The organism is Desulfitobacterium sp. LBE, from assembly GCF_007830365.1.
In the GTDB taxonomy this organism is placed as follows: Bacteria; Bacillota; Desulfitobacteriia; order Desulfitobacteriales; family Desulfitobacteriaceae; genus Desulfitobacterium; species Desulfitobacterium hafniense.
Map to the genome: position 1 here is coordinate 5,149,062 of NZ_VLKD01000001.1, position 57,671 is coordinate 5,206,732.

A 57,671-nucleotide genomic window follows, 5' to 3' on the forward strand; every position below is an offset into this window, starting at 1 on the left:
AAATTATAGCTTTGGAAAACAAAGCCTACTGAGTTATTGCGATAGGCATCCCATTCATACTCTTTAAAGGCTTTGGTGCTTTTCCCTTTGATAAGCAAGTCTCCTGAATCGTAATGATCCAGTCCGCCGATCATGTTCAAGCAGGTTGTCTTTCCGGAGCCGCTGGTACCCAATATAGCCACAAACTCTTTATCCCGAAAGGAAAGGTTGATACCATCAAGAGCCTTCGTTTCGATATCCCCTACCCGATAAGTCTTTTTAATGTCTTTAAGCTCAAGCATGACAGCCTCCTGAGAGTATACCCTAGCGTATACATAATGGGTCTTATGGGTATTTTCTCTTTTACTGATGGTTTTAATGCAGGCGCAGGCCAAGTTTCTTTACGGATAAGGAGGAAAAACAAAAGTTTGAAAAGAATATACAAGGAATTGGGAAACAATTTAGGAATGTGCCGAGGCATGAAAAAGCAATGACTTTAGGGAGGATGAGAAATGAATTATTCAGCAGCTCATGATGTGGCCCTTGAGAGATTCCGCCAGGCAACCCTTGAGGAAATATCAGAATACTCCGGTTACCCCATCGATGGCAATAGGATCAAGATAGAATTCCTGGGTCGAAGATTTGAGGTTGACTATCCATCCGGTCAGTTTTATGCTGAGACAACACTGAATGAGGAGATCTCTGTTCCCACTCAGATACTGATACTTCATTATTTAGTGAACCGCTCGCCCGCTATGCAGACCGGGCAATTAATATCTTATAAAGAACTGCCGGGGGGGAGTATCTATATACAACCCTTTACCAATCGTGCCATTAATCCTTTGGTTAAAACCTTTGGTTCCCAAAAGTCAAAGCTTATTCAGGCGGCGGTTGCTTTGGGAGGGGAAGTCGTTTCTCTGGGCGATGCTGCCGTGGTTCTCAGCGTATTCCCCAAGGTGCCCATCACCTTGGTGATCTGGGAGGCTGATGATGAGTTCCCTGCCACCGGTAACATTCTTTTTGATTCCTCGGCCGGCACGGTTCTCCCCACAGAAGACTATGCAGTCTTAGCCAGCCAGGTAGTGTTCGCCTTGCGTAAATTAGCATCTCAATGAGCCGGATGGGGCGAAAAATTAATCATAGCATGCCTGGGGAAAGAGCTGAAAAAGCTAAGGATGAGATTAAAGAAAATCAGGTCATATATCCCTGCAAAGCAATAAGTAAACCAATGGGTTAAATGATAATTATTTTTATTAAAAATATTGAATAAAGGCCTTGACATAGATTTAACAAGCTTATATAATTGCAAATGTAATCCGGATTATGAAAATCTATAGAGCTTGTATGGCAGAAATTTGTCTAACAAGTGTTTTTTTTGGCCAGATACTTGTTGTGACAAATGTAGTTAGTGCAAATATTGAATAAGCAATAGTTGGTTATGCAACGACTTGTATTTTCAGTGTTTTCGTTAAAAGATTTATTTTCACAGATAGGCTCGTTCTGGGTCATAGGGCAGAAGAGGTATTTCTTCATAGGAGGCTTTTCAAGTTAGTGTAATTTTTAGCTTTTTTATTAAAGCTAAAACGTAAAAATAACAAGTTTTCAAGATTAGGGAGGAAAAGAAGAGATGAAAAAGATTTTGGGTGTTGTGCTTTCTTTAGGGTTAATCGTTGGGCTTGCTGGTTGTTCGAGCCAGGCTCCTGCAGCTACTGCTGCCTCCACTCCGGAACCGATTAAGATGGGCCGCGTTGATGCTGCCGCTCATGGTACCAACGCAGTAGCTGTTGCTGTTGTTGCAGTTCAAGGGGACAAGATCGTTGGTGTATCACTTGACGAGTACCAATTCATGCCTGCCGATCAGGCTAAAGGTCTTGCCAATACGGAAGGCCTGGCTGCCAAGAATTATAAGGATCCTGCTCAAGTTCTTGCTTCCAAAATTGACAACAATGAGTACTACAGCAAAAACATGAAGGAAAAAGCAGGCTCTACCGTTGCCTATGTTGACAACTTCAATGCTATTGTAGAATTCTGCGAAGGAAAGACTATCTCCGAATTGGAAGGAATTCTTTCTTCTACTCCTGCAGAAAAGATGCCTGTTGACACAGTATCCGGTTCTACTTTAGCTGATACTGCCGGCTATATCAAAGCTGTTGTTGATGCTGCAAAAGCTGCTAAATAATTTAACTTACTATTAAATATTAGAGCTCTTCAAGCGTAAAAGAGTGCCCGCTACCTGAAAAAGGTAGTAGAGGGCGCTCTTTTTTTAATCCCTTAATAAGGAAGGGATGACTCTTAATGGAGAGAATGCCAATAATCTAAGCCCATAACATCGAATGAACTTTAAGCTCTGGTTTACAATAAAGCTTGAGGAGGTGTATTTATGCATACCGTATGGAAAGGTTCAATCAGTTTCGGCTTAGTCAATGTTCCGGTCAAAATGCATGCTGCTACAGAAACTCATGAATTCCACTTTAATTATTTACATAAAGACTGCCATAATCGTATTCGCTATATCAAGAAATGCCCCCATTGTGAAGTAGAAGTGGCTGCTGAAAATATAATTAAAGGTTATGAATATGAGAAGGATCATTATGTCATTATGGAGGAGGAAGATTTAGCCTCTCTGGAGGCTCCTCTGAGCCGTTCCATTGATATATTGGACTTTATCGATCTCAGTGATATTGATCCGATCTATTATCAAAAATCCTATTATTTAAGCCCGGAAGAAGCGGCCCATAAAGCCTATAAGCTGCTTTGTCAAGCTATGTCCGACACCGGAAAAGTCGCTATAGCCAAACTAACGATGCGCTCCAAACAACACTTGGCCTGTCTTAGGATTATTGACCAGAGCATTATGGTCTTAGAAACCATGTATTATCCGGCAGAAATCAGACATCTGGAGGCAAGCTGGGATAATGTATCCCCTACAGACACAGAAATTGCCATGGCCCGTCAGCTCATTGAGAATTTGGCAGCACCTTTTGCACCGGAGAAATATCGGGATGAATTGCGGGAACAAGTTAAAGAGCTTATCGAGAAGAAGGTCTCCGGAGAAACTTATCGGGTTGCCGCTGCGCCGGAACCGGGAAAAGTCGTGGATTTAATGGAAGCTTTACGGGCCAGCATCGCCATGACCGATCAGAAAAAGCAGCAAAATACAGCAGAATCGGAAACGGAGGAAAAGCCAACAAAATCCACATTAACTCCCCGGGGACGACGCAAGGTAAAGGGAGCATAATTTTGGATTTGCCTAAAAGTCAGGCAGGAAAAAAACGATTTTCAGAGAATACATCATTATTTTTAGTAATAGTATAAAATTCGACATAGCTCGACGCAGGAAAAAATCCCCAAAGTCGCGAATTGATGGACGGGGGAGGGTTGATCTATGTGTAAAGAGAGTTTAAAAGGAGCAATAAAGGACACATTAATAGAAGAAAAGCTTATGCGAGCTATGATACATACTATACGGGGCGTCGGAAACAGCAGGCTGCGCCATCTGATTGCCCGCTACGGAAGTGCCGTAAACGCTTTGCAGCCAAGCAAAGGGAGTCAACACTCTCCAGAAGAGCATTGGCAGCAGCTGATTGCGCAGAAGTGCCAAGAAATCAATCCTGGGGAGGTTCTGGAAGCTTTACAAAGTCAAGGCATCAAGTTGATCATTCCCGAAGAAGAGGGTTATCCGGATTTGCTGCGTCAGTTGCCGGATGCTCCGCCGCTGCTCTATTACAAAGGAGCTTTGCCGGTCAGGCAAGAATGCCTGGCCATTGTTGGGGCTCGTAAAGCTACTCCTTACGGCAGAGCCGCGGCAGAAGCCCTGGCCAAGGACATCGCCGGACAGGGAATCGTGGTGGTGAGCGGGTTAGCCAGGGGTATCGATGCCGCTGCCCATCGGGGAGCCCTGGCCGGTAAGGGAATAACCTGGGCGGTCATGGGCTGTGGGCTGAATCATATGTATCCGCCGGAAAATCAAAAGCTCGCCGAGGAAATCCTGGCAAAGGGAGGTGCTCTATGGAGCGAATTTCCTCCGGGAATGCCTCCGGAACCCCAATTCTTTCCGGCCCGCAATCGCTTAATCAGCGGAATGTCCAGAGGTGTCGTCGTTGTGGAAGCCGCCCTGAAAAGTGGAGCATTGATCACTGTGGATTTCGCCCTGGAGCAGGGCCGTGAAGTTTTTGCAGTGCCTGGACCTATTTTTAGTCAGATGAGTAAAGGCCCTCATCATCTGATCCGGCAAGGTGCCAAGCTGGTAGAGAGCTTTGAAGATATATGGGTTGAGATTCCTGCTTTTGCCGGAGTTGACCATCTGTCCCCCCCATCTCCAGATCAGGGTACGGAGTCAGCGGAGAGCGGAAAGCAAGAAGGCAAACGGGGAATAAGCAGCGAACAGCAGCAGGTTCTGAACCAATTGAGTGATGTCCCTACCCATATTGATCAGATTACCATGAACTCAGAGGTCCCTCCTGAGCAAATTCCCTTGGCATTGCTTGAGCTCCAGCTGGCCGGCCGCATCGAGCAACTTCCCGGCCAACTTTATGTATTAGCGTATAAGTGCTAGACATACTATGGAAAAGAAGATACTATTAGGCTAGTTTATTTGTAACCCTTCAAGCTGAAGACATTCAAAATTTTGAAGATTTAGGCTTGTGATATACAATAGGAAAGTAAAAGAAGACGTTTGAGATTTCTTTGAGGTGATGTATGGCTAAAACACTCGTGATCGTTGAATCTCCGGCTAAGGCTAAATCCATAAGCAAATTTTTAAGCAATAATTATACGGTTAAAGCGTCCATGGGACATTTGCGGGATTTGCCCAAAAGCCAAATGGGAGTTGACGTAGACAATGACTTCGAACCCAAATATATAGCGATTCGTGGACGCGGGGATTTAATTAAAGAGCTGCGGGCCGCCGCGAAGACCGCTAATAAAATTCTCCTGGCCTCTGACCCCGACCGCGAGGGGGAAGCTATTGCCTGGCATTTAGGCCATCTGCTCGGTTTGGATCTAGCGGAGAAGTGCCGCATTGAATTCCATGAGATTACCAAACCGGCTATTACGGCTGCCATTAAACACCCCCGTCAGATCGATTCCAGTAAAGTAGATGCCCAACAAGCCCGTCGCGTCTTAGATCGTTTGGTGGGGTACCAGCTGAGTCCGTTCCTTTGGAGAAAAGTGAAAAAGGGCTTAAGTGCCGGCCGGGTTCAATCGGTTGCTGTTCGTTTAATTTGCGATCGGGAAGAAGAGATTCGGGAGTTCATCCCGGAAGAATACTGGACGTTGACCGCTTCCTTGAAAAGTGAGGGAGGGGTATTTTCGGCTAAGCTCGCCAGGAAAGGGGAGCACAGGATTGCCATTGCTTCGGAAGAAGAGATGCAGAAGGTTCTCCAAGAGCTGGCAGGTCAGACCTACCGGGTTAAAGATGTTCGCACCAAGGAGAAAAAGAAACAACCTTCACCCCCCTTTACCACCAGCAGCCTGCAACAGGAAGCTCATCGCAAGCTGAATATGTCACCGAAAAGGACCATGATGCTGGCCCAGCAGCTCTATGAAGGGATCGAGCTGGGTAAGGCGGGAGGCATTGGTTTAATTACCTATATGCGTACCGACTCCGTGAGAATTTCAGAGACTGCCCAAGAAGAAGCCAAGGAGTTTATTGCCGAGCACTATGGGGCGGATTATTATCCTCCGGAACCCCGTCAATTTAAAAGCAAAGGCCGGGCCCAAGAAGCCCATGAGGCCATTCGCCCTACTTCCATATTGAGAACACCGGACTCCGTGAAGGAGTTCTTGTCCAGGGATCAACTGCGTCTTTACCGGTTAGTCTGGGAACGTTTCCTGGCCAGCCAAATGAGTGCGGCTGTCCTTGATACCTTAACTGTTGAAGTGGAGGCCGGGGAGTACTTATTCCGTGCTAACGCTTCCACCGTGCGTTTCCCCGGGTATCTTGCCGTTTATGAAGATGGACAGGATGAGAATGACGACCAGGAAGAAGGGACCCTCGCGGCCAATATTCAACCTGATGAGAGTCTCAATGTCCTTCAGCTCCAGGAGAAGCAGCATTTTACAGAACCACCTCCCAAGTATACGGAAGCCTCTTTGGTGCGCAAAATGGAGGAGGAAGGAATCGGCCGGCCCAGTACCTATGCTCCGACTATCGAAACCATTCAATCCCGGGGCTATGTGGCGAAGGAAGGGAAACAGCTTTCTCCCACTGAATTGGGAGAAATCGTCGTCTCCATTCTCAAAGAGTATTTTCCGGAGATCGTGGATTTGGAATTTACGGCCAATATGGAGAAAAGGCTGGATGATATTGAAGAAGGAGCTTTACCCTGGAAAGCCGTCATTCGGGATTTCTATGGCCCCTTTGCGGAATCCATAGAGGAAGCGGATCAGGTGATGGGTAAGGTACAAATCGAAGATAAGGTATCGGAAGAAATCTGTGAAAACTGCGGTCGCAATATGGTGATCAAAATGGGACGCTATGGTAAGTTTCTGGCCTGTCCGGGCTTCCCTGAATGCCGTAACACCAAACCTCTGCTGGAAGAGGTGGGAAGGCCCTGTCCTGACTGCGGGAACCCGCTGGTGATTCGGCGCAGCAAGAAGGGCAGAAAGTTCTATGGCTGCAGCACTTACCCGGAATGTGAGTTTGTATCATGGGAGTTGCCGGCGCCGGAGCCCTGTCCGAAATGCGGAGGGTTGATGGTGGTTAAGACTTCGAAGCAAGGGCAAAAATATGTCTGCACCAATTCCGAATGCCGTTTTGACAAGCAAGTAGAGGAGCAAGCAGAATAATATGTCAGCCATTAAAGTGATCGGAGCGGGTCTGGCCGGGGCGGAAGCCGCTTGGCAGATTGCCCGGCAAGGAATAGAAGTTGAGCTTTATGAGATGAGGCCGGTGCAAATGACACCGGCCCACCATACCGGCCATTTTGCCGAATTGGTCTGCAGCAACTCCCTTAAAGGAGCAGGGTTGGATAATGCGGCGGGGCTGTTGAAAGAAGAGATGCGCCGGCTGGATTCATTGCTCATGAGAGTGGCGGACCAGTATGCCGTGCCGGCAGGAGGCGCTTTAGCTGTTGATCGCGAGCAGTTTTCTCAGGAAATAACCAAATTGCTCCAAGAGCACCCCTTGATCCAGGTCCACCGGGAAGAAGTCAAGTCCCTTCCCCAAGCGGGTATTGCTGTGATCGCCACAGGGCCGCTGACCGCGGAGGGCTTAGCTGGGGAGATTCAAAAGATGACAGGTGAGGATGCCCTTGCTTTTTATGATGCCGCAGCCCCCATCGTTACTTTGGAATCGATTAATCTGGAAAAAGCCTTTTGGGCTTCCCGTTATGATAAGGGGGACCCTGATTACCTGAATTGCCCTATGACTGAAGAAGATTATAAGCGGTTTTATCATGAGCTGCTTAAGGCCGAGACAGCTGAAGTGAAAGGCTTTGAAAAAGGGAAAGTCTTCGAAGGCTGTATGCCTGTGGAAGTCATGGCCGCCCGGGGAGAGCAAACCCTGACTTTTGGCCCCCTGAAACCTGTCGGTCTTATTGATGCACGGACAGGCCAACGCTCCTATGCCGTTGTCCAACTCCGCAAAGAAAACCGGGCAGGGACCCTCTTTAACCTGGTGGGATTCCAAACCCATCTCAAATGGGGAGAGCAACAGCGGGTTTTCCGTCTCATCCCGGGCTTGGAAAATGCTGAATTCGTCCGTTTCGGAGTCATGCACCGCAATACCTTCTTAAACGCCCCTAAGGTATTAAAAGCCGACTACAGCCTTCAGAAAACACCGCAGCTCTTTTTTGCCGGTCAAATCACCGGAGTGGAAGGGTATGTGGAATCCACGGCCAGCGGCTTAGTGGCAGGTCTCAATGCTGTGCGACGCCTTAAGAATCTGCCCACCCTTATTTTCCCCCAGGAAACAGCTCTGGGTGCCTTGGCACGACACTTAGAAGGATCACCCAGTGTGGATTTTCAGCCGATGAGCATCAACTACGGCCTCCTTCCTCAGCTGGAAGTCCGGATCAAAGCGAAAAAAGAGAAAAACGCCAAAATCTCCGCCCGGGCATTGGCGAGGCTGGAGGAGTTTAAAGCCGCAGAGGGACTGGATTAAACGAAAGCAGACTCTCCAGGATTTTGCTTTACAGCGGTCGCTCCATAAGCTGCGCGGACAAAACTAACGCTCAAAGCCCTCCGCTCCGAAAGGTGACCTGCGCCGCCAAGTTGTTCTCTGTGGCGTGGCGGCTTGGGCGAAACCCTCGCCCGGGTTTCGTCCGCCAAATCGCTCCTCGAAAGCACTGCTTTCGCACTTGTTCCCAATGGCGGGTTGGAAACGTCCTGTTTCCAACCCGGCTCCGCTGCAGGCTTTTCGCGAAGTTTTGTTTCCGCTCGCTTAAAGTCGCTTCCCTTCTGTAAATCAAAATCCTTGGGTTGTTTTTTTAGGTTGTGCATGCAGGGCTTTGGAGATATGAAGGATTTTGTGGGAGGTTTGGGATAAGCCGCTTGGTTTGGCCTGAGCCGCTTTTCCGTCTTTGCCGACGCCGCTTGAGGCGGCAAGGTCGGCGATGGTAGCGGTAGTAGCACAAGCTGGCTTTCCCTTTTGGGGAAAGCTTAGGAGACGGCTGTGGAGATGACCACAGAAAAGACTTGCATGAGTCTCTAAAGAAGTGCTAAAAAGACCTGCAAGCAGTAGCTTTACGCACAAAAGCGAACGGATTTAGCGAAGGGGCGGTTAGGTGAACGAGGCTTTCTTAACGTAGCGGAGCCACGGTTAACATCAGGTACTACCCTGAGGTTTGGCGGAAGCTGTTAAGAAAGCGAGTGAGCCAGCCCCAGAGCTAGGGAGTACGCGTTGTGCGTGAAGCTACGCGACCTGAACAAAGCCGCAAAGCCACCTCAAAGCCAAACCGCCCTATAGCCAAAACATTAAACAAACCGAGGTGAAAACGCCACCATGCAAGCCGACCATGCCCTCAGCCTATTCGACGGTCACCTAAAAACCCAAAACCGCTCCCAGCATACTCTCATGGCTTATCATAAGGACCTCATCCAATTTTTTGAGTTTGCCGCCCGGGAGCTGGGAGAAGAGCCGGAAAAAGTGACCGTCGATCAAGTGGATATTTATATCGTGCGCAGTTTCCTCGGTGAAATGACGGAGCGGGGTCTGGAGAGAAAAAGCATGGCTCGCAAACTTTCTGCCTTGAGAGCCTTTTTTAAGTTCCTTTGTCGGGAGGGGATCCTGCAGAAAAACCCCATTCAGCGCATAGCCACCCCTAAACTGGGAAGAAAGCTTCCCCACTTTCTCTCCCTGGAGGAACTGGATCGATTAATTCGCACGCCTGATTGTGCCACACTGCTGGGAGCACGGGACCAGGTGATCCTGGAATTGCTCTATGGCTCGGGTTTACGGGTTAGCGAGCTGGCCGATCTTAATTGTCGGGATATCGATGAGGGGACTTCCCTGTTAAGGGTGCGCGGTAAAGGAAATAAAGAGAGAATTGTTCCCTTAACCCATTATGCACTGGAAGCCGCCCGCCAATATCTGGAGATGAGAGAGGATAAACAAGAAGCTTTGCTTTTGAATTATCAGGGCACAAGGCTCTCTGTTCGTTCCATACGTCGAATTCTTGATGGATTGGCTTTGGAGGCTGGATTATCCCAACACCTTCATCCCCACATGCTTCGCCACTCCTTTGCCACCCACTTGCTTGATGGCGGAGCCGATCTCCGCAGTGTTCAGGAGCTTTTGGGGCATGCCAAGCTTTCCTCTACCCAGATTTACACTCATTTAACCAAGGAGCGTTTGCGGGAGGTTTATGAACAAAATCATCCCCGTGCTAAGAAAATGTGAGGAATTCGTAAATTTTCACAAAAAGACAACAATTGTACACAATTTCCCTTGACACTTACCCAATAATTCTGTAAACTGCCGATATAAGGAGGTATTCCCATGTTCCACGCAACAACTATAGTTGCTGTAAAAAAGGGTGAGCAGGTGGCAATGGCCGGCGATGGCCAGGTGACCATGGGTCAGGCCACGGTGATGAAGCATAAAGCAAGAAAAGTGCGCCGACTGTTCCATGGCAAGGTTCTGGCCGGATTTGCCGGTTCTGTCGCCGATGCTTTCACACTCTTCGAGAAGTTTGAAAATAAACTTGAGGAATACCAAGGAAATCTCCAACGAGCTGCTGTAGAGCTTGCTAAAGACTGGCGGATGGATAAAGCACTTCGCAATCTTGAAGCCCTGCTCATCGTAGCAGATAAGCAAAGCATGCTCTTAATTTCCGGTTCCGGTGAGGTCATCGAACCTGACGATGGAATAGCAGCGATTGGCTCCGGCGGCAACTATGCTTTAGCAGCAGCCCGGGCATTGGTTAAAAATACAGATCTCCAACCTGCACAGCTTGTTCAAGAGGCTATGGAGGTCGCTTCATCCATTTGTGTCTATACCAATGACCAAATTATTGTTGAAGAATTGTAAGGAGGGGAGCCAATGGAACAACTAACACCACGGGAAACTGTCCGGGAATTGGATCGGTACATCGTAGGTCAGAACCAAGCTAAGCGGGCAGTAGCCATAGCGCTCCGTAATCGCTACAGAAGATCCTTACTCCCCGAAGGGATGCAGGAGGAAGTTCTCCCGAAGAATATCCTGATGATTGGTCCCACAGGGGTTGGGAAAACCGAGATTGCCAGACGTCTGGCCAAGCTGGTGCGGGCTCCTTTTCTTAAAGTGGAAGCCACAAAGTTCACTGAAGTGGGCTATGTGGGAAGAGATGTGGAATCCATCGTCCGTGACTTAGTGGAAATTTCCTTGCGCATGGTTAAGGCGGAGAAGATGGAAGAAGTGGAGATTCAGGCTGCACAGGCTGCGGAAAAACGCCTTGAAGCCTTACTGGTTCCGGGGAAACGTCAAGAAAATAATTCGTCAAACCCTTTCCAGTTCTTGTTTAACCAAGGCCAGGAAAAGGAGGAGACGGTAACTCCCGAGATTGAAAGGGATCGGACCTTTATTCGGGAACGCTTGCACCGCGGGGAACTTGATGAGCAGGTCATCGAGGTTGAGGTAGAGGACAATCAACCCCTTCTCCCTGATTTCTTAGGAACCGGCATGGAGATCAATACGAATCTCCAGGATATGATGGCAGGTATGCTTCCTAAAAAGCGGCATAAACGAAAAGTCACCGTCCGCGAGGCCCGCCGTATCCTAACCACTGAAGAAGCCCAGAAGCTCATTGATCATGATGAAGCGGTTCAAGAAGCAATTCGCCGAGTTGAACAGGAAGGTATGGTTTTCCTCGACGAAATCGATAAGATTGCCGGAAGAGATGGAGCCTCGGGCCCCGATGTATCCAGGGGAGGTGTCCAAAGGGACATACTGCCCATTGTCGAAGGCTCTACCATTAATACAAAATACGGACCTGTCAAGACAGATCACATCCTGTTTATTGCGGCTGGTGCTTTCCATGTGGCCAAGCCATCAGACCTCATTCCCGAACTCCAGGGACGCTTTCCTATTCGGGTTGAACTGGAATCTCTGAGCATTGAGGATTTCCAACGGATTTTAACAGAACCTCAATCCTCATTGATAAAACAGTACAGCGCCTTGCTGGAAACCGAAGGGATAAAGGTCGAGTTTACAGAGAATGCTATTGATGAATTAGCAAAAGTTGCCTATGAGGTGAATTCCAACACGGAAAACATCGGAGCCAGAAGGCTTCATACTATCGTGGAAAGAGTCTTGGAGGAATTGTCCTTCGAAGCCTCGGAGCTGCCGGAAGATTATACGGTCACGATTAATCGGGAATATATTCAACACCGACTTGGCAATATCGTGAGGAACCAAGATCTTTCCAGGTATATCCTTTAACAGGAACTCGAATCAGCGTTTTAAATAATAGGAGGAATTTTCACCATGAAAAACTTATTGGAAAAAACAAGAGCGATTAGTAAATTAATTCAAAAAGCTGCCGGACATTCCGTAGATTTTGACGAAATGGCCAATGTGCTCAGTGAATCCATTCAGTCCAATTGCTATATTGTAGGACGTCGCGGTAAAATTTTAGGCTATAGCTTTATGCAGAATTTTGGCTGCAACACCATGGAAGACATCGTCGTTCATACCGAGCGGTTCCCGGAAAGCTATAATGAAGGATTATTAAAGGTCACAGAAACCCGCTCCAATACCACTCAGGTAGCCAATGGCTGCGTTTTTAACGAAAAAGAGCGTTGCCATTTCAATAATAAAATCACGACGATTCTTCCGATTCTCGGCGGCGGCGAACGGGTAGGGACTTTGGTATTGGCAAAATTCGATCAGGATTTCAGTGAAGCAGACTTAATTCTTGCTGAATACGGAGCGACTGTAGTCGGTATGGAAATTCTGCGCATCAAAGCTGAGCGGGCGGAAGAAGAAGCGCGCAAGAAAGCGGCTGTTCAAATCGCTGTAGGTACTTTATCTTATTCCGAATTGGAAGCGGTGGAGCATATCTTTGCTGAATTGGGCGGCGGCGACGGCTTGCTGGTGGCCAGCAAGATCGCCGACCGGGTGGGAATTACCCGTTCCGTCATTGTCAACGCCTTAAGAAAATTTGAATCCGCCGGAGTGATTGAATCCAAATCCTTAGGGATGAAAGGAACCTACATCCGCGTCTTAAATGATTATCTCCTCGAAGAGTTGGACAAAATCAGCCACAACAAGTAATTACCGGACTCGTTTATTCCGTGTAAACACAAAGGTGGAGGGATCTGGATGGAAGAGCAGGTTTATTCCTATCAAGTGAAGCCTTTGCTGATTCCCGGGGGGCTATATCTGGTCATTACCCCTCTTGTTTTAGCTGTTTTACACTATGGACTTAAGATAGCGGCTTTAGAATTCAATGTGCTGCGGGTTATCTATTTACTCACGGCTCTGGGAATTGCCGCCATATGGATTTATGGGCGGAGCAAGAATTTCCGGGTCAGTGACAATCAACTGGTCTTTGGTTCTCTGAGGGGAGAGCACAGCCTTTCCCCTGCCGAGATTCGCCGCATTGCTCTCTTCACCACCAAACAAGGTAAGGAGATCGTTCAGATCAAAACGAAGCAACAGGACTATTATCTTAGTGATCTCTATTTTCCTTTCCCTGAATTGATGACGGAGCTGGAGCAATACATCAGAGAGAATGAGATTCGCACAAACTTTTCCCGTGCCTAAGCTTTTTGTTGCATTAGAGTTATAATTGTGATATCCTATTCGCAGTGTGAAATGACTACACACGCAGAGGGATTGAGGCTTGCGTTCCCTAAAACAGGGTAAGCCAAGAGATGAACCTGCGGAGGAAAAAACAAGAAAGGAGGTGCAACACAATGGCTGTAATTTCTATGAAGCAATTACTAGAAGCCGGTGTTCACTTCGGTCATCAAACTCGTCGTTGGAATCCTAAAATGGCTCGTTACATTTTTACGGAGCGCAATGGTATTTATATCATTGACCTGCAAAAAACCGTAAGAAAGGTAGAGGAAGCCTACAATTACGTGCGGAATTTAGCGGCAGACGGTGGTACGGTTTTGTTCGTCGGTACCAAGAAGCAAGCTCAGGAGTCCGTGAAAGAAGAAGCTGAACGCTGCGGTATGTACTATGTCAATGAGCGTTGGCTCGGCGGCATGATGACCAACTTCCAAACCATTCAAAAGCGCGTCAGCCGTCTTCGTGAATTGGAAAAGATGGAAGCTGAAGGTGTATTCGAAGTTCTTCCTAAGAAAGAAGTTGCTGCACTTCGCCATGAAATGGAGAAGCTGGAGAGATTCTTAGGCGGAATCAAAACCATGAAGAAACTTCCTGATGCTCTGTTTGTTGTGGATCCACGCAAAGAGCGGATCGCTGTGGCTGAAGCCCGCCGCTTGAACATCCCTATCGTTGGTATTGTGGATACGAACTGCGATCCTGATGAAATCGACGTGGTCATTCCAGCGAATGATGACGCCATTCGCGCAGTAAAGCTTTTAACAGGCCGTATAGCAGATGCCATCATTGAGGGACAACAAGGAAGCGATGAGGCTGAAGAAGCAGAAGAAGCTGCTGAAGAAGTCGTTGCTGAATAATTATCCCCCATACGGGTAAATGTAGATTAAGTAGAGGGGCAGGGTGAAGAAGGGTTGGTTAAGCTTCCCGGATGCTCATCCTGCTCCTTTTATGTAAAGATCATGTCCTAAGAAATAGATACATATGTTTGGAGGGTTTTAACTATGGCAGAAGTAACTGCAGCTCAAGTAAAAGAGCTCCGTGAACGTACCGGAGCAGGAATGATGGATTGTAAAAAGGCTCTTAATGAAGTCGGTGGCAATATGGATAAAGCGATTGATTTCCTTCGTGAAAAAGGTCTCGCTGCTGCAGCCAAAAAAGAAGGACGCATCGCGGCCGAGGGGATCGTTGAAGCTTATATTCATGGCGGCGGAAGAATTGGCGTCATGCTTGAGCTTAACTGCGAAACAGACTTCGTGGCCAATACGGATGGTTTCAAACAATTTGCCAGAGATATTGCTCTACAAATTGCTGCGGCCAAGCCCCGCTACCTTGCCAAAGCCGATGTTCCTGAAGAAGAGCTGGAACACGAAAAGAATATCCTTAGAGCTCAGGCTTTAAATGAAGGAAAACCTGAGAAGATCGTTGATAAAATGGTCGAAGGAAGGATCTCTAAATTCTATAAAGAAGTATGTTTGCTTGAACAAGAATTTGTTAAAGATCCGGATAAGACGATTAATGATCTTGTGCTTGAAAAAACGGCAAAGATCGGGGAGCGTATCGTTATCCGCCGCTTCACCCGCTATGAAATGGGCGAAGGTATCGAGAAACGCGAAGAAGATTTTGCTGCAGAAGTTATGAAAGAAATGAACCGCTAAGGTAAGCAATTAGAGGACACTTAGGTGTTCTCTTTTTACACCGTCAGCAAGTATAAACTTGAATATAGAAGAGGATTATTTTTCGTTATGTAGAAATATGTATTTGGAGGTTCAGCAATGGAAACACCACGATATCGCCGGGTTATCTTGAAGCTTAGCGGGGAAGCGTTAGCTGGGAGTCAGGGATTTGGTATTGCTCATGAGATGCTTGTAACCGTTGCAGAACAAGTTGTTGAAATCCAGAAACTTGGGGTAGAAGTAGCCTTAGTGGTTGGTGGTGGAAACATCTGGAGAGGAATCGCGGGGAGTAAGCAAGGGATGGATCGGGCCAATGCGGATTATATGGGAATGCTGGCTACGGTCATGAACGCTTTAGCGCTGCAGGATGCCATGGAAAAGGCCGGTGCGGCCACCCGTGTTTTGTCCGCTATAGAAATGAGACAAGTGGCAGAACCCTATATCAGAAGACGGGCTATCCGCCACCTTGAGAAAGGACGCGTTGTTATTTTTGCGGCTGGGACCGGCAACCCTTACTTCTCGACGGATACCACGGCAGCGCTGCGGGCGGCGGAGATTGAAGCTGAAGCTATTCTGATGGCTAAACGTGTGGATGGAGTGTATGACAGCGATCCCCTGAAGAATCCTGAAGCTAAGAAATACGATAGATTGACCTTTTTGGATGTGCTTAGTCAGGGATTGGGAGTTATGGACTCGACAGCAGCTTCATTGTGTATGGACAACAATATTCCTCTTATTGTGTTTGATCTCAACAAAAAGGGTAATATCCGCAAAGGGATTATGGGTGAATCCATTGGAACATATGTAGGGAGGGATAAGTAATGATTAATGACGTTTTAAAAGAAGCAGAAGACCGGATGGTCAAAGCGGTGGAAGCGCTGAAAAGAGAATATGCTACGATTCGGGCCGGGCGGGCTAACCCCAACATGTTGGACAAGATCACTGTGGAGTACTACGGTACCCAGACTCCGGTGAACCAACTTGCCAATATTTCCGTACCGGAGCCACGCATGCTGACGATTCAGCCCTGGGATAAGTCCAGTCTGCCCATGATTGAGAAAGCGATTTTAAAATCTGATTTAGGATTGAACCCCTCAAGCGACGGTACAGTCATTCGTTTGCTCATACCTCAGTTAACCGCCGAACGCAGAACGGAAATCGTCAAGACGGTGAAGAAAAAGGCTGAGGATTCCCGGGTTGCCGTACGCAATATCCGCCGGGACTCCAATGACGAACTGAAAAAACTGGAAAAAGATCATACGGCTTCGGAAGATGAAGTTAAACGTGCCCAGGATGATGTGCAAAAAATGACGGATAAGTTCGTCAAAGAAATTGATCGTATTATGGGTACGAAAGAAAAGGAAATCATGGAAGTTTGATTTCCAGTGGATCTGACCCCCTTTAAACATAAGGGGGTCTTTACCCTCTCTAAGGTCTGCCCATTGGAGGTGTGGAAATGTGGCATAGATTTTGGGACAAAAAAGAGCAAAGCAAAACCTTGGCCGATCAGCTGGATAAGAACAATTTACCCCGGCATATCGCGATCATCATGGATGGGAACGGCCGCTGGGCTCAAAAACGTGGCTTACCCCGAACTGTAGGTCATAAGGCTGGCGTTGAAGCACTGAGGGATATCGTCAAAGCTTGTTCAAATCTTGGCATTGAGGCCTTAACGGTTTATGCTTTCTCCACCGAAAATTGGAGTAGGCCTAAAGAAGAAGTCAATATTCTTATGAATCTATTGATCGATTATTTACGGCGTGAGCTGGATGAACTCCATGATAATAAAGTGCGTGTACAGATGATTGGCAATATGGAGCAGCTCCCCCTGGAAGCTCAGAGGGAATTAAAGCGCTCTATTAAGAAAACAGTGAATAATGGGGGACTTATTCTCAATTTAGCCCTAAATTACGGTGGGCGTGCTGAAATTACTTGTGCCGTACGGCAACTCTGTGAAAAAGTCTTGAAAAAGGAACTTACACCTGAGGAAATCACGGGTGAACTGATCTCACAGCATTTGTTTACTTCAGGATTATCTGATCCGGATTTGCTCATTCGAACTTCAGGAGAATTGCGTGTAAGTAATTTTTTATTATGGCAGATTGCTTATACCGAGATTATTGTCACAGAATGCTTGTGGCCTGATTTTAGTCCGGATCAACTGGTTGAAGCGCTGCTGGAATTTCAGAAGCGGGAGCGCCGTTTCGGCGGGTTGAACAAGCGGTAAGGAGTATCATATGCTGACAAGAACACTAAGCGCTTTGGTTTTAGTCCCTGTTTTACTGGGATTAACATATTTGGGAGGGGTATATACTGCCTTACTCGTGACGACGGTTTCCCTCATAGCGCTTAAGGAAGCTCTGGCCATTGGTCAAAAATTGGGATTTAAAGCATGGACGATAAGTTCCGGTATCTTTTCTATGCTATGGCTAGTGCTGATTTTTGCTGGTGAAATCCAGTGGAATTTTCCTTTAATGATCGCCTGGCTTCTGTTTGCTATGGGAAGAGCGGCTTTGGGGTATCCTAAAGTTAGCTTGGGGGAAGCGGGATATAATTGCTTTGCTCCCATTTATACGGTGGTGCTGTTTTCTCACCTCTATCTGATCCGGGGATTTTCCGAAGGAATAGCTTGGGGTATCCTTACCTTTATTTTGGTATGGGCAACCGACACCTTTGCATACCTTATAGGGAGAGTGATGGGGAAGCATTTACTTGCCCCTCGGGTCAGTCCCAAAAAGACCATAGAGGGTTCCGTAGGGGGGCTGGTTTTTTGCATTTTAAGCGGTATCCTGGCTTGGCAAATAATCGGCGGCGCTCCCTTGGCAGCCTACATTGCTTTAAGCGGCGTTGTAGCTGTCAGTGCTCAGATTGGCGATCTGTTTGAATCCGCCCTGAAGCGGAGTGTCAATATCAAGGATTCGGGGAATATTATACCGGGACATGGGGGAATCCTCGACCGCTTTGACAGTCTTTTGTTTGTGATACCGATCATGTATTATTGGGTACTAATTGTGGGGTGATTCTATGAATCTTCAAGAGGAACCGAAGCTTAAACAAAATATTAATCGTCTGGCGGTTATTACCTTTATTTTGGTTCTGCTTAAAGTCATTACCTTTTTCTTTATGGAGTTTATGCCGGTATTCGGCCAGGTTATGAGTCAACTCCTTGCTGCGCTTTTACCCTTCATCATTGCTTTTTTCATTGCTCTTTTGCTGGAACCTTTGGTTCTGCGTTTTATGCAGGGATTAAAAACAAGCAGACCCATCGCCGCGGTTTTAGCCTTAGTTCTTGCTATTTTGGGAATTGGCAGTATTGTCTTTTTGATTGTAGTCCGTCTTTATACGGAGCTGTCCGATCTGGGTAATTCTTTTCCCAGCTACGGCTATTTGGTGGGCTTTTTTAACAACATCCTCGGCACAGTCGACAACTTTATCCAACTCAATCCTCAGATCCAGATTTCCATCAACAATGCTACCCAAGGGCTTATCGACTCCTTGCAGGGCTGGGCGCTTACAGGCAGTAAGGTTCTTTTGAATTTCATCTCTGCTTTGCCGGGAGTTTTTATAGTCTTAGTTGTATCCGTCGTAGCTACCTTTTTTATGAGTGCCAGTTATCCGGGGGTCAAGAATTTTTTCAGCAACCTGGTGCCTCGGAAGTGGAAACCCGGTGCCCGTTCCGTAAGCCGGGCTTTGGGCGCTGCGGTGGTTGGATTTGTTCGGGCGGAAGCCATACTTATTTCTGTGACCGGCATTATTTTAACGGTGGGGCTATTATGGATGGGTAATCCTTATGCCTTTACCATTGGGTTTATTTCGGCCCTTTTGGATTTATTGCCCATCGTTGGCACAGGGATGATCTTTGTACCCTGGATTGTTGGTTTGTTTATTTTGGGTTCGGTATCTGAGGGCATTAAGCTCTTAATTATCTATTTGATAGCTACTGTCATAAGACAAATCCTTGAACCTAAAGTCATGTCCCAAAATATTGGCATCCATCCCTTGGCCACCATTATTTCCATGTATGTTGGTCTGAAGCTATTGGGTGGTTTTGGTTTGATTTTGGGACCGGGTTTAGTGATTATCTATGAAGCCCTAAGAAAAGCAGGCTTTTTTGGTAAATAAGAAAGTAGTGAGTGCGTGAAGAGATTGACAATTTTAGGCTCTACAGGGTCTATCGGCACCCAGACATTGGATATTGTGCGTCAAAATCCGGAACAGTTAGAGGTTTTTGCTTTAGCGGCAGGGAAGAACGTCCAGGAAATTGAACTCCAGGCCCGGGAATTTAAGCCTCGGATCATCGGGTTGATGGAGGAAAAGGCTGCCCGGGAATTAAAACAACGGGTGGCGGATCTGGATATTGAAGTGGTTTCCGGGATGGAGGGGCTCCTGCGCACCGTTACGGATGAGGTGCCGGATACGGTGGTAACGGCCATCAGCGGGCGCATTGGTTTGGAGCCGACCATGGAGGCCTTGAAGGTGGGGAAAGACATCGCCTTAGCCAATAAGGAAACCTTGGTTGCCGGCGGCGATTTGGTGATGGGAACAGCCCAAAGGCTGGGCAGAACCATTCTTCCCGTGGATAGTGAACACTCGGCCATCTTCCAATGCTTAGAAGAAGATCCGCGTACCCTGGACAAGATTATCCTGACGGCTTCCGGCGGTCCGTTCCGGGGGTGGTCTGAAGAACAATTGCAGGAGGTCACTCCGGAAAGAGCTCTTCAGCATCCTAATTGGGCAATGGGAGCAAAGATAACCATTGACTCGGCCACCATGATGAATAAAGGCCTGGAAGTTATCGAGGCTCATCACCTCTTCCATATGGAGTATGATCAGATTGACGTCTTGATCCACCCGCAAAGTGTGATTCATTCTATGGTTCAATACTGTGACGGGAGTGTTCTGGCTCAATGTGGGAGACCGGATATGCGTTTGCCTATCCAGTATGCCTTAACTTATCCGACCCGCTGGCCTAATCCCTTTGAACGACTGGATTTACGGGGAAAGACCTTAACCTTTTTTGACCCGGAGGATTATGATTTTCCGGCCTTGAAGCTTGCTTATGCTTGTGGAAAACGGGGAGGAACGTTGCCGGCTGTGATGAATGCCGCCAATGAAGTTGCGGTTCATGCCTTTTTAGCACGCAGGGTAGCTTATCTGGAAATTATCGGCTTGGTGGATAAGGTTTGCTCGGAACATGATGTGTTAGATGCCACAGATTTGGAAACCATACTTAATGCGGATCATTGGGCTCGTATCCGTACGGAAGAGCTCATCCATGGTTAGAAGGAAAGACAAGGCATAGTTGAAGATAGATTGGTATAAGATTAAGAGAAACACAAGCAAGACACCCATTCATGGTGGGGAATGGAGGAGGGTTTAGTTTGGTAAGTGCTATAGCTGTGGTATTTGCTTTCGGGCTGTTGGTGATGATTCATGAACTGGGTCATTTTATTGTGGCTCGTTTAAACGGCATCAAGGTTTTGGAGTTTGCTTTTGGCTTTGGGCCGAAGATCATTGGTTTCCAAGGTAAAGAAACCGCCTACTCCCTAAGGCTGATTCCCTTAGGCGGTTTTGTGAAACTCTATGGCATGGATGCTGAGACAGATGAAAATGGGAACCAGGTTTTAGCTGCTACCACAGATCCGCGGAGCTTCGGCAATAAAAAAGTGTGGCAGCGTATGTCGGTTATCGCCGCAGGACCCATTATGAATTTAGTCTTGGCCATCTTCCTGTTCATGATTGTCTTTGCTTATTTTGGTATCGCCACGGCAACCAATACCAATGTGGTGGGTTCCCTCGTTGAAGGAATGCCCGCTCAAGCCGCAGGGATTGAAGCCGGGGATAAGATTGTTTCCGTCAATGGCGTGGAGACTCCTACCTGGACGGACTTAACCCAAGCGATTCATATTAAGCCGGATCAAGAGGTTGTGCTGGTGGTTGAGCACCAGGGAGTACAAAGAGCCCTCACCATAGGGACTCAAAAAGACCCCGCTTCAGGAAATGGCCTGGTAGGGATTAGTCCGGAAGTGATCTATCAGAAGACGACCCTACTGGAAGCGGCACGCTATGGACTGGAACAAACCATTAATTTCACTCGTTTGATCCTGGTCACTTTAACTCAGATGATCACAGGTGAGACCAAGGCTGAATTGGGAGGACCGGTAGCCATTGTTCAGGCTATCGATCAAAGTGCTGAATCAGGCTGGGAGAATTATCTGGGATTTATCGGGATATTGAGCATTCAACTGGGCCTGCTTAATCTTTTTCCCATTCCGGCCCTGGATGGAAGCCACCTGGTTTTTTTGCTGATTGAGGGATTGAGGGGTAAACCGATGAATCCCGAACGGCAGAACTTTATTCATTTCCTGGGCTTTGTTTTCTTAATGTGCCTGATGCTGGCTGTAACCTATCAGGATATTTTAAAACTCTTCACCGGCAAAGGCTAAGGAGGCTTCAATGTGGAGCGTAAGCTGACGAAAACAGTGCGAATTGGTGACGTAACCATAGGGGGAGGCAGCTCTATCGTCGTCCAATCCATGACTAATACAGATACCCGGGATATCCCCGGTACCCTGGCGCAGATTCAAGCTTTGGCCCGGGCGGGGTGTGAGGTGGTGCGGCTGGCCGTACTGGATCGGGAGGCAGGCCACGCTCTCGGGGAGATCGCCTTGAAGAGCGAACTTCCCGTTATTGCCGACATCCATTTTGATTATCAGCTGGCTTTGCTGGCTATCGAACAAGGTGTGCACGGGCTAAGACTGAATCCGGGCAATATCGGTGCCCGCTGGAAGGTGCAAGAGGTGGTCCGGGCTTGCAAAGAAAGAGAAATACCCATACGAATCGGGGTCAATGCCGGCTCATTGGAAAAAGAAATTCTGGAAAAATATCAGGGAGTTACTCCTGAAGGCATGGTGGAAAGTGCTTTAGGGCATATCCACTTACTTGAAGAAGAAGGTTATGACAAAATCAAAGTCTCCTTAAAAGCTTCCCATGTTCCTCTGATGCTGGCGGCTTACCGCAAGATGTCGGCAAGGGTGGATTACCCCCTTCATATAGGAGTCACCGAGGCAGGAACGGTGCGTTCCGGAGTGGTAAAATCTGCGGTAGGTATCGGCAGTCTCTTAGCCGAAGGGATAGGAGATACCCTGCGCGTATCTCTCACCGGAGATCCTGTTCAGGAGATTCCTGTAGCCCTGGAAATTTTAAAAGTTCTCGGGCTAAGGAACCGGGGAGTGGAGCTGATCAGCTGCCCTACCTGCGGCCGGACTCAGGTGAACCTGGCTGAACTGGCGGAGAAGGTGGAGGACAAGCTTTCCCATCTGCCCCCTTTGGATCGGCCCTTGAAAGTTGCCGTGATGGGCTGCGCGGTCAACGGGCCTGGAGAAGCCCGGGAAGCAGATTTTGGTATTGCCGGAGGCAAAGGCATGGGTCTGCTCTTTAAAAAAGGTGAGATTGTCGCCCGTTTATCGGAAGAAGAACTATTGCCCGCTTTACTTGCGGAAATTGAAAATTATGTGAAACAGTATGGAAGGGAGCAGCACTCATGCGTGTAAGCCAAATTCTCAATCCCACTCTGCGGGAGGTTCCTGCCGAGGCGGAAGTCGTCAGTCATCAATTGTTGGTCCGGGCGGGGTTAATTCGTAAATCCGCAGCCGGCATCTATACCTACTTGCCTTTGGGCTTGCGCGTATTGCGCAAAATCGAACAAATCGTCCGGGAAGAAATGGATGCCAAGGGAGGACAGGAAGTCCTGCTCCCGATTATTCAGCCTGCCGAGCTCTGGCGGGAGAGCGGCCGCTGGGATCTTTACGGGCAGGAGCTGATGCGCCTTAATGACCGCCACAATCGGGAATTCTGCCTGGGACCGACTCATGAAGAGATCATTACCGATCTGATACGGGGTGAAATCCGTTCCTATAAACAGTTGCCCTTGCTGCTTTATCAAATCCAAAACAAATACCGGGATGAGCGGCGCCCCCGCTTTGGTTTAATGCGGGGCCGGGAGTTCATTATGAAGGACCTCTATTCTTTTGACCGGGATGAAGCAGGCTTGGCTGAAAGCTATAAGAAAATGTATGATGCCTATACCCGGATCTTTACCCGTTGTGGTTTGTCTTTCCGTCCGGTGGAAGCGGATGCCGGAGCCATTGGCGGCACGGGCGGCACACATGAATTCATGGTCCTGGCTGAATCCGGGGAAGCTGCCGTAGTTTATTGCCCTGATTGCGATTATGCCGCCAATGTAGAGAAGGCTGAATGTAAGCCCGCCCCTATGGCGGTTGATGCTCCCATAGGAGCTTATCGCAGCGTGGATACCCCTGGAACGAAGACCATTGAGCAGGTGGCTGAATTCTTGAAGGTCTCCAAGAGTGATCTGGTCAAATCCCTCCTTTATCAAGGCGATGATAAACTCATCTTGGTTCTGGTTCGGGGAGATCGGGAAATCAATGAGATCAAAGTGAACAATGCCCTTGGTCCCTTTATCAATCTCCAGCTGGCCGGCCCTGAGGCTGTACTGGAAAAACTGGGCTGCGAACCAGGCTATGTAGGCCCCATAGGTGCACCCAAGAACTTAACGGTGGTTGCTGATTTAGAAGTGCCTCTGATGGCGAAAGCTGTCTGCGGCGCCAATGCTGAGGACAAGCATTATGTGGATGCGGTGCCGGAGAAGGATTTCCGCATCGATCAGATTCTTGATCTGCGCATGGTAAACGCCGGGGAACCTTGTCCCCAATGCGGCAGCCCTCTCAAAGAAGCACGGGGCATCGAGGTGGGCCAGGTCTTTAAACTGGGCACCAAATACTCCAAAGCTCTCAATGCCGTATTCCTGGATGAGAACGGAGCTGAACATCCCTGTGTTATGGGATGCTACGGTATCGGGGTCAGCCGTACCATGGCTGCGGCTATTGAGCAAAACAATGATAAGGATGGCATCATCTGGCCCATTCCCATTGCTCCCTATCATGTGATCGTCGTACCTGTCAACATGAAGGATGACCAGGTTCGTGAAACCGGTGAGGCCTTATACCAAGAACTGCTGAAGCTCGGAGTGGAAGCCGTCCTGGATGACCGGGATGAGCGCCCCGGAGTCAAGTTCAAAGACGCGGACCTTGTGGGCTATCCCCTGAGAGTGACCGTAGGAAGCAAGACCTTAGCCAATGGCGAAGTCGAGCTTCGGGATCGCAAGACCGGGGAAGTCCAGCTGGTGAAGGTGGAAGAACTGGCAGGCCGTATCCAGGGAATGATTCGGGAAGCATTAGGCGTTAAGTAAGCGCGATAGCATGACATAATATGAGCGGTATGACCGGGAGGAGCTGTAAAGGCATCTCCCGGTTTATTTTTTCAACCAGCTTTGTTTTCAGGGTTCTTACAATCCTTGATTTAACAAAGTGGGAATGATAATTTTACAATAGTGGATATTAGATAGGAGGTTGGGCTCATGGTGATAAGAAAAGAAGATATTCATGACTTAGTCGAGCGTCTTTCTGAAGATGATCGAAAAACTGTTTTTGATTTCATGCAGTATCTATTAAACCGTTCCACCCAAAAGGAAGAGGGGTGGCAACAAATTAATCAAGCGGACCCGGATGATGAATCTCTAACTGAAGAAGAACTTCGCCAGCTTAACAGTGATGCTGGTTATGTTACGGGGGAGGATGCCAAGCGTGAATTCGGATTACAGGTTGATTTACCGTAAGGAAGCGATTAAATTTCTGGCCAAACAGGACGTTTCTGCCCAAGAGCGTATTGCAAAAGGACTGATAGGGTCTTTTAGTAATTCCCTCTACTGGTGATATCAAGCTCCTGAAAGGTTACAAGAAGGTATATCATCTTCGCGTTGGCTCATACCGCATACTTTTTGAGATCAGCCATACTCAAAGAATTATCTACATTCAGGTAATAGATTCCCGTGGCGGAGTGTATAAATAAGTAAAAGCTTGTTGTCCTTATATTAAGGGAGACCAGCTTTTTTATAGAGTATGGCTTTTGTATCGTAACGTCGATTTACTCATAATCATACCAAGTTGGAAAATGGAGGAACTTTCGCTTGCATGTAGAATATCAGCAATAGCTGATGATTTTTATTGGTAGGTGTGGAGGGAAATATGGGTAGATTGTTTGCTGTTATATTGCTCTTGATTTTTGGAATTATAGGAACATTGTTTAACAACACACATCATCCTTCAGGACGAACTATTGAGGAAGCTATAGAAAGATCCGGGAGGGAGGTTGTGACGATTCTCCATAGAGAGAAAGTAAATGACGGAGAAGTGGTGTTCTATCATAAAGGGATCAATAATGGGGAAGCTCACAGCGTAGCGGCTGGATATGTTCAACGGACCAATAGTGGCTGGAAATGGGTGTTCGGCGGAGAGCATACTGGAATAGATGAAGTAACAGCTCAATATTTTCCCTCTACGAAAGGATATGTGAAAAGCCCCTTTCCCTTAGCGTATGGTGAAAGTCTAAGAGAGGATATCGCTAGTATCGGCGTCCTAACTAAGAATTCAGATATAGAAAAGAAAGTTCGCATTGTCGGCAACGGAGAAGGCAAGATATGGTTTGTCTTTTTGAATCCTTCGGACGGAATATTAACTAAAATTGTAGGTTATAACCAAGTGGGGGAAATAATTTTTTCAAGTGACTATGTTGAACCATAAAGTGGGACCTAAATATAGATTTAGAGTGATATAGGGATCAAAAAGGCAGCGGGCTATTCTTGCGCTGCCTTGATTATTTTAAAAAGATAAAACGATAAAGTTTGTTTTGTGAGAACGGACAATCCCTCTTGCAAGAATGTATGTTCTGTTATATTCTTATCATGGAGGGAACGGATATGGATGTATTTGATAAACTCACGATTTTAACAGACTCCGCGAAATATGATGTAGCCTGCACTTCCAGCGGAGTAGAGCGGAAGGGCAGAGCAGGCAGCATTGGCAATACAGTAGCAGCCGGGATCTGTCATAGTTTTGCCGCAGACGGCCGCTGTATAACCCTGCTTAAAGTGTTGCTGACCAATGTTTGTGTCTACGATTGTAAATATTGCATCAATCGCAGCTCCAATGATGTTCCCAGAGCTGCTTTTACTCCCCGGGAGCTTGCCGACCTGACAATTAATTTTTATCGCCGCAATTATATTGAGGGACTGTTTTTGAGTTCGGCGGTCATAAAAAACTCCAACTATACATCCGAACTACTGATTAAGACCTTGGAACTTTTGCGCCATGAGTACCGGTTTGCCGGATATATTCATGTTAAGGCTATTCCCGGTACGGATAATGAGGTCCTAACCCGGCTGGGCTATCTGGCGGACCGGGTCAGCGTTAATATTGAACTCCCATCTCAGGAGAGTCTGAAGCTTTTAGCCCCCGATAAGAGCAAGGAAGCTATTCTCCGGCCTATGGGCCTCATCAAAGGTAAAATAACGGAAAATACTACGGATCTGATCAAATACCGCCATGCTCCGAAGTTTGTCCCGGCAGGTCAAAGTACTCAGCTTATCGTTGGCGCTACACCGGATACCGATTATAAGATTTTGACTCTGGCGGAGGGCCTGTATAAGAAGTATCAGCTGAAACGGGTCTTTTTCTCGGCCTACATACCGGTCGCTGAACACAGTCTGCTGCCGGCCGTTTCCGTAAAACCTCCCTTGTTGAGAGAGCATCGCCTTTATCAAGCGGATTGGCTCCTGAGGTTCTACGGTTTTGAAGCCCGGGAACTGTTGGATGAAGGCCATCAGAATTTTAATTTGCATGTGGATCCCAAATGCAATTGGGCCCTTAATCACCTGGACCAGTTCCCCGTCGAGATCAATCAAGCTCCGTATGAAATGCTCCTGCGGGTACCGGGAATCGGCGTAACCAGTGCCCGCCGGATTTTGCGGGCACGGAAAATAGCCCATCTGGATTTCGCAGGGTTGAAAAAGCTGGGCGTTGTCCTTAAGCGTGCTCAGTACTTTATTCTTTGCAAAGGAAAAACCTTGGCGGGGCTTAAGGTGGCTCCCCATAATGTGATGCAGGCTCTGATGTCCGAGCGGATCATGGCCGGTCTTCCTTCCCAGGCTCCCCAGCAGTTAGCCTTATTTGAGGAACCGCCCCTTTCCCGAGAGGATGTGATTCAGTGTTTGACGGGGCAACTTTAGTTTACAAATACGACGGAAGCTTTGAAGGGCTTATGTGCTGCGTCTTCGCAAGCTATGAGCATAAAGAAATCCCCCTCGATATTCTTCCGCCGGAAGGTCAGCCTGGCCTTTTTGATATCCTCAAGACTATAGAGACAGATCACCAAAAAGCTCAGCGGGTGTATGACTCCATTCCCATCAGGATCTCCCTGGAAGCACAGGAATTGGTGAAGCTTGGCTTCCTGACCTGTACCCCACAAAAGGAACGCCTGATTTTCCTTTTTCTAAGGCTGGGATACAAGGTAGGCGGGAAAGTTATGGGGATGCTGACTGATGACAATGTCCATGCTTTGCAGAAAGCCGTACGGAACTTAACCTGTGAAAGTCATCGTTATAAAGGGTTCGTCCGGTTTTCAATTTATAATGAAGCTTTGGTGGCCATGATTGAACCAGAGAATTTCGTGTTGCCTTTGCTGGCCTATCACTTCTCCAACCGTTACCCCAATGAAGTCTTTATGATTTTTGACAAGACCCATAAGGCCGCCCTCATTCATCAGGCAGGCCGGGTAGAAATCGTGGATGTAGAAGAGTGGGAGCTGCCGGAGCCGGACGAACAGGAAGTGGAATATCGCCGTCTCTGGCAGCAATTCTATAAAACCATTGCCATTGAAAGCAGGGATAATCCCCGCTGCCGTATGAATTTCATGCCCAAACGCTTTTGGAAACATCTGACGGAGTTTTATCCTGAGCAGAAGGTTAAAGCACATCCCATCCCTGGGGAGCAGGCTAGGCTCCTTGGCGGCAGCAGTTAGCCTTAATCTTTGGTAATATGGACCTGGGTGTATGGAACAAGATATACAAGCACAATAGAGAAATACCAGGAAGAGTAATACCTATGCCAGGAATAAGTTTGAATTTCAAATTTATTTTAACGGTTGGTTTAGAACCCCCTGCCATCAATGAATGGCAGGGGGTTCTATTATATTTAAGCAAAAATAAAAAGCAATGAGTTTTTACTAAATTATTAATTTCAGGAAGGAATTGGTGATTACATACCGAAAATATACCATTATATGGTATATAAAGAAATTAAAGGAGAGATCGTATGAAGAGCAAAAAGAGGTTAATTCCATTCGTTTTACTCGTACTGATATTCTCATTTATCCCATTAGGGGCATTTGCTGCTTTTGATGATTATGGCTATAATCCTCAAGGAAGATCATTTAAGGGGACTTTGGACAATTGGGAAGCTTTCATTCATAACCAACCGGCTGCTGCTTGGGACCCTGAAGCAACCGATGTCATGTTTTTGGAAAGAAAGTGGGATAAGTGTTTTGCTCCGATGTTAACGGGCGAAATCCCTTTACAGGGTGCCTGGCAAAGGGCAAAATTATGGCAGTACTTGTCTGGTGAGCAAGCAGGATGGACTTGGCGTCAGGAGCTGGAGGTAGTTTATTCGCCAAATCAACCGATACCCGGGGCTATGGAGCTTACGGAAAATGAAATGGGGATTCCAGGTTTTTATTGTGTGAAATTCAAAGAGTGGGTAACTGGCCCAAAGGGACAGAAAGTGACTATAGAAGATCTTTCTGTGGATTCAGGTATCATCCAAAAGGCACTTAAAGCCGGAGAATGAAGTGGCGAAATTACCAATTGGTTGGTAATTTCTTTGTAAATGCTGCTTATTATACAGGTATCGTTGTAAAAAGTGTATTATTAGAATCAAATATCGTTGTATTTTTTGTTGAAATAGGACATACTTACCCTGAGAGGTGATATTCCATGTATAGAACAGCGATAGAAGAGCTGTATCGATGGAAAGCCAAGCGGAACAAGAAGCCGCTTATTATCCGCGGCGCCAGGCAGGTCGGCAAGACCTGGCTTATGAAGGAGTTTGGCAGGGTTGCCTTTGAAAAGGCCGTCTACATCAGCTTTGACAACAATCGGTCCATGAAGGAGTTGTTTTCAGCCGATCTGAATGTGGAACGGATCGTGACAGGGTTGGAACTCTATTCCGGCCAAAAGATTGATCCCGCCAATACGTTGCTTATCTTCGATGAAGTACAGGAAGTGCCAACGGCCCTGACTTCGCTTAAATACTTTAACGAGAACGCCCCCCAATATCAGATTATAAGTGCCGGTTCACTCCTGGGCGTGGCGCTGCATCAGGGAACGTCATTCCCTGTGGGCAAGGTGGAATTTTTGGATTTATATCCTCTGAGCTTTACAGAGTTTTTAAAGGCTATGGACAAAGGTCGATATGTGGAACTGTTGCAACAAAACGATTTTGATATGATAGCCACTTTTAAGCAGACTTACGTTGATATGCTCAAATATTATTACTATGTGGGCGGCATGCCGGAGGTCGTCCATAGTTTTTCGGAAACTAAGGATTTTGGTGAGGCGCGGGAAATACAACAGCGTATTCTTGATGCCTATGAGCAGGACTTTTCCAAACACGCGCCTCATGATGTTGTGCCGAGAATCCGTATGCTATGGAACAGCATTCCCGCCCAGCTCACCAAGGAAAATAAAAAATTTATTTACGGACTAATCAAAGAAGGTGCGCGGGCTAAGGAATATGAGCAGGCCATGCTTTGGCTGACCGATTGCGGCCTTGTTCATAAGGTGCATCGGGTGAATGCGCCCAGCCTGCCGCTAAAGGCCTATGAAGATTTGAAGGCCTTTAAGCTGTTCTTTGTGGATATCGGTTTGCTTTCCTGTATGGTACGCCTGAACCAAGGCACCCTTTTGGATGGTAACGAGCTTTTCAAGGAATTCAAGGGCGCGCTGACCGAACAGTATGTATTGCAGCAGCTAAAAACCCTCAAAGGGCTGGAAGCCTATTATTGGACAAATGACCGCGGTAGCGCCGAGATCGACTTTGTTGTGGATGACGGACATAAGGTCATTCCCATTGAAGTAAAAGCGGAAACGAATCTGAAGGCGAAAAGCCTGAAAATGTATCAGGAAAAATTTCGACCGGAGCTCTCCATCCGCGCCTCCATGGCTGATTATAGACGCGAGAACAAGCTGCTGAACTTGCCTTTATATATGGTTGAAATGATGGCCAAATTACCAACCGGTTGGTAATTTGCCTCCTCATACCAGTTGCCTTTAGAGCTTTTTGGACTATGCCTTTGAACTGACCATGTGCCTGTAGTTCAAATGGTGCAACGGTGCACCATTTGAGTTTATGTCGTCGGCGATAAAAGCGAAAAGGAGGTTTTTATGAGAAAACTCGGATTTATCATCCAGATATTAGGCCTGATATATATGCTAGGTATAGCGATCCTTTCATTCAGCACAAATCCCCCTTTTCCCATGTTTACCCCGGATAGCATCTCAATAAATGTTATCCCTGGCGTAGTGTTGATCGTTTTAGGATTTTTTTTAAAGGGTAGGAAAGGGAGAGAATAGGTACTTTCCATATTCAGCCGGGGTGCATTATTATTCAGCTATGACGGGGTTTAAATGATTATTCAAAAAGCCACAGGATATGGAAAAAGAGATAAATTTAGGGCTAACTGGAAGCTTGGGGGATGTGACCGACGCCCCCTAATGAAATAAACTGCTATCCGCTCCAAAAGGGCGGATTGTTTTTTTACCATTGAGCAGGAAATTCATCGTTATTTGTCTAAATAATCTGAATAATCATATAGTTAAATATAACGGAGATTTTAGACATGGTAAACGAGAATATAGACAGGGCATACAGGAAAGCCCATCGATTAAATTGAAACGATGGAGGTGGGGACGATGGAGAGCATGCCTTTGCTTATTGTTCTGTTTGCATCCATTCCCGAAGAGTTCCTTATTACTGTATTAGGGTTAAAGCTATTTGGGATAAGGATACGTCCCTTGATAGGGAAGATTGTGGTGATTGCTATACTGCAGGCGGTCGCGCATTGCATTAGCCCGCTCTTTCTTAATGAAATATCCTATTGTGATACTTGATGAACCTACTTCATTTATTGACAAAGAATCAGAAAAAGGTATTCATCGGGCAATTACGGATTTAAAGGAAAACTCCACCATTATAATGATAGCACATAATCTTTCAAGTATTAAAATAGCGGATCAATTAGTTGTGTTAAATCAAAATGGTTTAGTGGAACAAGGGAGCGATGAAGAATTACTTTTAAGGAGTGATTCTTATTATAAGATTTATCAGGAATTAGGACAAATAGAACATCAGACATTAATTTGAATTATTGAACCATTTAAATATAAATTTGGATTAAGTGCAATACCTAATTGGGTATTTTATGAACCAGCGTTAAGACATATTGTCTAGCATTTTCATTTTAATGTAAATAAGCTGACCGTGCGAAATTAGTTAAAGAAAATATCGTTCATCAAATCTAGTCTATACCGAATTTTCGGGGCAAGGAGCAGAGCCTTAAAGCTAAGGCAAAAGAATTAATGATGAGAGCGTGGAAATAATTTATTTGATTTTATTACTGTCGGAATGAATAGCTTAAAAGTAAATATACAACGAAAAATTGAAAGGAGAAACATGGAAGAGATGTTGGTAATAGTCTTTTCTTTAACTGCTATAATGTGTTTGATACTAGGTTGGTTGATTAAATACCGCAAATATTATGGCCTGATTAGTGGCTACAAAGGGTTGTCAGAGAGCGACAAAGATCAAATAGATCATGAGGCCCTTGGAAACTTCAGCGGTGGGATTTTATTAATTTTAGGCATTGTATTTTTATTGGGTGCGATGCTTGAGTTATTGAAGCTGGAAGTGTATTTATCGATACTTATGGTGTTAATAGTACCTTTAGTAATTTATGTCTACTACCGCTCTAATCAGTTTGGGCTGATAAGCCCATTGGGCAATTCGATTAAACCATTAATGTTTGTGATATTTCTAATATTGATTACATCAACTGCATTCAATTTAGAACGGGTTTTTTACAGTGGTTCTACAGGAAAGGTAGAGGTCGGAAATTCAGCGGTATTGATTAGAGGAATGTACGGGACGACTATAAGCTTCGATCGGATTAAAGAAGTGCGCTTAGCAGAGAGTATACCTTCTATTAGTCATAGAACATTCGGCTATAGCTTAGGCGAGGTACGTAGAGGAAATTTTAAGCTAGAAGAGATAGGAGCGGGGAAATTATTTTTAGAAACAAACCAAGGTCCGTATGTGTATCTTATTACTGACGAAAGCTTTATCATTATCAATTTTAAAGATGAAACTAAGACCAGGGCGCTGTATGAAAAAATTATTGATAGTGGAAAGGTCCTCCATTAGATCAACCTTCCTCTCGGAGTCAGACCGTGGAGATGATTATTTATGGAAGGTAAGCCTGCCGCAACTCAAATGTTGCAGCGCTGCACCATTTGAGTCTAAAATATTTTATAGACTAGCCATCGCTTCCTTCCCATATTATTCAGCTATCAGAAGCGGGATATCTATGCTAATATTAAATCAGTACCTATAATTTTCGAAGCCCTATTAAAATTGATAAGAAGGATGTGCTTAGCTGGAATGAATAAAAAGATAGTATCTCTTATACTTATGTTCATTTGTACACTAGCTCTGGTAGCCTGTTCTACGGGGACGACTAACGTAAGCGAAGGAAAAAGCCCCAAACAGATCGCTGAGGAATCCTTTGCAAAGTGGTATGGGCTGAAGAGCTATGATATGGATATGATCATGAATATGAAGTTTTCTGTAGAAGACGAGGTCTTGGATATGTCCATGATAGGAAAAGGAGTCATATTTCAAAACCCTATGAAAATGAAAATGGTTATGGAAACCACTATTCCTGGCATGGGTCAAAAAATGACGATAGAGCAGTATGCAGAGCAAAATGAGCAAAAGATGGCTATCTATCAGAATATCGAAAACAACTGGCAAAAAATCACCTTTGATGACCCAGCCATGATGGAAACGATGTATATGGATCCCAAGGATAACCTTAAATTGTTTATGGACCATCTTGTCTCGGCAGAAATCATTGGGGAAGAAAAAATTGACGGGAAAGATGCCTTAAAGATAAAGCTGGTGGCTTCAGGAGATATCTTTGACCAGATTTTCCAGGAAACAGCCGGCGATATACTTGGCTTAGGGAATGGTCTGATCAGTGCGGATGTCTTTTCTCAGATAGGGGATATGGTCTATACGATCTGGGTTGATAAAGCTACTCTTGATACATTGAAGTGTCAGATGGATCTCTCCGAAAATATGAGAAACTTAGGTAAAGCTCTGGCCGAAGAGCCGAATATGCCTGCAGACATAAAGGATATCTTCGCCAATGCGGAAATATTTATGGAGTACACGATCTTAAACCCCAATAACGCCCAGGATTTTACCATTCCTGAGGAAGCTATGAACGCTCCAGAGATGGAATTACCAGCCTCTTAAAGAAATTGACGAATCATTTCAAATAGCTTGCACTATCTCCCAGTATGTGCTATAGTTTAAAGAAGAGAAATTCTATTGCAGCCGAAGAGGAGTGGGTCTTGAACCCACTCTTTCCTTTGTTTTGTATAACTCATGAAAACCCTCGCAACACTAGTTATAGTGGTTATTAAAATAAGAGGAGGATGGCTATGGGAGAATCCATCATGGAACAAGTTGAAGCGATCATTGCACCGGTGATAACCGAACAAGGCCTTGAGCTGGTTGATGTCGAATATGTTAAGGAAGGTGCACACTGGTATCTCCGCATCTATATTGATAAAGAAGGCGGAGTGGATATTGATGATTGCACTAATGTAAGCCATTTGGTAAGCGAGGTATTGGATAAGCATGACCCGATAGCCCAAGCGTATATGCTTGAAGTCTCTTCACCGGGATTGGAACGCCCACTGAAGAAGGATGAAGATTTTGAACGCTTCACAGGAAAGCTCGTCCGGGTCCTGACCAAAGAAGTATATCAGGGATATAAAGAATTTACCGGTTATTTAGTGGGTTTAATCGAGGATGATATCGTTTTGGAATATGAAAAGGAAAGAATGGCCATCCCCAGAGCGATAGTAGATAAAGCTAATCTGACCTTTGAGTTCTAGTGTAGTGATATGTTTTGGAACATAATATAAGGGGGAAGAATAAAAAATGAATATGGAGTTCATTGAGGCCCTCCATGAATTGGAGAAAGACAGAGGGATCTCAGCGGATATTCTGTTTGAAGCCATTGAAGCGGCCCTGATATCTGCTTACAAGAAAAATTTTGCTTCATTACAGAATGTCCGGGTACATATCGACCGTATGACTGGAGAGTTCAAAGTTTTCGCCCGGAAAAACGTGGTGGAAGAGGTTGAAGATTCACGAACTCAGGTAAGTATGGAAGAAGCACAGAAGATTGACCCCAACTATGCCATCGATGATGTGGTGGAATACGAAGTCACGCCCCGTGAATTTGGGCGGATTGCGGCTCAGACAGCTAAACAAGTAGTAGTGCAAAGAATTCGTGAAGCTGAGCGGGGCATGATTTACGATGAATATATCAACCGGGAAGGGGATATCGTTACCGGAATTGTTCAGCGCTATGATCAGAAAAACGTCATTGTTGATTTAGGTAAGGTAGAGGCCATTCTGACAGCACAGGAACAAATTCCCGGTGAGACTTATCAACCCTTTGAGCGGATTAAGACCTTTGTGGTAGAAGTCAAAAAAACAACCAAAGGGCCTCAGGTCATGCTCTCCCGTACCCACCCGGGTCTGATTAAACGTTTGTTTGAACTGGAAGTGCCGGAAATCCATGACGGACTGGTTGAGATTAAAGGTGTGTCCCGGGAGGCGGGAGCCCGCTCTAAAATCGCTGTTTATTCCCGGGATGCCAATGTAGATCCTGTGGGGGCTTGCGTAGGACCGAAAGGCAGCCGGGTTCAAACCATTGTTACTGAGCTGAAGGGTGAAAAGATAGACATCGTCAATTATTCCACAGATCCTGAGGAATTTGTGGCTAATGCCCTTTCCCCGGCCAAAGTTGTGGGAGTATACCCTAAACCTAATGAGAAAGTGGCTTTGGTCGTAGTTCCCGACTATCAATTATCCCTGGCGATCGGCAAAGAAGGTCAAAATGCCCGTTTGGCCGCCAAGCTGACCAATTGGAAGATTGACATTAAGAGTGAGTCCCAGGCCCTGGCCCAAAATCTTATTCCCGATAAGAATGAAGTCCAGGGAGAATACGAAGAGTACGACGAATTCGCTGATTATGCAGAGTATGAAAACTACGATGAATATGAAGACTATAGCGAATACGATGACTATGAAGAGAATGAGGACTACGATGAAAACGCGACCTATGGGGAGAATTATGATGATGAGCTGGTTTATGATGAGAATGACCAGTATGAGGAATTCGATGCTTATCAAAATGAAGAACTTCCCTACGAAGAAAGCGAAGACTATGCAGCGACTCCGGATAACGGGGAGCCTAAGGCCGAAAATGCTGAGGAAAACTATGCCTACACAGAGTCAGGCGATAAGGAAGAACGACTGACGGAACGGGATCGGTCCATGATGAAATACTTTGAAGCGGATGAGAAAAACAGCCGCAAGGAGAAAAAGAAGAAAGCCAAAGGCAAAAGGTAGGTGAATGCTATGAAGACACGCAAAATTCCGCTAAGAATGTGTCTGGGCTGTCAAGAAATGAAACCGAAAAAGGAGCTCATTCGCGTAGTTCGCACCCCAGAAGGAGCCGTGGAGCTTGACCTCACTGGTAAACGGAATGGCCGTGGCGCATACATTTGCCCCGATATCGAGTGCTTTAAAGCAGCAGTAAAGGGTAAGCGGTTCCAAAAAGCCCTGGAAATTGAACTGGCACCTCAAGTGATTGAGGAATTGGAAAGGAAGTTGGGTAGAGAGTGCTAGAACGAATCTACTCACTCTTAGGATTAGCCCGAAGAGCGGGAAAAATTACCTCCGGAGAGTCACAAATAGAAGTTATGCTAAAGAAGGGGAAGGGATTTCTTCTCATTTTGGCTGAAGACGCTCCTGGAACTCATAAGAAATATGGGAAATGGGCGGAAGACCTTCGCTTGCCTGTTTTGATACTGGGGACTAAGCAGGACTTGGGGATTGCCATCGGGCTTTCCCCAAGATCAACGGTTTTGATTATGGACGAAGGATTTGCCAAGGCCATATTAAAGATAAGGAGTTGACGCCTGGAAAGATAATGTGCGCTGAATATGTGGGGGTGGTATTTTGAGTATACGTGTTCATGAATTAGCCAAGGAATTAAATTTAAGCAGCAAAGAAGTGATGAGTCGCCTGGAAAGTATAGGTGTCGATGTAAAGAACCATTTGAGTGCCGTCGAAGATCAGGATGCCAATCGTCTTCGGACTCGAATTCAGAAACCGCAGGGTAAAGAACAAGCCGTAGAACCTAGGAAAAGCGTTCCGTCCCAGGAAAGCAAGAACTTAACGCAAGGGCCGGCTGAAGGGAATCGTGACAAATCTCAAGGTTTGCAAGTGGAAAGTTCCCGAGTAGAAGGAGAAGGACGTCCTCAAGGGCAGAGACCAATGGGAGATCGTCCTCAGGGGCAAAGACCGATGGGAGATCGTCCTCAGGGGCAAAGACCAATGGGAGATCGTCCTCAAGGGCAAAGACCCATGGGAGATCGTCCTCAAGGGCAGAGACCGATGGGAGATCGTCCTCAAGGGCAAAGACCAATGGGAGATCGTCCCCAAGGGCAGAGACCGATGGGAGACCGTCCCCAGGGACAAAGACCACCTCAGAGACCCCCTGCAACTCCTGGTACACCAGCTGTAGAGCAACCGCCTAAGCGTCAAATCGGTGAAAAGAAGAAGCCACAAGACCGGAATTTTGAACGCAAAAAAGAGATGGAAAAAGAGATACGCGCACCACGAGGCAACAGACGCAATGTGAAGGCAGCACCACGGGAGATTCGTGATACAGCCCCCAAGCATATCGTTATTCCGGAGAGCCTGACGGTTCAGGATTTGGCAGCCAAAATGAGTCGCAAATCCGGAGAAGTTATCAAGAAACTGATGGATATGGGTGTCATGGCCACCATCAATCAAGAGATTGATTCGGAAACTGCCGTCATTATTGCGGGAGAAATGGGAGTTACAGTGGAGGTTAAGATCGAAAAGCCCATCACTGTGATTGAAGAGATTGAGGACGATCCTGCTGAACTGCGGTCACGTCCACCCGTTGTCACTGTCATGGGGCATGTTGACCATGGTAAAACATCACTCCTTGATGCCATACGGACGACTAAAGTCACTGCATCGGAAGCAGGGGGTATCACTCAGCATATTGGTGCTTATCAGGTAGAGATCAATGGACAGAAGATTACCTTCCTTGATACCCCGGGCCATGAAGCGTTTACCGCTATGCGCGCTCGCGGGGCTCAAGTCACGGATATTGCCATTCTTGTGGTGGCTGCAGATGATGGTGTGATGCCCCAAACTGTTGAGGCGATCAACCATGCCAAAGCTGCCGATGTGCCGATCATTGTCGCCATCAACAAGATTGATAAAGAAGAGTCTAACCCGGATCGGGTTAAGCAGGAATTGACCGAGTATGGACTGGTGGTTGAAGAATGGGGAGGAGACACCATCGCGGTGCCTGTTTCAGCCAAAGCCCGCATGAATATTGAACAGCTCTTGGAGATGGTTCTGCTTGTCGCGGAAATCAAAGAGCTGAAGGCCAACCCCAATCGCAGTGCCACCGGAACAGTGATTGAAGCTGAATTGGATAAAGGAAAGGGACCTGTGGCGACAGTTCTCGTCTCTAAAGGAACCTTAAATGTTGGCGATATTATTCTCGCCGGATCCTCCTTTGGCCGCATTCGTGCCATGGTGGATGACAAAGGACGCCGTGTTAAAAAAGCCGGTCCTTCCACTCCTGTCGAGGTTCAGGGGCTCAATGAGGTTCCCAAAGCCGGTCAAGTCTTCAATGTTGTTGACGATGAGAAACATGCCCGCCAGATTGCCGAAGCACGTGCTAACGAGCGGAAGGCTGAAGAAGTGCGGCAGACGACTAAAGTCAGCTTAGAGGACCTTTTCGATCGGATTAAAGAAGGGGAAGTCAAAGAGCTGAATGTGATCATCAAGGCTGACGTTCAGGGCTCTATCGAGGCTCTGAAGCAATCACTGCTTCGTTTATCCACCAGTGAAGTCAGGGTCAACCCGATTCATGGAGGGGTTGGAGCCATTACAGAGACAGACATCATGCTTGCCGCGGCTTCCAATGCTATCATCATTGGCTTTAACGTCCGCCCCGACGCCAATACCAAAGCAACAGCAGAGCTGCAAGGAGTAGATATGCGCCTCTATCGGGTCATCTATGATGCGATTGAGGATGTTAAGGCTGCTATGACAGGTATGCTGGATCCTGATTTTAAAGAAGTGGTACAAGGCCGGGCTGAAGTTCGCCAAGTCTTTAAAGTTCCCAAAGTTGGAACTGTCGGCGGATCTTATGTGCTCAACGGCAAGATCACAAGGCACTCCAAAATCCGCGTCATTCGTGATGGCATAGTCATTCATGAAGGAGAGCTGGAATCCCTGAGACGTTTCAAGGACGATGCCAAAGAGGTTGTGGAAGGCTACGAATGCGGTATTGGAGTAGCAAACTTCAATGATATTAAAGAGGGAGACATTATAGAGGCCTTTATCATGGAAGAAGTGAAACGACAACTATAATTCACCCCTATGGAGGGAGACCACATGGCTAAACATCGTTCGAATAGGCTCGCCGAGACCCTAAAGCAAGAAATATCCCAGTTGATCCGGGAGGAACTCAAGGACCCCAGGATTGGCTTTGTGACGGTGACCAGTGTCGAAGTCGCCGATGACCTTGGCAATGCTAAAGTCTATGTCAGTGTTTTGGGTGACTCCCAGCAGGCTAAGGATTCATTGGATGCCTTAAAAAGGGCAGCGGGCTTCGTACGCAGCGAAATCGGCAAAAGGGTTCGCTTAAGGCATGCTCCTGAGATCGTGTTCAAGTACGATACTTCCATCGAGCATGGCGCTCATATCGCCCAATTGCTGCGGGGAGTAAAGCAGGAGGAAGAAAAAGACGAGGGCGAATCCCATGATCAATAGTGTAATAACTCAAATGGCAGAGGAATTAAGAAAAGCGTCAAAAGTGGCGCTTTTCTCCCATGTATCCCCGGACGGGGATTGCATAGGATCCATGCTGGGAATTGGCTTGGCATTAGAAGCTTTGGGGAAAGAAGTAGCGATGTTTAACCCCGATCCAATTCCGCGCAATTTAAGTTTTTTGCCCGGTGTAGACAAGATTACTCAATCAATGCCTGATCCTCTTCCTGAAACGTTGCTTTTTGTAGATTGCGCCGACTTGCAACGGGTCCAATTGCAAAGGGAGGATCTGCCCGCGGATGCTGTCATTCTGAATTTAGACCACCATATTTCCAATCAGAACTTTGGCAGGATTAATTGGGTGGATAGTCAGGCTGCAGCCAGCGGTGAGCTCGCTTATGCTTTAGTGCGCCGACTTAATGTGGAATTAACTCAGGAGATCGCTGCAAACTTCTATACAGCTTTATTGACGGATACCGGATCCTTTAAGTATGCCAATACCACTGCGAAGACTCATCAGATTGCCGGTGAACTCATGGAGACCGGAATCAGCTTAGGTGATATTCATCATTTCGTCTTTGATCAAACCCCTATGGTTAAGTTAGAGTTGCTGCGGCGGGGCTTAAATCAATTGCAGTTTTTTGCAGAGGGACAACTAGGGATGATGACCTTAAGGAAACAAGACTTTGAGGAAAGCGGTGCTGAGGAAAGTTTAAGCGAAGGGCTGATCGACCATGCCCGAACTGTAGAAGGGGTAGAGGTCGCCGTCTTACTTAAAGAAGTCAAACCTGATGTGGTGCGTGTAAGCCTGCGCTCCAATCGCTGGTTTGATGTCAACAGAATCGCCGATGGTTTTGGCGGTGGGGGACATCAACGGGCGGCAGGCTGCACCTTGCATCTTTCCCTGGAAGAAGCAAAGCAGAAGGTTCGGCAAATCATTGAGGAGGAGCTCAAGCTTGGACGGAGTCATTAATGTACTCAAACCCCCAGGGATGACTTCTTCTGATGTGGTCGTTCGCTTAAGAAGAATATTGAACACCCGGAAAATTGGGCATACGGGAACCTTGGATCCCGAGGTTACGGGGGTATTGCCGATTTGCGTCGGTAAAGCAACCCGCTTGGCTGAATATATCACCAATCAGGGAAAATCCTACCGTTGTGAGATGATTTTTGGCATAACGACAGACACCCAGGATGCTTCCGGAGAGATTCTCCACAAGGAGCCGGCTCAGGTGAGTGCTGAGGATTTTCAACGGCTCATTCCCCAGTATCTTGGTTCCATCCGGCAGATTCCACCTATGTTCTCGGCGGTAAAACATCAAGGGAAACGTCTTTATGAATTAGCCCGTCAGGGTCTGGAAGTGGAAAGAACATCCCGGGAAATACACATCGATCATTTGCAGCTTATGGAATGGATTGCAGGTGAATACCCTAAGGCGATTTTTGAAGTGGATTGTTCAAAGGGCACCTACATACGGACATTGTGCCATGATATGGGGCAGACTTTAGGGTGCGGGGCACATATGTCAGCGCTGATCCGCCTCCGTTCCGGACCCTTTCATATTCAGGAGAGTCTATCCCTGGAGACGATTCAAAACTTTATGGAGCAGGATGATTATTCATTCCTGATTCCTTACATCCAAGTATTGGACTTACCCCGGGTGTCCTTGTCTCCGCAAAGAGCGTTGGCCTTTCGCAATGGACTTTCGACAGCGAAAAGTCAAATTGAGGTCGGGGCTGAGATAGGTGAGGGGTGCGAAGTTCAAGTCTTTAGTGAGGGAAATTTTTTAGGTATAGGAATTTGGAGAGAGCAGGCCCTCTGTCCTTACAAAGTTTTTTAAGGATAAAAATAGAGTAGTACTGAGGGAAAGTTAGGTGGGGAACTATGCAAATCATCCAAGAATTACCGTCAGACCCTGGGCATCAGTGTGTATTGGCTTTAGGAAATTTTGACGGAGTGCATCTGGGACATCAACGCTTGCTTAAAAGCGGTTTGGAGCAAGCTGCTCAAAAAGGAGTGGATCTTGCCGTTCTTCTGTTTGAACCTCATCCCTTGAAGCTGCTTTTTCCGGAAAGGGTTCTAGGCTTCCTGACCACTCAAAAAGAGCAGATGAGGTTGTTTTCTGAAATCGGCGTCGATCGGGTTTATTTAGTACCCTTTACAAAGGAAATGGCTGATACGTCCCCTGAAGGGTTTGTCAGAGATATCCTTGTCAAACTCGGCGTCATTCATATTGTGGTTGGCTTCAACTACTCCTTTGGTGCCTTGGGAAAAGGGACTGCTGAAGACCTTCAGCGCTATGGCCAAGACTATGGCTTTGGAGTCAGTGTGCTCCAGCCCCAGACGTTTGAGGGCAAGGTCATCTCTTCGACAGCCGTCCGCAAGGCTTTGCTTAATGGGGATGCCGTCCAAGCCAAGAAGCTGTTGGGCCGGACCTATAAGCTGGTGGGAACTGTGGTTGAAGGAGAAAGGCGCGGCCATGACTTAGGGTATCCGACAGCAAACTTAAGGATCTATGAAGAGCTGATTATTCCCAAACGGGGAGTCTATGCCGTATGGGCCGAGATCGAAGGACGGCTTGTTCATGGTATGATGAATATTGGCATGAAGCCCACGTTTCATGAGGAATATGCCCTTACGGTAGAAATACACTTCTTTGATTTCAGCGGCGATCTTTATGGCATGGAATTAGCAATATGCTGTGAAGAGAAGATTCGTGATGAAAGAAAATTCAATGGTTTTGACGAGCTGAAGGGACAGCTGGAACGGGATGCCTTAAAGACGAAACAAGTACTGGAAGAAATCTTCGGAAACCCTGTTCAGGCCGTAAATGCTCATTAAATTCCTTTACAAATAGAATTTTTTTTAGTAAAATACATGAGAACCGCTCGCTCGGGCTTGCGTTCTCCGTCGCAATTCTGGGCAGCAGGCGATTTTTAGAATTAATGGAGGTAAATTACCATGATGACAGCCGAAAAGAAAAAAGAAATTATTGCGAAGTTCCAACAACACGAAGGAGATACCGGTTCTCCTGAAGTGCAGATTGCCTTGCTCACTGAGCGCATTACCTATTTAACTGAGCACTTCAAGACCCACAAGAAGGATCATCATTCCCGCCGTGGCCTTTTGAAGATGGTTGGACAACGCCGTGCTCTGCTCAACTATCTGAAAGATATGGACTTCAACCGCTATCGTAAGATTATTTCCGATCTCGGCTTACGCCGTTAATCCTGTTCGCACACTATAAAATGGAGAGAAAAGAGAGACAGACTATTCCTGTCTCTCTTTTTTATACGTATCAGGGAATAAAGCTTTTATTGGCGGATAGTAAGGGCAACTAAAGACGACCCTTTCGCCAGGACTCAGCGAAATCAGGTTTTCTTTATATAATTAGTTTTTTTAATCTAAATGCAGGAAATAATAACAATATGTCGAAGATGAATCAAGTTAAGAAGAAAATAGTTGGAGAGAATTTTAAGGAGGTTCCATTGTGACACAGGAAGTATTAGAACGTTCGATCCAGGTCGGCGGCAGGACGATGACCTTCCAAACCGGGAAAATAGGTAAGCAAGCGGGCGGTGCCATTTTCTGCCGGTATGGGGATACCGTTGTTTCAGCATTTGCTACTGGAAGTGCTCAACCAAGGGAAGGTATTGACTTTTTTCCGTTGACCGTTGAATTTGAAGAGAGACTCTATGCCGCCGGGAAAATTCCGGGAGGCTTTATTAAGCGGGAGGGGCGCCCCAGTGAGAAGGCGATTCTGTCTGCCCGCCTCATCGACCGGCCGATTCGGCCTCTATTCCCCGAAGGCTATCGCAATGATGTACAAGTCGTTGCTCAGGTAATGTCGGTCGATCAGGATTGTGCCTCCGACATTACCGGTATTAACGCAGCCTCGGCAGCCTTGACGATTTCCAATGTTCCCTTCGAAGGACCGGTAGCTGCTGTGACCGTGGGTTTAATCGGGGATGAATTTATTATTAACCCCACCGTTGAACAGTCCGAAAAAAGCGTCATGCATCTTACCGTCGCCGGTACAAAGGATGCGGTAATGATGGTGGAAGCCGGTGCCCAAGAGGTACCGGAAGCTCAAATGCTGGAAGCCATTATGTTTGGTCACCGTGAGATTCAACGTATTGCTGAGTTTATCGAGAACTATCGCCTCGAAGCTCTGGAAAGAAATTTAGCCAAACCCAAACAAGAAGTTGTGATGAAGCAGATGCCGGAAGAGATCGTCCAGGCGGTCAAAGCATTTGCCTATGATAAAATGGATCAGGCAGTTCGCACCGAAGAAAAGAAAGCAAGGGAAGAAGCCATCCGGCAAGTGAAGGAAGAGGCCTTGGCTCATTTCGCGGAGCAATACCCTGAAGACCTGAAAACCATTGATAAGATTCTGGAAGATTTCGTACATAAGATTGTGCGGCGTTTGATTACTGTAGAGCATATTCGTCCCGATGGACGTGCTTTAGACGAAATCCGTCCCATCAGTGTCGAAGTCGGAATCTTACCCAGAACTCATGGTACCGGTCTGTTTACCCGGGGGCAAACTCAGGTACTCACGGTGGCCACTCTGGGAGCCGTTGGTGATGAACAGATTCTTGACGGGTTAGGCCTTGAAGAGTCCAAGCGCTACATGCACCACTATAATTTCCCGCCTTACAGTGTAGGGGAAACCCGTCCTATGCGCGGACCGGGTCGTCGGGAAATTGGCCACGGAGCTCTGGCTGAACGGGCCCTTCTCCCTGTTATCCCTAATGAAAACGATTTCCCCTATACCATTCGTCTGGTCTCGGAGGTTCTTGAATCCAATGGTTCCAGCTCGATGGCCTCAGTGTGCGGCAGCACTCTTTCCTTGATGGATGCCGGAGTGCCTGTTAAATCTCCTGTGGCCGGAATAGCTATGGGCTTGATCAGCGAGGAGAATCATATCGCCATTCTTTCCGACATTCAAGGAATGGAAGATCATGATGGAGATATGGATTTCAAAGTGGCAGGAACCAGTCAAGGTGTGACAGCCTTGCAGATGGATATAAAAATCAAAGGGGTATCCCGGGAAATCCTGGAAAGAGCCCTTACTCAAGCGAAAGAAGGACGCCTGTTTATTCTTGATAAAATGCTCTCTGTGATTGAAAAACCACGACCGGAGCTTTCACCCTTTGCGCCGAGAATTATTACGGCATCCATTCACCCGGATAAGATCCGTGAGGTGATTGGACCTGGCGGTAAGACCATTAAGAAGATCATTGATGAAACCGGTGTCAAGATCGATATCGAAGATGATGGCCGGGTCTTTATATCCGCAGTGGATGGAGAAGCCGGGGAGAACGCCCTTAAGATCATCCAAGCCCTTACCCAAGAGGTGGAAGTAGGCCGTATTTATAATGGCCGGGTAACCCGGATTATGGACTTCGGAGCCTTTGTAGAAGTTATTCCCGGTGTGCTGGGATTAAGCGGCAAAGAAGGGCTGGTTCATATTTCCCAACTGGCCCACGGACGGGTTGAGAAAGTAGAAGATGTGGTGAAACTGGGAGACGAAATCCTGGTTAAAGCGACAGGCATCGATAAGCAAGGGCGCTTGAACCTTTCCCGGAAAGAGGCACTTCCCAACCCCAACCCTAATCCCAATGGAAGCACAGCCAATAAAAATCCCAGGAATAGTTAAAGAAGAATAGCCTCAATTATTCTGCATTCGTCCCCCCTTGCATACATCTAAATGGAAGGGGGTAGACGAATGTATGTTTTTAAAATTCCATTTAAGACCTTAAAGCTTTTCGGACTTATTCTCGTATTAGCTGTCGGCTTATTGATAGAACAGAGAGTGGTGGGGATCGTGGCAAACCTCCCCACCCCTATAGACCAAGTCAAGACCGAGAAGAAAGTCATGGCTTTAACCATTAATGTGGATTGGGGCGGAGAGTTTGTGCCCGGGATTCTGGAGGCTTTAGATAAGTATCATGCCAAAGCAACCTTCTTCCTTACGGGACGCTGGGCTAAAAATAATCCGGAAATGGTGAAAGAGCTCCAGGCCCGCGGCCACGCCATCGAAAATCATGGCTATTCCCATCCCCATCCTGACCAAATATCCGTCAGTGCCAATCAAGAAGAAATTCTGAAGACAGAAGCGATCATTCAGGAGATCACTGGAACCAAGACCAAGTATTATGCACCGCCTTATGGCGAAAAGGGAGCCTCAGGGCTTAAAGCGGCTGAAAATCTTGGCTATACCACCATTCTTTGGACCCTGGATACGGTGGATTGGCGTCCGGAAAGTACGCCGGAAATTATTACCAAGCGCATTGTGGATCCTGCCGTACGGTTTGGCATTAAGCCCACCCGAGAAGGAGCTATTGTGTTAATGCATCCCAAAGAGAACACAGTGAAAGCTTTGCCCAATATTTTAAGCCAACTGACCAAGGAAGGATTCCAATTCATTACTGTAAATGAACTGATAACATTGGAAGGAGTCGGAGATACTACCTCATAGACTTTAATGTGAGGTGGTAGAATGTTCAAGCAAAAATGGACGCAAGCCGGGGTTTGCGTTCTTATTTCACTATCTTTAAGTGCTGCTCCCGTGTATGCGCAAACCACGGACACCAATCAAGGATTAATACCGACATCCTCGTTAGCTATTACTGCCGATGCGGCGGTACTGATGGATGGGGCAACAGGAGATATACTTTATGACAAAAACGCTCATAAGCAAAGACCGCCAGCCAGCACTACCAAGATTTTAACGGCAATTCTTGGGCTGGAATTGGGAAAACCCGACGAGCTCGTCGTGGTAAGCGAAAAAGCGGCAGCTGTCGGTGAATCCACCATTCACCTGGACCCAGGGGAAAAGATTCTGCTCTATGAACTGGTTACAGGGGCCATGGTCAAATCAGGAAATGATGCCTGTGTAGCTATTGCAGAACAAATAGCGGGTACTGAAGAGGATTTTGTCCGATTAATGAACCAAAAAGCGTTCCTGCTCGGAGCGAAAAATACCCATTTTGAAAACACCAACGGCTTGCCCAGCAAAAACCATGTCTCGACAGCCTATGATTTGGCTTTAATGGCTCGTTACGGACTGCAGATCCCGGCATTTACTTCGATTACGCGCTTAAAAGAAACGGAAATTCATTTTATTGAACCCGATTTTTTCATGAACTTAAGAAATACCAATAAACTGCTTTGGAATTACCCTTATACTGATGGAGTTAAGACAGGGACAACCACTGCCGCCGGAAAATGTTTGGTTGCAGCGGCGACGAAAGATGGCCGGCAGCTGATTGCTGTTGTCCTCCATGCTCCCGACCGTTTCGGGGATGCGCAAAAGCTCTTGGAATGGGGCTTTAACGAAACAGAAACACTGAATTATGTACAAGCGGGAGAAACTATTGAGTTTCCTGCTGAAAATTCAGAGCCGATTAAAGCCTTTGCCCAAAATCCGATTCAGATCAGTATCTTAAAGACGGATAAAGAAAAACTTGAAAAGAAAATTGTTTGGACAAGAGAGCCAGGTCTCCCCATTAAGGCCGGTGATAGTTTAGGAGCATATGAGGTATGGCTGAACGGAGAAAAATTAGGCAGCACACCACTTTATGCGGAAAGTTCGGTCAAGCCAAAAGGGAGATTAAGCAATCTCTTAGAGGGGAAGTGAAAGGTATGTATCAAAAAACCGTTTTACCTAACGGAGTTCGTATCATTACGGAGGAAATAGATTATGTACGCTCAGTAGCTGTAGGGATATGGGTAGGAGCGGGTTCCCGGGACGAGAGGGAAGGGTATGAAGGTATATCTCATTTTATAGAGCACATGTTTTTTAAAGGAACAAAAAACCGTACTGCCCGTGATATCGCTGAATCTTTGGAAGCTGTGGGGGGGCAGCTCAATGCCTTTACCACAAAGGAATATACCTGTTACTATGCCAAAGTGCTGGACGAGGACATGGATTTGGCCATGGATGTGCTCAATGATATGTTTTTTGAGTCTCTCTTTGATGAAAACGAAATAGAAAAAGAAAAGAAAGTCGTCATCGAAGAGATAAAAATGTATGAGGATTCTCCTGATGAATTGATTCATGACTTGTTTTCCGATCATGTCTGGAATGACCATCCTTTGGGCAGACCCATTTTAGGGACAGAGGAGAGTGTTAAAGGACTAAGCCGCGAGAAGATTCTTACCTTTATGGATCATCACTATGCTCCTGATAATCTGGTCATTGCCGTGGCGGGCAAAATCAAGCATGACGAGGTCCTGAAGAAGCTTGCTCCTCTTTACGGGGAATTCAAACGGGGAGGAAGAAGAATTCTGGAAGAGACTCCTAAGGGTCAGCAGGTGCAGGAAATGATCCTGAAGGATACTGAACAAATGCATCTCATTCTGGGAGTTCCCGGTTTAGGGCAGGAAGATGAGGATATTTACCCCATGCATATCCTCAATAATATCTTAGGGGGAGGCTTAAGTTCCCGTTTATTCCAAGAAATCAGGGAACAGCGGGGAATGGCGTACACTGTGTTTTCCTATCATTCCACCTATGTGGATACCGGTTTGTTTGCTATTTATGCAGGAACCACCCCCTCAAATTCTCAGGAAGTGGTAGAATGCGTTCTCGCCGAGATTTTAGATATTAAGAAGAATGGCATATCCCAATCCGAGCTGCAACGGACTAAGTCTCAGATTAAGGGCGGACTTTATCTGGGGTTAGAATCAGCAAGCAGCAGGATGAGCCGTTTAGGCAAGACGGAATTGACCTATAATCGGGTGATCTCTCCCGAAGAAGTGGTTGAAAAGCTGGAACGTGTTACCGTTGAGGATACGAAGCGAGTCATCAACCGCCTGTGGAAGCGGGATAAAATAAGTCTCCTCATGTTAGGGCCGGCGGGGAATGAAGTGGATATGGACGCGCTATTTGAGAAGATAGGCTGGGATGAAGAGTAGGAGAGGAGCGGAAATTGAATTCAATTAAAGTAAAGATAGCTTATGTCAGGAAAGACAAGGCTCCCAAGCTTCCCCAATACGCCACACCGGGAGCAGCCGGTGTGGACTTACAAGCTTCTCTGGATCAGGAGCTGACCATCGAGCCGGGGCAGATCGTTAAAATTCCTACCGGACTGGCCATAGAGCTGCCCCATGCAGGGGTCGGAGCCTTTGTCTTTGCCCGCAGTGGTCTGGCCTCCAAGTATGGTCTGGCTTTAGCCAACGGAGTGGGGGTTATCGATTCAGATTATCGGGGTGAAATTCTGGTGGCAGTCATCAACCAGGGTTCGGAACCTTTTGTTGTAAAAGACGGGGATCGGATTGCGCAAATGGTTTTTCTGCCCGTATTTATTGGTGAGTTTTACCTGGCAGACCAATTGGATGAGACCGGCCGGGGTTGCGGCGGCTTTGGTTCGACAGGTGTTTCCTAAGTTGTTGAGTGTAAAAAGTTCTAGGGTGCATGAACTTGTCATACACATCCCATAGAGGAGGTATGGCCATGCAAGCCCTAGGACTTTTTTTACTTGCCGCTGGAATCCTGGCATCCCTTCGCTCCAGGCGCTATCTGCTTATGTGGCGAACAGATACAAAACCCAGTCTGTTATCGGCAGCTATAACCCAGCTCGTAGGTACTGCGGGGGGAATCTATCTCTCCCTGGAGCTATTATTTTCTTTCTTAAAAATTCCGGAGAATTGGTGGAATCCATCAACATTCATTGTCGAGCCACTTGCTGTCATCTCCCTGGCCCTGGCCATTGTGCAGCCTTTTGCGGTTCAGTTGTGGCTGAAAATTAAAAAATAAGGAGGAGTCATGATGCTTCTTAGCGACTTAGCGGGTAAAGAAATTATCAATTTATTTGACGGAGCAAAATTGGGACTGGTGGGAGATGCAGATTTAGCTATTTCGGCAAGTGGAGCGATTGAAGCCATTATCCTTACTTCCCGCTCCGGCTTTTCAGGGCTTTGGGGAAATAACGAAAGAGATAGAGATATTCTGGTGATTCCCTGGGAAGCTATTAAAAAGGTAGGTTCGGAAGTCATTATTGTGGATATGAGTGGTAGAACAGAGCGCATTAATAAAGGAAGCTTACTGTAGATAGAGCGGCCTCTATCTACAGTTTAGCTGACTTATCCTCTGTGGGGGTAAATATTCTGTTTGACATGAATACGTTAATTAACTAAAATAGTAAAAAAGGTTCAACAACCCCGAAATGCCTTGGCAGCGGGGTTGTTAGTGTAGCGAGGGTTATAGATGAAGAAAATTCGTGTTTTTGTTTCTGGAGCCGGAGGAAAAATGGGCAGGGAAGTAGTTCGCACTATCCTCGACCAGGAAGATATGCAGCTGGTTGGTGCTTCAGATGCACGTCAGCAAGGCAGGGATATAGGAGAGCTTCTGGCCATGGCTCCCTTAGGGATTGAGATAACCGGCCCTCTGGAAGTGGCGCACCTTAAAGAGACCCGGGCAGATATTATGGTGGATTTTACCAATCCTCAATCTGTACTGAAAAATGCCAAATGTGCTTTGGCGGCCGGAGTCGTTCCAGTCTTAGGGACCACGGGCTTAGATGAAGCCGATATTTCGGAAATCCGGGATCTTGTGGATCAAACGAAAGTGGGGGCTTTTATTGCCCCGAATTTTGCCATAGGCGCCATACTCATGATGCGCTTTGCTCAGGAGGCTGCAAAGTATTTCCCTCATGTGGAGATTATTGAGCTGCATCATGACCAAAAGCTGGATGCACCTTCCGGAACGGCTCTCAAAACCGTAGAGTGGATATCAGAAGTAAGAAAACCCCTGGTGCAGGGTCATCCTAATGAGTACGAAAAAATCAAGGGCTCACGGGGCGGTGATGTGGACGGAATTCATATTCATTCTGTTCGCTTGCCCGGATTTATAGCTCATCAGGAAGTCATTTTCGGCGGCCTCGGACAAGCTTTGACGATCCGGCATGATGCCCTTTCCCGGGAAACCTATATGCCTGGGATTATGCTGGCCGTCCGCAAAGCAAGCCAACTCTCAAATTTGGTAATAGGACTAGAGAATTTCCTCGAATAGGAATCCTCATCGGGGAACCGCATTCTATCTTTCCTCATATACTGGATAGTAGTCATGGGACACAGTCTCAAAGGGGGCTTCAAGATGAGTGCGGGTCTAACTGGAATTCGAGTAGCTGTAATTGGAGGGGATGACCGAGAGATTTATATGATTCCGGAGCTTCAAAAGCTAGGGGCCTACATAGTCGGGGTCGGATTTGAAAAAGCAGCTCCAATCCAAGGGGTGACACTCCTTTCTTCACCGCTGGAAGCGGTGGAGAAGGCAGATGTTCTGCTTTTTCCAATGTACGGTACCGATGAACGTGGGGATGTCAAAGCCAAGTATTCCGAGACGCCGATTGTGCTGAATAAGGAACTGTTAAAAGCTGTTTCGCCTAAGGTGCCGCTTTTTATCGGGTGGGCTCGTCCCGCCTTAAAATCAGCTGCAGAAATGCTGGGAATCCAGATTGTCGAAACGGCTAACCTTGATCAACTTGCTATTCTCAACTCGATCCCTTCAGCGGAAGGAGCTATCCAAATGGCCATGGAGGCCTCCCCCATCACTATCCACGGCAGTGAGAGCTTTGTGCTTGGCCTGGGGCGATGTGGCTGGACTCTTGCCCGGACCTTAAAAGGGATGGGGGCTCATGTTACCGGAGTAGCCCGTAAACCGGCGGATCTGGCCAGGGCCTTGGAAATGGGCCTGGAGGCGGTTCATTTTGCTGATCTGGATGAAAAGATTGGGAAGGCGGAACTTATTTTCAATACAGTTCCTCACCTGATTCTGGACAAAGTCATGTTGGAACAGGTGAATCATGAGGCTGTCATTATCGACATTGCTTCACTTCCCGGCGGCACGGATTTTGAATACGCCAAGGCTAAAGGCATCAAAGCAATGCTTGCCCCAGGTCTACCCGGTAAGGTTGCACCCAAAGCAGCAGGGAAAATTCTTGCTCAAGTCTACCCGCAACTTATTCTTCGCCACCTGACCACAAAGAATGCCTCTTTAAAGTTTTGAAGTGGAGGTGACGAAGGCATGAAACTTGACGGGTTAAAGATTGGTTTTGCTGTAACGGGCTCACATTGCACCTTGCATGAAATCACTGAGGTCATGCGTAAGATGGTTGAAGAAGGAGCGGATTTAACGCCCATTATCTCTTATGCCGTAGATACCATGGACACACGATTTGGTAAAGCAGAAGACTGGAAGAAAAAATTCGAAGAAATAACCCAGAAAAAGGTTATTCAGACTATCCCGGATGCTGAACCCATCGGGCCGCAGAAGAAATTTGACTGCCTGCTCATTGCGCCCTGTACAGGCAATACACTGGCAAAGCTGGCCAATGGTATTACCGACACTCCGGTGCTGATGGCGGCCAAAGCCCATCTTCGTAATCAGCGGCCTTTGGTGATAGCCGTCTCAACCAATGATGGCCTGGGATTGAACGCGCGGAATATCGGGACGCTTTTATGTACAAAAAATATATTTCTCGTTCCATTCGGGCAGGATAGCCCGGCTACCAAAGCGAATTCTTTAGTAGCCCATATGGATAAAATTCCGGATACAATTCTCATGGCTTATGAGGGAAAACAAATTCAGCCCATACTGGTTGATTATCACTAATAAACTCAAACTGATCAGTTAGGTGGATATGGTGCTGTGCTTTCAGGCTTAGCACCATATTCCTAGTATTTTATCAGTGGATTAAGGAGGAACATTTATGCCGAATGTTGCAATTGTTGGAGCTACAGGTGCGGTTGGACAAGAGTTCTTAAAGATTCTTGTGGAAAGGAATTTTCCTGTGGAGGAATTACGCTTATTAGCGACAAAACGCTCCGCAGGCAAAAAGATCCTTTGGCAAGGCAGGGAAATTGAGGTTCAAGAAACTACCCATGATAGTTTTAAAGGTATCGATATAGCATTATTTGCCGGAGGATCATCCAGTACAGAATTCGCTCCTTCCGCGGTTAAAAGCGGGGCTGTAGTGATTGATAACAGCAGTGCTTATCGTCTTGATCCTGAGGTCCCCCTGGTCGTACCTGAAGTCAACCCGGAAGATGTAAAATGGCATAAGGGGATCATCGCTAATCCTAACTGTTCAACGATTATTATGGCAGTCGCCTTGAAACCTATCTTTGATCTGGCAGGGATTAAAAGGGTGGTTGTGTCAACCTATCAGGCCGTTTCCGGAGCAGGACGTGAAGGGATCGAAGAATTGGAAGATCAGGTTCGCAATTGGGTGCAAGGGGAAGAAGTGAAGAGTCAGACATTCCCTTATCAAATTGCTTTTAACTTGATTCCCAGAATTGATGTATTCCAAGAAGGAGATTACACCAAAGAAGAGTGGAAGATGGTTAAGGAGACTCAGAAGATTTTTCATGTGGATACTATGCCGATTACGGCAACCACAGTCCGGGTTCCTGTGTTAAGAAGCCATTCCGAATCTATTAACATAGAAACAGAGCGGAGTGTCGGCTTGGATGAGGTCAAGGCAGCTTTCCAAAAGGCTCCGGGAGTTATCGTTGAGGATAATCCGGCAGAAGATCGTTATCCCATGCCTTGGTTTACTTCAGACACCGATGAAGTCTATGTAGGCCGTATCCGTAAAGATTTTTCCATTGAAAATGGGATCAATCTCTGGGTTGTGGGTGACCAAATTCGTAAGGGAGCCGCCACCAATACGATACAGATTGCCGAACTCTTATTATAGTCTGATTATGAGCACTGTAGAGAAGAGTGTTCATAGCAGGGTCCATATTAAAATGTTAAAAACACAAGCATACAGCCTCTGGATCAGAGAATAGAATAATTGAATAATAATGTGAGGCGACAGGAGGAGTTCAGGTGCGTGTTTTGGTCCAAAAGTTTGGGGGAACTTCAGTATCCAGTGCTGAACGTCGGGCCCAGGTTGCCGCAAAAGTCTCTGAAGCAGTGCGGGAAGGGTATTCACCTGTTGTTGTAGTTTCCGCCATTGGACGCAGTGGGGATCCCTATGCGACAGATACCTTTATCAATCTGGTCAACGGCATTACCCTTGAATCACCCAAGCGGGAAATGGATCTTTTGATGAGCTGCGGGGAAATCATCTCCGGTGTGGTTTTGACCAGCACCCTAAAGAGCATGGGGCTTGAGGCAATCCTGTTAACAGGTGGTCAAGCAGGAATTATAACCAATGATTGTTATGGAGATGCCCGCATCATTCGCGTAGAGCCGAAAGGGATCCTTGATCATCTAAGTGAGGGAAGAGTTGTCGTCGTTACCGGCTTTCAAGGAGTTACCGAAGATGGCCAGGTCACCACATTAGGTCGCGGGGGAAGCGATACTACAGCTTCAGCTCTTGGTGTTGCATTAAATGCCGAGGTCATCGATATCTATACTGATGTGGAAGGAATTATGACTGCCGATCCGCGTATTGTTGAGGATGCCCGTATCTTAGATGTGGTAACCTATAATGAGATATGTCATTTGGCCCATCAGGGAGCCAAAGTGATTCATCCCCGTGCGGTGGAAATTGCTATGCAGCGCAATATTCCCATTTGGATCAAATGTACATTTTCCGATGCCCGAGGAACTTTAGTAACAAGTATACAGCCCGACATGGGAGCGGGAACAGATATTACGGGAGACCGAACGATTACGGGGATTGCCCACACGCCCAATGTGACCCAGATTCAAGTACCTACCCATGATGTAGCCGATGTGCTGCAAGTCGATAAACAGATCTTTAAGGGAATGGCTTTAGCAGATATTAGTGTCGACTTTATAAGTGTGCAGCCGGAGAGTGTGCTTTACACCGTACCTGATGAAATAGCGGAAAAAGCAATGAAGATTCTCGATAATTTAGGATTTAAGCCTACAGCGGTCCCTGGATGTGCCAAAGTCTCCATCGTTGGAGCGGGTATCGCAGGAGTTCCCGGTGTGATGGCCAATATGGTGGAGGCCTTATCCGATGCGGGTGTCCGTATCTTGCAGTCAGCAGACTCTCACACAACTATATGGGTACTTGTCAATAAAGAGGATATGGTTCCGGCAGTGCAAGCACTCCACAAGAAGTTTCTGTTGGGTGCCTGTTAAAAACAAGCAAATGAGGAGTTGAGAGAGATATGGCTTTGAATAGGATTATGACGGCAATGGTCACACCCTTTAATGACAAAATGGAAGTGAATTACCCGGAAGCCGAGAAGTTAGCTAATTATCTCATCGAGCATGGTAATGATGGAATCGTTGTTTGCGGTACCACCGGTGAATCTCCCACAGTATCAGCCGAAGAAAAGATTGAACTTTTCAGAACGGTCAAGAAGGCTGTAGGCAGCAAAGCAACGGTAATAGCCGGAATTGGCTCCAATACCACCGACGGTAGTATTAATTTAGCGCGCCAAGCGGAGAAAACCGGAGTAGATGGGCTCATGGCTGTGGTCCCCTACTACAATAAGCCTTCACAAGAAGGATTGTATCAGCATTTTCGGGCTATCGCTGAAGCAATATCCCTGCCTTTGATGGTGTACAATATTCCGGGAAGAACATCCATTAATCTTCTTCCGGAAACGGTTCTGCGGCTAAGTGAAATTCCCAACATAACCTCCATTAAAGAAGCAGCCGGCTCCATGGATCAAGTCAGCGAAATGAGACGTATTTTGCCGGAAGATTTCCTGATTTATAGCGGTGACGATTCTTTAACCTTGCCCATGCTGGCTTTAGGCTGTGATGGCATCATCAGTGTAGCGGCTCATGTGGTCGGTGATGAAATCAAACAATTGGTTGATGCCTGGTTTAACGGCGATCCGCAGACTGCCCTGCAATGGCACCTAAAGCTCATGCCCATGTTCAAAGGAGTGTTTGTGACCACCAATCCGGTTCCTGTTAAATACCTTTTAAAGAAAGCAGGCATCAATGCAGGAGGGGTAAAACTCCCCTTAGTCTGTGCGGCCCCGGAGGAAGAAGCTTTCTTGGATGATCTCTACCAAAAGATCAAAGGGTAGAAACGGTAAAGCAAACTTCATTGATAAAACCTGCAGGTAATTATTGAAAGGCAGAGATTCAATTTTTTTAGATTGAATTTCTGCTTTTTCTATCTCTTGTCTTTCCTTACATAAAGAGTTATAATAGATTGACTGTATTGTGCGGTAAGTTTCATATTTGTTTGCGGAATATCAGCGAGTACCAAGGGCGTTGTATTCGTTTGGGTATTTCGAGTCTTTTTGTTTCACTATCAGAACGTGTTTAGAGCGGATGATAGTATAAGGACAACTTCTCGGAGGTTTCCTTATCATTTTTAGGTGGAAGCAAATTAGCAAGATCCGTGAAAAGAAGGCACAAATAGTTCTATCAAAAGGAAAAATATGGTGGAGGTGTAAAAATTTGCCAAAAGAACATAAGGTTCAGATCATACCTTTAGGCGGATTAGGCGAGATCGGTAAAAATATGACCGTGATTCGTTACGATAATCAAATGATCGTTATAGATGCGGGATTGGCATTTCCCGAAGATGAGATGCTGGGGATAGACATAGTTATACCAGATTATTCTTATCTGCTGGAGCATAAGGACATGGTTCAAGGGATTCTAGTCACCCATGGTCATGAAGACCATATTGGTGCACTGCCTTATCTCCTCAAAGACTTGGATGCTCCTATTTTTGCTACACGATTAACCTTAGGACTCATTCAATCCAAATTAAAAGAAGGAAATCTCGATAATATCAAGGCCACGGTGGTCCGTCCCAGAGATACGGTTAAACTTGGAGTTTTTAAAGTTGAGTTCCTGAGTGTGAATCACAGTATTCCAGATGCAGTGGCACTGGCGATCCATACTCCTCTAGGTACTATTGTTCATACTGGGGATTTCAAAGTGGATCATACTCCTGTCATGGGTGAAAAGATTGATATTCATAAGTTCGCTGAACTGGGCGATAAAGGGGTCCTTTGCCTGATGTCCGACAGTACGAATGTGGAACGGCCTGGTTTTACCATGTCTGAACGCAGCGTGGGACACATGTTCGAGGAAGCATTTAATAGTGCCAAAGACAGAATCATCATTGCCAGCTTTGCAACCAATGTCCACAGACTTCAGCAAGTGATTACGGCAGCGCACCATACTAACCGCAAGGTTGCTGTGGTCGGCCGGAGTATGGTCAACACAGTAGCCATAGCCTCTGAGTTAGGGTATTTGGATATACCGGAGGATACTTTGGTTGATGTGGATGAAGTGGTGAACTTGCCGGGCAATCAAGCTTGTATTCTAACGACAGGCAGTCAGGGTGAGCCCATGTCGGCTCTGACCCGGATGGCTATGAGCGATCACCGGCGTATTGAAATTCAGCCCGGCGATACAGTGATCATATCTGCCAATCCTATCCCCGGTAATGAAAAATCAGTATCAAAAACCATCGACCTCTTGTTTAAGCTCGGTGCCAATGTGATCTATGAATCTTACCAGGGTATGCACGTTTCCGGGCACGCCAGCCAGGAAGAGCTTAAGCTCATGCTTAATATGATTCGTCCTCAGTATTTCATTCCTGTTCATGGTGAGTACCGTATGCTTATTAAGCATGCTAAACTGGCCGAGCAAATGGGAATTTCCAGAGAGAACACGTTTGTTGCTGATAATGGCACAATTGTTGAGTTCACTCGTCATGGAGCGAGTATAGCGGGAAAAGTTCCCGCTGGGAAAGTGCTGATTGATGGACTTGGTGTTGGCGATGTCGGCAATATTGTTCTAAGAGATCGGAAACAACTCTCTCAAGATGGCATTTTAATCGTGGTTATGACGATTAGCCGCAGCTCCGGCGCTATTGTGGCAGGCCCTGATGTAGTAACACGTGGCTTTGTCTATGTACGGGAATCGGAATCCATGCTAGAAGAAGCAAAAGATAAAGTAAGACAAACCATGAACCGCCTCAGGGAGAATCATGTTACAGAATGGGCTGTACTAAAGGGACAAGTTCGAGAAACCTTAAGCAAGCATTTCTATGAGAAAACCCGGAGGCGCCCCATGATTCTGCCGATTATTCAGGAAGTAGAATAAGATCCATTGCTAAAATGAAGTGTTGCCAAACTACTTTGACGGGTAGATTGCAACACTTCGTTTTTAATTAATTACCTGTCGGGAAGGACTTGTTGTATAATTCCGAAAATTCAGTTACTATAATGGATACGGAATGGTCATGCAGGATTTAGGAGTTAGATTTTAGGGGGAAGAAAAATGTTCGGAAAAATCGTCTTGACATCCCCAGATAAGAAAACGACTAGATTATTGGAAAAGATTAGAAAGGAATATAACTTCGAAATTGATGCTTATGAAGCAACCTTTGATGATGCGGTAGAGCTCATTCGGGGTAAAGTGGCTCATCGGGAGCATTGGGATCCGATCATTGCCACCGGTGGCGCAACCCTTGGGTTGCTCCGGGACAATTTGGGAAGAATGCCTTGGGTAAATATTTTTCCAACCGAGTATGACTTGGTTATAGCTCTTGAACAGGCAAAGAAAACGAAAAAAACCATAGGGCTGTTTAATCCCGGACAAATTGATACCGAAGCGATCAAAGCCGTTTGTTCAGCGATACAGATTGACGCGCACATCTATCGATATAACAGTTGGAAGGAAGTGCTGGTTCAGGTTGAAAAGGCCTATCAGGATGGAGTAGAAG

58 protein-coding genes (2 of these 58 cut by a window edge) are annotated in these 57,671 nt (G+C 46.6%); 56 read left to right on the forward strand and 2 right to left on the reverse strand.

Features of this window, described 5'->3' with window-relative positions; translation table 11 throughout:
- Positions 1 to 281, reverse strand: partial view of an ABC transporter ATP-binding protein/permease gene (locus DESLBE_RS24355; protein ID WP_144678437.1) — the 5' portion only. 2,059 nt of this gene lie to the left of the window's left edge; only the first 281 of its 2,340 coding nucleotides appear in the window; its start codon is at positions 279 to 281; its stop codon lies off the left edge, out of view.
- 210 nt (positions 282 to 491) lie between these two features.
- Between DESLBE_RS24355 and DESLBE_RS24360 the strand changes: the two genes are divergently transcribed.
- The 6 genes from DESLBE_RS24360 (at position 492) to trmFO (ending at position 8,083) form a co-directional block, all read left to right on the forward strand.
- Entirely contained in the window at positions 492 to 1,094 is a 603-nt protein-coding gene (locus DESLBE_RS24360) for a DUF3786 domain-containing protein (RefSeq protein ID WP_144678438.1), read from the forward strand.
- Between the two features lie 512 nt (positions 1,095 to 1,606).
- Positions 1,607 to 2,158 carry a hypothetical protein gene (locus DESLBE_RS24365; protein ID WP_144678439.1) on the forward strand — a complete coding sequence of 184 codons (552 nt, stop codon included), beginning with the start codon at positions 1,607 to 1,609 and terminating at the stop codon, positions 2,156 to 2,158.
- A 201-nt stretch (positions 2,159 to 2,359) separates the two neighbouring features.
- On the forward strand, positions 2,360 to 3,217 hold the full coding sequence (locus tag DESLBE_RS24370; RefSeq protein ID WP_005813277.1) for a Ku protein: 858 nt from the start codon (positions 2,360 to 2,362) through the stop codon (positions 3,215 to 3,217).
- Between the two features lie 147 nt (positions 3,218 to 3,364).
- Entirely contained in the window at positions 3,365 to 4,534 is a 1,170-nt protein-coding gene (gene dprA, locus DESLBE_RS24375) for a DNA-processing protein DprA (RefSeq protein ID WP_144678440.1), read from the forward strand.
- A gap of 143 nt (positions 4,535 to 4,677) precedes the next feature.
- A complete protein-coding gene (topA, locus tag DESLBE_RS24380; RefSeq protein WP_144678441.1) occupies positions 4,678 to 6,768 on the forward strand; it encodes a type I DNA topoisomerase in 2,091 nt (696 codons plus the stop codon).
- A 1-nt stretch (position 6,769) separates the two neighbouring features.
- On the forward strand, positions 6,770 to 8,083 hold the full coding sequence (trmFO, locus tag DESLBE_RS24385; protein WP_144678442.1) for a methylenetetrahydrofolate--tRNA-(uracil(54)-C(5))-methyltransferase (FADH(2)-oxidizing) TrmFO: 1,314 nt from the start codon (positions 6,770 to 6,772) through the stop codon (positions 8,081 to 8,083).
- Here trmFO and DESLBE_RS27200 read toward each other — a convergent pair.
- Positions 8,080 to 8,553 (reverse strand): hypothetical protein, encoded by a 474-nt coding sequence (locus DESLBE_RS27200; RefSeq protein ID WP_011460422.1) that lies wholly within the window; start codon positions 8,551 to 8,553, stop codon positions 8,080 to 8,082. The genes trmFO and DESLBE_RS27200 overlap by 4 nt on opposite strands.
- Before the next feature lie 370 nt (positions 8,554 to 8,923).
- On the opposite strand from DESLBE_RS27200, the gene xerC reads away from it, so the two are divergent.
- The 50 genes from xerC to DESLBE_RS24655 all read left to right on the forward strand — a co-directional run.
- A complete protein-coding gene (gene xerC, locus DESLBE_RS24395) occupies positions 8,924 to 9,820 on the forward strand; it encodes a tyrosine recombinase XerC (RefSeq protein WP_011460421.1) in 897 nt (298 codons plus the stop codon).
- Positions 9,821 to 9,919: 99 nt separating this feature from the next.
- Positions 9,920 to 10,450 carry an ATP-dependent protease subunit HslV gene (gene hslV / locus DESLBE_RS24400; RefSeq protein ID WP_011460420.1) on the forward strand — a complete coding sequence of 177 codons (531 nt, stop codon included), beginning with the start codon at positions 9,920 to 9,922 and terminating at the stop codon, positions 10,448 to 10,450.
- Between the two features lie 12 nt (positions 10,451 to 10,462).
- Positions 10,463 to 11,839: an ATP-dependent protease ATPase subunit HslU gene (hslU, locus tag DESLBE_RS24405; RefSeq protein ID WP_005810678.1), complete on the forward strand. Its 1,377-nt coding sequence runs from the start codon at positions 10,463 to 10,465 to the stop codon at positions 11,837 to 11,839.
- Between the two features lie 45 nt (positions 11,840 to 11,884).
- Positions 11,885 to 12,673 carry a GTP-sensing pleiotropic transcriptional regulator CodY gene (codY, locus tag DESLBE_RS24410; protein WP_005810676.1) on the forward strand — a complete coding sequence of 263 codons (789 nt, stop codon included), beginning with the start codon at positions 11,885 to 11,887 and terminating at the stop codon, positions 12,671 to 12,673.
- A 48-nt stretch (positions 12,674 to 12,721) separates the two neighbouring features.
- A complete protein-coding gene (locus DESLBE_RS24415; protein ID WP_005810674.1) occupies positions 12,722 to 13,165 on the forward strand; it encodes a hypothetical protein in 444 nt (147 codons plus the stop codon).
- 152 nt (positions 13,166 to 13,317) lie between these two features.
- Complete coding sequence (rpsB, locus tag DESLBE_RS24420) at positions 13,318 to 14,052, forward strand: 30S ribosomal protein S2 (RefSeq protein WP_018307068.1); 735 nt, start codon at positions 13,318 to 13,320, stop codon at positions 14,050 to 14,052.
- Positions 14,053 to 14,196: 144 nt separating this feature from the next.
- The gene (gene tsf, locus DESLBE_RS24425) at positions 14,197 to 14,850 is read left to right on the forward strand and encodes a translation elongation factor Ts (RefSeq protein WP_005810670.1); all 654 of its coding nucleotides are present in this window, start codon (positions 14,197 to 14,199) and stop codon (positions 14,848 to 14,850) included.
- A 117-nt stretch (positions 14,851 to 14,967) separates the two neighbouring features.
- The gene (pyrH, locus tag DESLBE_RS24430; protein WP_005810668.1) at positions 14,968 to 15,690 is read left to right on the forward strand and encodes a UMP kinase; all 723 of its coding nucleotides are present in this window, start codon (positions 14,968 to 14,970) and stop codon (positions 15,688 to 15,690) included.
- Positions 15,690 to 16,247 (forward strand): ribosome recycling factor, encoded by a 558-nt coding sequence (gene frr, locus DESLBE_RS24435; protein ID WP_015944743.1) that lies wholly within the window; start codon positions 15,690 to 15,692, stop codon positions 16,245 to 16,247. Before pyrH ends, frr begins: the two co-directional genes overlap by 1 nt.
- A 77-nt stretch (positions 16,248 to 16,324) precedes the next feature.
- On the forward strand, positions 16,325 to 17,095 hold the full coding sequence (locus tag DESLBE_RS24440) for an isoprenyl transferase (RefSeq protein WP_015944742.1): 771 nt from the start codon (positions 16,325 to 16,327) through the stop codon (positions 17,093 to 17,095).
- Positions 17,096 to 17,105: 10 nt separating this feature from the next.
- Positions 17,106 to 17,888, forward strand: a complete 783-nt coding sequence (locus DESLBE_RS24445; RefSeq protein ID WP_011460414.1) for a phosphatidate cytidylyltransferase — start codon at positions 17,106 to 17,108, stop codon at positions 17,886 to 17,888.
- A gap of 4 nt (positions 17,889 to 17,892) precedes the next feature.
- Positions 17,893 to 18,990: a sporulation integral membrane protein YtvI gene (gene ytvI, locus DESLBE_RS24450; RefSeq protein ID WP_026198961.1), complete on the forward strand. Its 1,098-nt coding sequence runs from the start codon at positions 17,893 to 17,895 to the stop codon at positions 18,988 to 18,990.
- Positions 18,991 to 19,005: 15 nt separating this feature from the next.
- Complete coding sequence (locus DESLBE_RS24455; protein ID WP_011460412.1) at positions 19,006 to 20,151, forward strand: 1-deoxy-D-xylulose-5-phosphate reductoisomerase; 1,146 nt, start codon at positions 19,006 to 19,008, stop codon at positions 20,149 to 20,151.
- Positions 20,152 to 20,249: 98 nt separating this feature from the next.
- Positions 20,250 to 21,314 (forward strand): RIP metalloprotease RseP, encoded by a 1,065-nt coding sequence (gene rseP / locus DESLBE_RS24460; RefSeq protein ID WP_026198962.1) that lies wholly within the window; start codon positions 20,250 to 20,252, stop codon positions 21,312 to 21,314.
- A gap of 12 nt (positions 21,315 to 21,326) precedes the next feature.
- Positions 21,327 to 22,421 (forward strand): flavodoxin-dependent (E)-4-hydroxy-3-methylbut-2-enyl-diphosphate synthase, encoded by a 1,095-nt coding sequence (ispG, locus tag DESLBE_RS24465; RefSeq protein ID WP_144678443.1) that lies wholly within the window; start codon positions 21,327 to 21,329, stop codon positions 22,419 to 22,421.
- On the forward strand, positions 22,412 to 24,139 hold the full coding sequence (locus DESLBE_RS24470) for a proline--tRNA ligase (RefSeq protein WP_005810652.1): 1,728 nt from the start codon (positions 22,412 to 22,414) through the stop codon (positions 24,137 to 24,139). Before ispG ends, DESLBE_RS24470 begins: the two co-directional genes overlap by 10 nt.
- Before the next feature lie 168 nt (positions 24,140 to 24,307).
- On the forward strand, positions 24,308 to 24,565 hold the full coding sequence (locus DESLBE_RS24475; protein WP_005810651.1) for a hypothetical protein: 258 nt from the start codon (positions 24,308 to 24,310) through the stop codon (positions 24,563 to 24,565).
- Between the two features lie 409 nt (positions 24,566 to 24,974).
- Positions 24,975 to 25,529 carry a hypothetical protein gene (locus tag DESLBE_RS24485; protein ID WP_018307070.1) on the forward strand — a complete coding sequence of 185 codons (555 nt, stop codon included), beginning with the start codon at positions 24,975 to 24,977 and terminating at the stop codon, positions 25,527 to 25,529.
- A gap of 176 nt (positions 25,530 to 25,705) precedes the next feature.
- Positions 25,706 to 27,013 carry a putative DNA modification/repair radical SAM protein gene (locus DESLBE_RS24490; protein WP_018307071.1) on the forward strand — a complete coding sequence of 436 codons (1,308 nt, stop codon included), beginning with the start codon at positions 25,706 to 25,708 and terminating at the stop codon, positions 27,011 to 27,013.
- Positions 26,992 to 27,804, forward strand: coding sequence for a TIGR03915 family putative DNA repair protein (locus DESLBE_RS24495; RefSeq protein ID WP_144678444.1), 813 nt, complete (start codon positions 26,992 to 26,994; stop codon positions 27,802 to 27,804). Before DESLBE_RS24490 ends, DESLBE_RS24495 begins: the two co-directional genes overlap by 22 nt.
- Positions 27,805 to 28,097: 293 nt before the next feature.
- The gene (locus DESLBE_RS24500) at positions 28,098 to 28,628 is read left to right on the forward strand and encodes a hypothetical protein (protein ID WP_011460407.1); all 531 of its coding nucleotides are present in this window, start codon (positions 28,098 to 28,100) and stop codon (positions 28,626 to 28,628) included.
- Positions 28,629 to 28,774: 146 nt separating this feature from the next.
- Complete coding sequence (locus DESLBE_RS24505) at positions 28,775 to 30,085, forward strand: ATP-binding protein (RefSeq protein WP_144678445.1); 1,311 nt, start codon at positions 28,775 to 28,777, stop codon at positions 30,083 to 30,085.
- 853 nt (positions 30,086 to 30,938) lie between these two features.
- Complete coding sequence (locus DESLBE_RS24520; protein WP_144678448.1) at positions 30,939 to 31,202, forward strand: hypothetical protein; 264 nt, start codon at positions 30,939 to 30,941, stop codon at positions 31,200 to 31,202.
- Positions 31,203 to 31,511: 309 nt separating this feature from the next.
- The gene (locus tag DESLBE_RS24525; RefSeq protein ID WP_172625496.1) at positions 31,512 to 32,258 is read left to right on the forward strand and encodes a DUF3784 domain-containing protein; all 747 of its coding nucleotides are present in this window, start codon (positions 31,512 to 31,514) and stop codon (positions 32,256 to 32,258) included.
- A 237-nt stretch (positions 32,259 to 32,495) separates the two neighbouring features.
- The gene (locus tag DESLBE_RS24530) at positions 32,496 to 33,374 is read left to right on the forward strand and encodes a DUF6612 family protein (protein WP_144678450.1); all 879 of its coding nucleotides are present in this window, start codon (positions 32,496 to 32,498) and stop codon (positions 33,372 to 33,374) included.
- Between the two features lie 188 nt (positions 33,375 to 33,562).
- Positions 33,563 to 34,021 (forward strand): ribosome maturation factor RimP, encoded by a 459-nt coding sequence (rimP, locus tag DESLBE_RS24535; protein ID WP_015944718.1) that lies wholly within the window; start codon positions 33,563 to 33,565, stop codon positions 34,019 to 34,021.
- Between the two features lie 46 nt (positions 34,022 to 34,067).
- On the forward strand, positions 34,068 to 35,549 hold the full coding sequence (gene nusA / locus DESLBE_RS24540; RefSeq protein ID WP_015944717.1) for a transcription termination factor NusA: 1,482 nt from the start codon (positions 34,068 to 34,070) through the stop codon (positions 35,547 to 35,549).
- Positions 35,550 to 35,558: 9 nt separating this feature from the next.
- Entirely contained in the window at positions 35,559 to 35,828 is a 270-nt protein-coding gene (locus DESLBE_RS24545; protein ID WP_011460394.1) for a YlxR family protein, read from the forward strand.
- Positions 35,822 to 36,118: a L7Ae/L30e/S12e/Gadd45 family protein gene (locus DESLBE_RS24550; RefSeq protein WP_005807689.1), complete on the forward strand. Its 297-nt coding sequence runs from the start codon at positions 35,822 to 35,824 to the stop codon at positions 36,116 to 36,118. Before DESLBE_RS24545 ends, DESLBE_RS24550 begins: the two co-directional genes overlap by 7 nt.
- 43 nt (positions 36,119 to 36,161) lie before the next feature.
- On the forward strand, positions 36,162 to 38,627 hold the full coding sequence (gene infB / locus DESLBE_RS24555) for a translation initiation factor IF-2 (protein ID WP_144678451.1): 2,466 nt from the start codon (positions 36,162 to 36,164) through the stop codon (positions 38,625 to 38,627).
- 24 nt (positions 38,628 to 38,651) lie between these two features.
- Positions 38,652 to 39,029 carry a 30S ribosome-binding factor RbfA gene (rbfA, locus tag DESLBE_RS24560; RefSeq protein ID WP_011460392.1) on the forward strand — a complete coding sequence of 126 codons (378 nt, stop codon included), beginning with the start codon at positions 38,652 to 38,654 and terminating at the stop codon, positions 39,027 to 39,029.
- Complete coding sequence (locus DESLBE_RS24565; RefSeq protein ID WP_005808862.1) at positions 39,019 to 39,999, forward strand: bifunctional oligoribonuclease/PAP phosphatase NrnA; 981 nt, start codon at positions 39,019 to 39,021, stop codon at positions 39,997 to 39,999. The genes rbfA and DESLBE_RS24565 overlap by 11 nt, the downstream gene beginning before the upstream one ends.
- The gene (gene truB / locus DESLBE_RS24570; RefSeq protein ID WP_015944714.1) at positions 39,983 to 40,867 is read left to right on the forward strand and encodes a tRNA pseudouridine(55) synthase TruB; all 885 of its coding nucleotides are present in this window, start codon (positions 39,983 to 39,985) and stop codon (positions 40,865 to 40,867) included. Before DESLBE_RS24565 ends, truB begins: the two co-directional genes overlap by 17 nt.
- A 44-nt stretch (positions 40,868 to 40,911) precedes the next feature.
- On the forward strand, positions 40,912 to 41,868 hold the full coding sequence (locus DESLBE_RS24575) for a bifunctional riboflavin kinase/FAD synthetase (protein ID WP_005808857.1): 957 nt from the start codon (positions 40,912 to 40,914) through the stop codon (positions 41,866 to 41,868).
- Between the two features lie 120 nt (positions 41,869 to 41,988).
- Entirely contained in the window at positions 41,989 to 42,255 is a 267-nt protein-coding gene (rpsO, locus tag DESLBE_RS24580) for a 30S ribosomal protein S15 (protein WP_005808855.1), read from the forward strand.
- A gap of 262 nt (positions 42,256 to 42,517) precedes the next feature.
- Positions 42,518 to 44,689, forward strand: a complete 2,172-nt coding sequence (locus DESLBE_RS24585; RefSeq protein ID WP_015944712.1) for a polyribonucleotide nucleotidyltransferase — start codon at positions 42,518 to 42,520, stop codon at positions 44,687 to 44,689.
- Between the two features lie 69 nt (positions 44,690 to 44,758).
- Positions 44,759 to 45,511 carry a polysaccharide deacetylase family protein gene (locus DESLBE_RS24590; protein ID WP_015944711.1) on the forward strand — a complete coding sequence of 251 codons (753 nt, stop codon included), beginning with the start codon at positions 44,759 to 44,761 and terminating at the stop codon, positions 45,509 to 45,511.
- Positions 45,512 to 45,532: 21 nt separating this feature from the next.
- On the forward strand, positions 45,533 to 46,672 hold the full coding sequence (locus DESLBE_RS24595; protein WP_015944710.1) for a D-alanyl-D-alanine carboxypeptidase family protein: 1,140 nt from the start codon (positions 45,533 to 45,535) through the stop codon (positions 46,670 to 46,672).
- Between the two features lie 5 nt (positions 46,673 to 46,677).
- Positions 46,678 to 47,952 carry a pitrilysin family protein gene (locus DESLBE_RS24600; protein ID WP_144678452.1) on the forward strand — a complete coding sequence of 425 codons (1,275 nt, stop codon included), beginning with the start codon at positions 46,678 to 46,680 and terminating at the stop codon, positions 47,950 to 47,952.
- Between the two features lie 14 nt (positions 47,953 to 47,966).
- Positions 47,967 to 48,422 (forward strand): dUTP diphosphatase, encoded by a 456-nt coding sequence (dut, locus tag DESLBE_RS24605; protein WP_005808844.1) that lies wholly within the window; start codon positions 47,967 to 47,969, stop codon positions 48,420 to 48,422.
- A 68-nt stretch (positions 48,423 to 48,490) separates the two neighbouring features.
- Entirely contained in the window at positions 48,491 to 48,793 is a 303-nt protein-coding gene (locus DESLBE_RS24610; RefSeq protein WP_015944708.1) for a hypothetical protein, read from the forward strand.
- 12 nt (positions 48,794 to 48,805) lie between these two features.
- On the forward strand, positions 48,806 to 49,087 hold the full coding sequence (locus DESLBE_RS24615; RefSeq protein WP_015944707.1) for a YlmC/YmxH family sporulation protein: 282 nt from the start codon (positions 48,806 to 48,808) through the stop codon (positions 49,085 to 49,087).
- Between the two features lie 156 nt (positions 49,088 to 49,243).
- Positions 49,244 to 50,047 (forward strand): 4-hydroxy-tetrahydrodipicolinate reductase, encoded by an 804-nt coding sequence (gene dapB, locus DESLBE_RS24620; protein ID WP_005808837.1) that lies wholly within the window; start codon positions 49,244 to 49,246, stop codon positions 50,045 to 50,047.
- A gap of 84 nt (positions 50,048 to 50,131) precedes the next feature.
- Positions 50,132 to 51,043: a dipicolinate synthase subunit DpsA gene (gene dpsA / locus DESLBE_RS24625; RefSeq protein WP_011460385.1), complete on the forward strand. Its 912-nt coding sequence runs from the start codon at positions 50,132 to 50,134 to the stop codon at positions 51,041 to 51,043.
- An 18-nt stretch (positions 51,044 to 51,061) separates the two neighbouring features.
- On the forward strand, positions 51,062 to 51,649 hold the full coding sequence (locus DESLBE_RS24630) for a dipicolinate synthase subunit B (protein WP_005808831.1): 588 nt from the start codon (positions 51,062 to 51,064) through the stop codon (positions 51,647 to 51,649).
- Positions 51,650 to 51,746: 97 nt separating this feature from the next.
- A complete protein-coding gene (locus DESLBE_RS24635; RefSeq protein WP_005808829.1) occupies positions 51,747 to 52,736 on the forward strand; it encodes an aspartate-semialdehyde dehydrogenase in 990 nt (329 codons plus the stop codon).
- Between the two features lie 134 nt (positions 52,737 to 52,870).
- A complete protein-coding gene (gene dapG / locus DESLBE_RS24640) occupies positions 52,871 to 54,100 on the forward strand; it encodes an aspartate kinase (protein ID WP_144678453.1) in 1,230 nt (409 codons plus the stop codon).
- Positions 54,101 to 54,129: 29 nt separating this feature from the next.
- Positions 54,130 to 55,005 carry a 4-hydroxy-tetrahydrodipicolinate synthase gene (dapA, locus tag DESLBE_RS24645; RefSeq protein WP_005808823.1) on the forward strand — a complete coding sequence of 292 codons (876 nt, stop codon included), beginning with the start codon at positions 54,130 to 54,132 and terminating at the stop codon, positions 55,003 to 55,005.
- 379 nt (positions 55,006 to 55,384) lie between these two features.
- Complete coding sequence (locus DESLBE_RS24650) at positions 55,385 to 57,049, forward strand: ribonuclease J (protein ID WP_015944704.1); 1,665 nt, start codon at positions 55,385 to 55,387, stop codon at positions 57,047 to 57,049.
- 177 nt (positions 57,050 to 57,226) lie between these two features.
- Positions 57,227 to 57,671 carry the 5' portion of a sigma-54-dependent Fis family transcriptional regulator gene (locus DESLBE_RS24655; protein WP_144678454.1) on the forward strand. 1,484 nt of this gene lie beyond the right edge of the window, so the window shows 445 of its 1,929 coding nt (coding positions 1–445); its start codon is at positions 57,227 to 57,229; the stop codon falls past the right edge of the window.

Bases quoted from the DNA above. Each gene is read 5' to 3' on its own strand.
- DESLBE_RS24360 (WP_144678438.1), top strand. From the start codon at position 492: ATGAATTATTCAGCAGCTCATGATGTGGCCCTTGAGAGATTCCGCCAG.
- DESLBE_RS24365 (WP_144678439.1), top strand. From the start codon at position 1,607: ATGAAAAAGATTTTGGGTGTTGTGCTTTCTTTAGGGTTAATCGTTGGG.
- DESLBE_RS24370 (WP_005813277.1), top strand. From the start codon at position 2,360: ATGCATACCGTATGGAAAGGTTCAATCAGTTTCGGCTTAGTCAATGTT.
- dprA (WP_144678440.1), top strand. From the start codon at position 3,365: ATGTGTAAAGAGAGTTTAAAAGGAGCAATAAAGGACACATTAATAGAA.
- topA (WP_144678441.1), top strand. From the start codon at position 4,678: ATGGCTAAAACACTCGTGATCGTTGAATCTCCGGCTAAGGCTAAATCC.
- trmFO (WP_144678442.1), top strand. From the start codon at position 6,770: ATGTCAGCCATTAAAGTGATCGGAGCGGGTCTGGCCGGGGCGGAAGCC.
- xerC (WP_011460421.1), top strand. From the start codon at position 8,924: ATGCAAGCCGACCATGCCCTCAGCCTATTCGACGGTCACCTAAAAACC.
- hslV (WP_011460420.1), top strand. From the start codon at position 9,920: ATGTTCCACGCAACAACTATAGTTGCTGTAAAAAAGGGTGAGCAGGTG.
- hslU (WP_005810678.1), top strand. From the start codon at position 10,463: ATGGAACAACTAACACCACGGGAAACTGTCCGGGAATTGGATCGGTAC.
- codY (WP_005810676.1), top strand. From the start codon at position 11,885: ATGAAAAACTTATTGGAAAAAACAAGAGCGATTAGTAAATTAATTCAA.
- DESLBE_RS24415 (WP_005810674.1), top strand. From the start codon at position 12,722: ATGGAAGAGCAGGTTTATTCCTATCAAGTGAAGCCTTTGCTGATTCCC.
- rpsB (WP_018307068.1), top strand. From the start codon at position 13,318: ATGGCTGTAATTTCTATGAAGCAATTACTAGAAGCCGGTGTTCACTTC.
- tsf (WP_005810670.1), top strand. From the start codon at position 14,197: ATGGCAGAAGTAACTGCAGCTCAAGTAAAAGAGCTCCGTGAACGTACC.
- pyrH (WP_005810668.1), top strand. From the start codon at position 14,968: ATGGAAACACCACGATATCGCCGGGTTATCTTGAAGCTTAGCGGGGAA.
- frr (WP_015944743.1), top strand. From the start codon at position 15,690: ATGATTAATGACGTTTTAAAAGAAGCAGAAGACCGGATGGTCAAAGCG.
- DESLBE_RS24440 (WP_015944742.1), top strand. From the start codon at position 16,325: ATGTGGCATAGATTTTGGGACAAAAAAGAGCAAAGCAAAACCTTGGCC.
- DESLBE_RS24445 (WP_011460414.1), top strand. From the start codon at position 17,106: ATGCTGACAAGAACACTAAGCGCTTTGGTTTTAGTCCCTGTTTTACTG.
- ytvI (WP_026198961.1), top strand. From the start codon at position 17,893: ATGAATCTTCAAGAGGAACCGAAGCTTAAACAAAATATTAATCGTCTG.
- DESLBE_RS24470 (WP_005810652.1), top strand. From the start codon at position 22,412: ATGCGTGTAAGCCAAATTCTCAATCCCACTCTGCGGGAGGTTCCTGCC.
- DESLBE_RS24475 (WP_005810651.1), top strand. From the start codon at position 24,308: ATGGTGATAAGAAAAGAAGATATTCATGACTTAGTCGAGCGTCTTTCT.
- DESLBE_RS24485 (WP_018307070.1), top strand. From the start codon at position 24,975: ATGGGTAGATTGTTTGCTGTTATATTGCTCTTGATTTTTGGAATTATA.
- DESLBE_RS24490 (WP_018307071.1), top strand. From the start codon at position 25,706: ATGGATGTATTTGATAAACTCACGATTTTAACAGACTCCGCGAAATAT.
- DESLBE_RS24500 (WP_011460407.1), top strand. From the start codon at position 28,098: ATGAAGAGCAAAAAGAGGTTAATTCCATTCGTTTTACTCGTACTGATA.
- DESLBE_RS24505 (WP_144678445.1), top strand. From the start codon at position 28,775: ATGTATAGAACAGCGATAGAAGAGCTGTATCGATGGAAAGCCAAGCGG.
- DESLBE_RS24525 (WP_172625496.1), top strand. From the start codon at position 31,512: ATGGAAGAGATGTTGGTAATAGTCTTTTCTTTAACTGCTATAATGTGT.
- DESLBE_RS24530 (WP_144678450.1), top strand. From the start codon at position 32,496: ATGAATAAAAAGATAGTATCTCTTATACTTATGTTCATTTGTACACTA.
- rimP (WP_015944718.1), top strand. From the start codon at position 33,563: ATGGGAGAATCCATCATGGAACAAGTTGAAGCGATCATTGCACCGGTG.
- nusA (WP_015944717.1), top strand. From the start codon at position 34,068: ATGAATATGGAGTTCATTGAGGCCCTCCATGAATTGGAGAAAGACAGA.
- DESLBE_RS24545 (WP_011460394.1), top strand. From the start codon at position 35,559: ATGAAGACACGCAAAATTCCGCTAAGAATGTGTCTGGGCTGTCAAGAA.
- rbfA (WP_011460392.1), top strand. From the start codon at position 38,652: ATGGCTAAACATCGTTCGAATAGGCTCGCCGAGACCCTAAAGCAAGAA.
- DESLBE_RS24565 (WP_005808862.1), top strand. From the start codon at position 39,019: ATGATCAATAGTGTAATAACTCAAATGGCAGAGGAATTAAGAAAAGCG.
- DESLBE_RS24575 (WP_005808857.1), top strand. From the start codon at position 40,912: ATGCAAATCATCCAAGAATTACCGTCAGACCCTGGGCATCAGTGTGTA.
- rpsO (WP_005808855.1), top strand. From the start codon at position 41,989: ATGATGACAGCCGAAAAGAAAAAAGAAATTATTGCGAAGTTCCAACAA.
- DESLBE_RS24590 (WP_015944711.1), top strand. From the start codon at position 44,759: ATGTATGTTTTTAAAATTCCATTTAAGACCTTAAAGCTTTTCGGACTT.
- DESLBE_RS24595 (WP_015944710.1), top strand. From the start codon at position 45,533: ATGTTCAAGCAAAAATGGACGCAAGCCGGGGTTTGCGTTCTTATTTCA.
- DESLBE_RS24600 (WP_144678452.1), top strand. From the start codon at position 46,678: ATGTATCAAAAAACCGTTTTACCTAACGGAGTTCGTATCATTACGGAG.
- DESLBE_RS24610 (WP_015944708.1), top strand. From the start codon at position 48,491: ATGCAAGCCCTAGGACTTTTTTTACTTGCCGCTGGAATCCTGGCATCC.
- DESLBE_RS24615 (WP_015944707.1), top strand. From the start codon at position 48,806: ATGCTTCTTAGCGACTTAGCGGGTAAAGAAATTATCAATTTATTTGAC.
- dapB (WP_005808837.1), top strand. From the start codon at position 49,244: ATGAAGAAAATTCGTGTTTTTGTTTCTGGAGCCGGAGGAAAAATGGGC.
- dpsA (WP_011460385.1), top strand. From the start codon at position 50,132: ATGAGTGCGGGTCTAACTGGAATTCGAGTAGCTGTAATTGGAGGGGAT.
- DESLBE_RS24630 (WP_005808831.1), top strand. From the start codon at position 51,062: ATGAAACTTGACGGGTTAAAGATTGGTTTTGCTGTAACGGGCTCACAT.
- DESLBE_RS24635 (WP_005808829.1), top strand. From the start codon at position 51,747: ATGCCGAATGTTGCAATTGTTGGAGCTACAGGTGCGGTTGGACAAGAG.
- dapA (WP_005808823.1), top strand. From the start codon at position 54,130: ATGGCTTTGAATAGGATTATGACGGCAATGGTCACACCCTTTAATGAC.